This window comes from Pseudomonas sp. P7758 (genome assembly GCF_013386485.1).
In the GTDB taxonomy this organism is placed as follows: Bacteria; Pseudomonadota; Gammaproteobacteria; order Pseudomonadales; family Pseudomonadaceae; genus Aquipseudomonas.
The window spans coordinates 1-45273 of the sequence record NZ_JACARS010000128.1 but is presented as its reverse complement, the minus strand read 5'-3'; the positions used below and the strand labels follow the sequence as shown (position 1 = coordinate 45273).

The 45273-nt window shown below is 61.2% G+C and carries 48 protein-coding genes; 22 read left to right on the top strand and 26 right to left on the bottom strand.

The window, feature by feature from the left end; genetic code table 11:
• From HX873_RS25070 to HX873_RS25060, 3 genes are all read right to left on the bottom strand, one after another.
• Window positions 1-1263 (bottom strand): cation:dicarboxylate symporter family transporter (locus tag HX873_RS25070; protein WP_177123361.1); only part of this gene is annotated, 1263 nt, incomplete at its 3' end.
• A 90-nt stretch (window positions 1264-1353) separates the two neighbouring features.
• Window positions 1354-2562 carry a pyridoxal phosphate-dependent aminotransferase gene (locus tag HX873_RS25065; RefSeq protein WP_177020673.1) on the bottom strand — a complete coding sequence of 403 codons (1209 nt, stop codon included), beginning with the start codon at window positions 2560-2562 and terminating at the stop codon, window positions 1354-1356.
• A gap of 11 nt (window positions 2563-2573) precedes the next feature.
• Window positions 2574-3239 carry an RraA family protein gene (locus HX873_RS25060; protein WP_134326042.1) on the bottom strand — a complete coding sequence of 222 codons (666 nt, stop codon included), beginning with the start codon at window positions 3237-3239 and terminating at the stop codon, window positions 2574-2576.
• 117 nt (window positions 3240-3356) lie between these two features.
• Here HX873_RS25060 and HX873_RS25055 point away from each other — a divergent pair, with 117 nt between their 5' ends.
• Together HX873_RS25055 and HX873_RS25050 are read left to right on the top strand one after the other, a co-directional pair.
• On the top strand, window positions 3357-4253 hold the full coding sequence (locus HX873_RS25055; RefSeq protein WP_008433274.1) for a LysR family transcriptional regulator: 897 nt from the start codon (window positions 3357-3359) through the stop codon (window positions 4251-4253).
• Between the two features lie 51 nt (window positions 4254-4304).
• Window positions 4305-5228, top strand: a complete 924-nt coding sequence (locus HX873_RS25050; RefSeq protein WP_003207904.1) for a LysR family transcriptional regulator — start codon at window positions 4305-4307, stop codon at window positions 5226-5228.
• Here HX873_RS25050 and HX873_RS25045 read toward each other — a convergent pair.
• Window positions 5131-5835, bottom strand: a complete 705-nt coding sequence (locus HX873_RS25045; protein ID WP_003207905.1) for a TetR/AcrR family transcriptional regulator — start codon at window positions 5833-5835, stop codon at window positions 5131-5133. The genes HX873_RS25050 and HX873_RS25045 overlap by 98 nt on opposite strands.
• Window positions 5836-5959: 124 nt before the next feature.
• Between HX873_RS25045 and HX873_RS25040 the strand changes: the two genes are divergently transcribed.
• The 4 genes from HX873_RS25040 to HX873_RS25025 all read left to right on the top strand — a co-directional run bounded on the left by HX873_RS25040 (window position 5960) and on the right by HX873_RS25025 (window position 9713).
• Complete coding sequence (locus tag HX873_RS25040; RefSeq protein WP_177123360.1) at window positions 5960-7183, top strand: MFS transporter; 1224 nt, start codon at window positions 5960-5962, stop codon at window positions 7181-7183.
• Between the two features lie 112 nt (window positions 7184-7295).
• Entirely contained in the window at window positions 7296-7676 is a 381-nt protein-coding gene (locus HX873_RS25035) for a type 1 fimbrial protein (RefSeq protein ID WP_003207908.1), read from the top strand.
• 22 nt (window positions 7677-7698) lie between these two features.
• Window positions 7699-8604 (top strand): LysR family transcriptional regulator, encoded by a 906-nt coding sequence (locus HX873_RS25030; RefSeq protein WP_003207910.1) that lies wholly within the window; start codon window positions 7699-7701, stop codon window positions 8602-8604.
• 116 nt (window positions 8605-8720) lie between these two features.
• Window positions 8721-9713, top strand: coding sequence for an MBL fold metallo-hydrolase (locus tag HX873_RS25025; RefSeq protein ID WP_003207912.1), 993 nt, complete (start codon window positions 8721-8723; stop codon window positions 9711-9713).
• A gap of 7 nt (window positions 9714-9720) precedes the next feature.
• Here HX873_RS25025 and HX873_RS25020 read toward each other — a convergent pair whose 3' ends face one another.
• Entirely contained in the window at window positions 9721-10644 is a 924-nt protein-coding gene (locus HX873_RS25020; RefSeq protein ID WP_087692926.1) for a LysR substrate-binding domain-containing protein, read from the bottom strand.
• Between the two features lie 196 nt (window positions 10645-10840).
• Between HX873_RS25020 and HX873_RS25015 the strand changes: the two genes are divergently transcribed.
• The 5 genes from HX873_RS25015 to HX873_RS24995 all read left to right on the top strand — a co-directional run bounded on the left by HX873_RS25015 (window position 10841) and on the right by HX873_RS24995 (window position 17621).
• On the top strand, window positions 10841-11761 hold the full coding sequence (locus HX873_RS25015) for an ABC transporter permease (protein ID WP_003207915.1): 921 nt from the start codon (window positions 10841-10843) through the stop codon (window positions 11759-11761).
• A gap of 7 nt (window positions 11762-11768) precedes the next feature.
• A complete protein-coding gene (locus HX873_RS25010; protein ID WP_008433279.1) occupies window positions 11769-12632 on the top strand; it encodes an ABC transporter permease in 864 nt (287 codons plus the stop codon).
• Between the two features lie 62 nt (window positions 12633-12694).
• Window positions 12695-14275: an ABC transporter substrate-binding protein gene (locus HX873_RS25005; protein ID WP_003207917.1), complete on the top strand. Its 1581-nt coding sequence runs from the start codon at window positions 12695-12697 to the stop codon at window positions 14273-14275.
• Window positions 14276-14280: 5 nt separating this feature from the next.
• Window positions 14281-15786 carry an argininosuccinate lyase gene (gene argH / locus HX873_RS25000; protein WP_023659030.1) on the top strand — a complete coding sequence of 502 codons (1506 nt, stop codon included), beginning with the start codon at window positions 14281-14283 and terminating at the stop codon, window positions 15784-15786.
• A gap of 11 nt (window positions 15787-15797) precedes the next feature.
• On the top strand, window positions 15798-17621 hold the full coding sequence (locus HX873_RS24995) for an ABC transporter ATP-binding protein (protein WP_177123359.1): 1824 nt from the start codon (window positions 15798-15800) through the stop codon (window positions 17619-17621).
• A gap of 44 nt (window positions 17622-17665) precedes the next feature.
• Here the strand turns inward: HX873_RS24995 and HX873_RS24990 are convergent, their stop codons facing one another.
• The 5 genes from HX873_RS24990 to HX873_RS24970 all read right to left on the bottom strand — a co-directional run bounded on the left by HX873_RS24990 (window position 17666) and on the right by HX873_RS24970 (window position 22245).
• Window positions 17666-17962: a DUF3144 domain-containing protein gene (locus HX873_RS24990; RefSeq protein ID WP_003207921.1), complete on the bottom strand. Its 297-nt coding sequence runs from the start codon at window positions 17960-17962 to the stop codon at window positions 17666-17668.
• Window positions 17963-18044: 82 nt separating this feature from the next.
• Window positions 18045-19337, bottom strand: a complete 1293-nt coding sequence (locus HX873_RS24985) for a sorbosone dehydrogenase family protein (protein ID WP_177123358.1) — start codon at window positions 19335-19337, stop codon at window positions 18045-18047.
• The gene (locus HX873_RS24980; protein WP_177123357.1) at window positions 19334-19762 is read right to left on the bottom strand and encodes a DUF2231 domain-containing protein; all 429 of its coding nucleotides are present in this window, start codon (window positions 19760-19762) and stop codon (window positions 19334-19336) included. The genes HX873_RS24985 and HX873_RS24980 overlap by 4 nt, the downstream gene beginning before the upstream one ends.
• A 123-nt stretch (window positions 19763-19885) precedes the next feature.
• On the bottom strand, window positions 19886-21388 hold the full coding sequence (gene proP, locus HX873_RS24975; protein ID WP_003207926.1) for a glycine betaine/L-proline transporter ProP: 1503 nt from the start codon (window positions 21386-21388) through the stop codon (window positions 19886-19888).
• Between the two features lie 125 nt (window positions 21389-21513).
• Window positions 21514-22245, bottom strand: coding sequence for an SDR family oxidoreductase (locus tag HX873_RS24970; protein WP_177069250.1), 732 nt, complete (start codon window positions 22243-22245; stop codon window positions 21514-21516).
• Window positions 22246-22343: 98 nt separating this feature from the next.
• On the opposite strand from HX873_RS24970, the gene HX873_RS24965 reads away from it, so the two are divergent.
• Window positions 22344-23249 carry an AraC family transcriptional regulator gene (locus tag HX873_RS24965; RefSeq protein ID WP_177069249.1) on the top strand — a complete coding sequence of 302 codons (906 nt, stop codon included), beginning with the start codon at window positions 22344-22346 and terminating at the stop codon, window positions 23247-23249.
• Here the strand turns inward: HX873_RS24965 and HX873_RS24960 are convergent.
• Together HX873_RS24960 and HX873_RS24955 are read right to left on the bottom strand one after the other, a co-directional pair.
• Entirely contained in the window at window positions 23246-24136 is an 891-nt protein-coding gene (locus tag HX873_RS24960) for a bestrophin family protein (protein ID WP_008433288.1), read from the bottom strand. The genes HX873_RS24965 and HX873_RS24960 overlap by 4 nt on opposite strands.
• 86 nt (window positions 24137-24222) lie before the next feature.
• On the bottom strand, window positions 24223-24729 hold the full coding sequence (locus HX873_RS24955) for a GNAT family N-acetyltransferase (RefSeq protein WP_177123356.1): 507 nt from the start codon (window positions 24727-24729) through the stop codon (window positions 24223-24225).
• Window positions 24730-24830: 101 nt separating this feature from the next.
• Here HX873_RS24955 and HX873_RS24950 point away from each other — a divergent pair, with 101 nt between their 5' ends.
• Both HX873_RS24950 and HX873_RS24945 read left to right on the top strand, forming a co-directional pair.
• Window positions 24831-25739 (top strand): bifunctional oligoribonuclease/PAP phosphatase NrnA, encoded by a 909-nt coding sequence (locus HX873_RS24950; protein ID WP_177123355.1) that lies wholly within the window; start codon window positions 24831-24833, stop codon window positions 25737-25739.
• A 78-nt stretch (window positions 25740-25817) separates the two neighbouring features.
• Window positions 25818-26513 carry a tRNA (adenine(22)-N(1))-methyltransferase TrmK gene (locus HX873_RS24945; RefSeq protein WP_177123362.1) on the top strand — a complete coding sequence of 232 codons (696 nt, stop codon included), beginning with the start codon at window positions 25818-25820 and terminating at the stop codon, window positions 26511-26513.
• Window positions 26514-26516: 3 nt separating this feature from the next.
• Here HX873_RS24945 and HX873_RS24940 read toward each other — a convergent pair whose 3' ends face one another.
• Window positions 26517-27371, bottom strand: a complete 855-nt coding sequence (locus tag HX873_RS24940) for an aldo/keto reductase family oxidoreductase (protein ID WP_177123354.1) — start codon at window positions 27369-27371, stop codon at window positions 26517-26519.
• A gap of 71 nt (window positions 27372-27442) precedes the next feature.
• Between HX873_RS24940 and HX873_RS24935 the strand changes: the two genes are divergently transcribed.
• Both HX873_RS24935 and HX873_RS24930 read left to right on the top strand, forming a co-directional pair.
• Entirely contained in the window at window positions 27443-28075 is a 633-nt protein-coding gene (locus tag HX873_RS24935) for a TetR/AcrR family transcriptional regulator (RefSeq protein WP_023659027.1), read from the top strand.
• A gap of 92 nt (window positions 28076-28167) precedes the next feature.
• Complete coding sequence (locus HX873_RS24930; RefSeq protein WP_177123353.1) at window positions 28168-29031, top strand: DNA/RNA non-specific endonuclease; 864 nt, start codon at window positions 28168-28170, stop codon at window positions 29029-29031.
• A 19-nt stretch (window positions 29032-29050) separates the two neighbouring features.
• Here HX873_RS24930 and HX873_RS24925 read toward each other — a convergent pair whose 3' ends face one another.
• The 7 genes from HX873_RS24925 to HX873_RS24895 form a co-directional block, all read right to left on the bottom strand.
• On the bottom strand, window positions 29051-29230 hold the full coding sequence (locus HX873_RS24925; RefSeq protein ID WP_003207939.1) for a DUF1289 domain-containing protein: 180 nt from the start codon (window positions 29228-29230) through the stop codon (window positions 29051-29053).
• A 4-nt stretch (window positions 29231-29234) separates the two neighbouring features.
• The gene (locus HX873_RS24920) at window positions 29235-29606 is read right to left on the bottom strand and encodes a hypothetical protein (protein WP_177123352.1); all 372 of its coding nucleotides are present in this window, start codon (window positions 29604-29606) and stop codon (window positions 29235-29237) included.
• Between the two features lie 361 nt (window positions 29607-29967).
• The gene (locus tag HX873_RS24915) at window positions 29968-31182 is read right to left on the bottom strand and encodes an MFS transporter (RefSeq protein ID WP_177123351.1); all 1215 of its coding nucleotides are present in this window, start codon (window positions 31180-31182) and stop codon (window positions 29968-29970) included.
• Window positions 31183-31187: 5 nt separating this feature from the next.
• Window positions 31188-31517, bottom strand: coding sequence for a hypothetical protein (locus HX873_RS24910; RefSeq protein ID WP_008438861.1), 330 nt, complete (start codon window positions 31515-31517; stop codon window positions 31188-31190).
• A gap of 2 nt (window positions 31518-31519) precedes the next feature.
• On the bottom strand, window positions 31520-32083 hold the full coding sequence (locus HX873_RS24905) for an isochorismatase family protein (RefSeq protein ID WP_003214524.1): 564 nt from the start codon (window positions 32081-32083) through the stop codon (window positions 31520-31522).
• Window positions 32084-32109: 26 nt separating this feature from the next.
• Window positions 32110-32559, bottom strand: coding sequence for a MarR family winged helix-turn-helix transcriptional regulator (locus HX873_RS24900; RefSeq protein ID WP_003214523.1), 450 nt, complete (start codon window positions 32557-32559; stop codon window positions 32110-32112).
• 275 nt (window positions 32560-32834) lie between these two features.
• Complete coding sequence (locus tag HX873_RS24895) at window positions 32835-33227, bottom strand: tautomerase family protein (RefSeq protein ID WP_003214522.1); 393 nt, start codon at window positions 33225-33227, stop codon at window positions 32835-32837.
• A 107-nt stretch (window positions 33228-33334) separates the two neighbouring features.
• On the opposite strand from HX873_RS24895, the gene HX873_RS24890 reads away from it, so the two are divergent.
• Window positions 33335-34198 (top strand): LysR family transcriptional regulator, encoded by an 864-nt coding sequence (locus HX873_RS24890; protein ID WP_134326054.1) that lies wholly within the window; start codon window positions 33335-33337, stop codon window positions 34196-34198.
• A gap of 4 nt (window positions 34199-34202) precedes the next feature.
• On the opposite strand, the gene HX873_RS24885 is transcribed toward HX873_RS24890, so the two are convergent.
• The gene (locus tag HX873_RS24885) at window positions 34203-35192 is read right to left on the bottom strand and encodes an AraC family transcriptional regulator (RefSeq protein ID WP_177123350.1); all 990 of its coding nucleotides are present in this window, start codon (window positions 35190-35192) and stop codon (window positions 34203-34205) included.
• Between the two features lie 65 nt (window positions 35193-35257).
• Here HX873_RS24885 and HX873_RS24880 point away from each other — a divergent pair, with 65 nt between their 5' ends.
• From HX873_RS24880 to HX873_RS24870, 3 genes are all read left to right on the top strand, one after another.
• Window positions 35258-36490, top strand: a complete 1233-nt coding sequence (locus tag HX873_RS24880; protein WP_177123349.1) for an MFS transporter — start codon at window positions 35258-35260, stop codon at window positions 36488-36490.
• Between the two features lie 294 nt (window positions 36491-36784).
• Window positions 36785-37162: a glyoxalase/bleomycin resistance/extradiol dioxygenase family protein gene (locus HX873_RS24875; RefSeq protein ID WP_008438853.1), complete on the top strand. Its 378-nt coding sequence runs from the start codon at window positions 36785-36787 to the stop codon at window positions 37160-37162.
• A gap of 20 nt (window positions 37163-37182) precedes the next feature.
• Window positions 37183-37686, top strand: a complete 504-nt coding sequence (locus HX873_RS24870; RefSeq protein WP_102368493.1) for a DUF2867 domain-containing protein — start codon at window positions 37183-37185, stop codon at window positions 37684-37686.
• A gap of 28 nt (window positions 37687-37714) precedes the next feature.
• Here HX873_RS24870 and HX873_RS24865 read toward each other — a convergent pair whose 3' ends face one another.
• On the bottom strand, window positions 37715-37933 hold the full coding sequence (locus HX873_RS24865; protein WP_003214516.1) for a DUF4287 domain-containing protein: 219 nt from the start codon (window positions 37931-37933) through the stop codon (window positions 37715-37717).
• Between the two features lie 85 nt (window positions 37934-38018).
• Complete coding sequence (locus HX873_RS24860) at window positions 38019-39692, bottom strand: M24 family metallopeptidase (RefSeq protein WP_177123348.1); 1674 nt, start codon at window positions 39690-39692, stop codon at window positions 38019-38021.
• Between the two features lie 77 nt (window positions 39693-39769).
• On the opposite strand from HX873_RS24860, the gene HX873_RS24855 reads away from it, so the two are divergent.
• Complete coding sequence (locus HX873_RS24855; protein ID WP_177123347.1) at window positions 39770-41269, top strand: PLP-dependent aminotransferase family protein; 1500 nt, start codon at window positions 39770-39772, stop codon at window positions 41267-41269.
• Window positions 41270-41346: 77 nt separating this feature from the next.
• Window positions 41347-42552, top strand: coding sequence for an MFS transporter (locus tag HX873_RS24850; protein ID WP_003214513.1), 1206 nt, complete (start codon window positions 41347-41349; stop codon window positions 42550-42552).
• A 53-nt stretch (window positions 42553-42605) separates the two neighbouring features.
• Here the strand turns inward: HX873_RS24850 and HX873_RS24845 are convergent, their stop codons facing one another.
• The 3 genes from HX873_RS24845 to HX873_RS24835 are packed head-to-tail and all read right to left on the bottom strand — an operon-like array spanning window position 42606 to window position 45117.
• Window positions 42606-43058, bottom strand: coding sequence for a thiol-disulfide oxidoreductase DCC family protein (locus tag HX873_RS24845; RefSeq protein ID WP_003214512.1), 453 nt, complete (start codon window positions 43056-43058; stop codon window positions 42606-42608).
• A gap of 24 nt (window positions 43059-43082) precedes the next feature.
• The gene (locus tag HX873_RS24840; RefSeq protein ID WP_177123346.1) at window positions 43083-43742 is read right to left on the bottom strand and encodes an aspartate/glutamate racemase family protein; all 660 of its coding nucleotides are present in this window, start codon (window positions 43740-43742) and stop codon (window positions 43083-43085) included.
• A gap of 37 nt (window positions 43743-43779) precedes the next feature.
• Entirely contained in the window at window positions 43780-45117 is a 1338-nt protein-coding gene (locus HX873_RS24835; protein WP_177009656.1) for an MFS transporter, read from the bottom strand.
• Window positions 45118-45273: the final 156 nt, after the last annotated feature.

Sequence of the window (45273 nt, the reverse complement as noted above, 5' to 3'; positions counted from 1 at the left end):
AGCCCCCTCGCCACAGGTTTCAGCGGTGCCTTCGCGGCGTTCCCATTTGGCAATCACCAGCGGTGCCAGGGCATTGCCCAGCACGTTCAACGCGGTGGTCGGCATTTCCATCAGGCGATACACCCCGGCGATGAAGGCGATGCCCTCCAACGGCAAGCCCGCACTCGCCAGGGTCGCCGACAGAATCACGAACATGAACCCCGGCACCCCGGCCGCGCCCTTGGATGTCAGCACCATGGTCACCACCAGCAGGGCCTGGTCGCCAAGGCTCAGTTCGATGCCATACAGCTGCGCCACAAACAGCGTGCCGATCCCCAGGAACAGCGACGCACCGTCCAGGTTGAACGAATACCCCACCGGCACCACAAAGCTCACCAGTGAAGGCGGCACGCCGTAGGTTTCGAGTTTCTTCATCAGTTGCGGCATCACCGCCGCCGAACTGGCGGTGGAGAACGCCAGAATCAGTTCGTCCTTGATATGTCGCATCAACGCAAACAGGTTGATCCCGCACAGCCGCGCGACCAGGTTGAGCACCACCAGCACGAAGAACGCAATCGACACGTAGCTGACCATGATCAGCTTGGCCAACGGCAGCAGCGAGCTGAACCCGAAGTTGGCCACGGTCACTGCGATCATCCCGAACACGCCGATAGGCGAGTAGGCCATGATCATCGACGTGACCTTGAACATCGCCTCCGACACCCCGCGCAGCAGGGCAATCACCGGGTCCTTGCGCTCGGCCGGCAAGCGCGAAACCCCGAGGCCAAACATCACCGCGAAGAACAGCACCGACAGCAGGCTGCCCTGGGCCATGGCGTTGATCACGTTGTCCGGAATGATCCCGACAATGATCTGCCCCAGGCTGTGGCCGCCGCCGGCGCTGCTGGTGGGCAAGGTCACGGCACTCGCTTGCAGGCTGGCCAGTTCGGTACCGGCACCCGGCTTGAGCAGGTTGCCCATCACCAGCCCGACGATGATCGCCAGGGTGGTGATGCAGAAGAAATAGCCCAGGGACTTGACCCCGATGCGTCCCAGGGATTTACCGTCACCGTGCCCGGCAATGCCCACCACCATGCAGGCAAACACGATGGGCACGACGATCATCTTCATCAGCTTGATAAAGATATCGCCCGCCGGTTGCAGCAGGTTGTCCACCAGCCACGGCCGGGATTCGGGAAAACGGTGCAGCAGGGCGCCGATGGCGATGCCGGCGAGCAAGCCGATCAGGATTTGCCAGACCAGCGCGATGCGGGGCTTGTGCATGGGAATGCCTCATTTATATCAATGATTATGAGTGTTGTTCTAGGCAGTCAATGAGCGGCCATCCCTGGCCGCCGGGTGGGGCGGAAACCGTCAGCGCAATCGATGGCACGCTTCATTCAGGCGACGGCAACCTTCTTCAATCACGTCAAGCGAGCTGGCGAAAGACAGGCGGATATACGGCGACATGCCGTACGCCGCACCACTCACGGTGGCCAGGCCGTGTTCCCGCAGCAGGTGCTCGGCCAGCTGGGTGTCACTGTCGATCCGCTCGCCGTGGGCGGTGGTCTTGCCCATCAGCCCGGCGACGTTGGCGAACACGTAGAACGCGCCATCCGGTGGCGTGAAGCTCACGCCGGGAATGTCTTCGAGCAGGCCCAGCATGCGTTCGCGGCGTTGCTGGTACACCTCGCGCATCCCGGCGATGGGCGCCTGATCGCCAGCGAAGGCGGCAACTGCGGCAGCCTGGCTGAGGGAACTGGGGCAGGTGGTGGTTTGCGAAAGCAGCTTGGCAATGGCCGCGATCAGCCAGGCCGCGCCGGCACCGAAACCCAGGCGCCAGCCGGTCATGGCGTAGCCCTTGGAGGCGCCGTTGACGATCAGCGTGCGCGGCTTCAGGTCCGGTGCGAGTCGGGTCAGGGAAACGTGGCGGGCATCGTCGTAGACGAAGTGCTCGTAGATCTCGTCCGCCATGATCAGCACATGGGGATGGCGCCGCAGCACCGCGGCCAGGGCCAGCAGTTCGGCCTCGTTGTACACCGCGCCGCTGGGGTTGTTCGGGCTGTTGAGGATCACCCATTTGCTGCGCGGGGTGATCGCTTGTTCCAGGGCCTGAGGCGACAGTTTGAACCCCAGTGACTCGTCGCCGGGAATGATCACCGGCGTCGCGTCATTCAGCCGTGCGATGTCCGGGTACGACACCCAATACGGCGTGTGCACGATGACTTCGTCGCCGCGATTCAGGGTCGCCGCCAGGGCGTGATAAATGATGTGCTTGCCACCGCACCCGGCGATCACTTCGTCCAGCCCATAGTCCAGCTGGTTGTCGCGCTTGAGCTTGAGGCAGATCGCCTGGCGCAGGGCGAGGGTGCCGCTGGTGGCGGTGTAGTGGGTGTCGCCACCGTGCATCGCGGCGCTGGCTGCTTCGAGGATATGCGCGGGTGTATCGAAATCCGGCTCGCCCACGGTGAAGTTGACGATGTCCCGGCCCTGGGCGCGCAGTTCACTGACCAGTGCATTGGCGGCGATGCTCGGGGAGGGCGCGATGCCCAGCACCCGGTCGGACAGAAAGGCAGTGCTCATGATGACTCCCCTCAGCCTGCCAGGCCGGCCTGTTGCAACACCTTGTCGATCCAGCTCTGGCGCACTGCACCGCTGGCGATTTCGGCTTTGACTTGCTCTTCATGGGCCGCGTGTTGCGCGGCCTTGCGCAGCACTTCGGCGGCGTCGGCCTGGGAGAAGGCGACCAGGCCATCTTCGTCACCCACCAGCACATCCCCCGGGTTGATCAGCATGCCGCCGATGGACACCGGCACATTCACCTCGCCCGGGCCGGTCTTGTAGGGGCCGCAATGCACCACGCTGCGGGCGTAGCAAGGGGTGTCTTCGAAGCTCGCGACATCGCGAATCGCCCCGTCAATCACAAACCCCACGCAGCCGCGTTGCTGGGCGTAGAGCTTGACCAGTTCGCCGATCACCGCGTTGTTGGTGTCGCCCTGGGCGTCCACCACCAGCACGTGGCCGGGCTCCAGCATGCTCAAGGCCTTGTAGATCAGCAGGTTGTCGCCGGGGCGGGTTTTCACCGTGAGCGCGGTGCCCACCAGCTTGCCTGTGCGGTTGTAGCGGTTCAGCCCACGGGCGCCGATGTGCCGGCCGAGGTTGTCGCTGATGTGCGGGGTGACCACGTGAGTGAAGGCTTCGAGCACTTCGGCAGAAGCCAGCGGCGGGTTGGGGAGGATGCGGGAACCGGGCAAGGACATGGCTGTAACTCCGATTGATCTTATGGGTCTGTGGCTAGATCTTAGGAGTGATGAACATACAGTTTTAGCGATATTTTATTATCTGATAGGATCGCTTTTTCTCATGGGAGATAGCCGATGATCACGTTCAAGCAAATCGACGCGTTGTACTGGATTGCCGAGCTGGGCAGTTTCGAGGCGGCGGCGAACAAGCTGAACATGTCGCAGTCGGCGATTTCCAAGCGCATCCAGGAGTTGGAAGAAACCTTCGATGTGGAGATTTTCGACCGCAGCAAACGCAATGCGCGGTTGACGGAAAAGGGCGCCGAGTTGCTCGACTACGCCAAGGACCTGCTGGAGCGTCGTGACTACATGCTGGAGCGGGTCAGCACCCGTGAAGTGCTGGTGCGCAGGTTTCGCCTGGGGGTGACGGAATTGACGGCTTTCACCTGGTTGCCGGCGCTGGTGGAGGCGTTGCGCGAGGCCTATCCCAAGGTGCAGATCGAGCCGTCGGTGGAGTTGAGCAGTGAGCTGTTTCGCAAGCTGGAGAGTGATGAGCTGGACCTGGTGATCGTGCCTGATGCCTACAGTGATTCGCGCTTCCTGAGTACGCCGCTGGGCAGTGTGGAAAACGCCTGGATGTGCGCACCGGGGTTGGTCAGCGAGGCTGATCCGGTGGGGCTTGAGGCATTGGCCGGGTATACGGTGTTGACCCAGGGTTCGCACTCGGGGACGGGGCTGATTTATGAGCGCTGGTTGGCAGCGCATGCTGTGCAGATGCCGCGCAAGTTGACCAGTCATAACCTGTTGGTGCAGGTCGGGCTGGCGCTGTCGGGGGTGGGGGTGAGTTATTTGCCCAAGGGGTGTTTGTCGCATTTGATCGAGCGCGGGGAGCTGCGCGCGCTGGTGACGGAACCGGCGCTACCGAGGGTTGGGTATGTGGCGTTGCATCGCGGGGATCGACAGTTTGGCTTGAACCAGAATGTGGCGCAGTTGGCGGTGCAGTGTTGTGATTTTTCGCGGTTGTTGTTTTAGTTTTTCGAAGCAGTGAGCGAGTCCTTAAAGACCTACCCGGTGTAATCCATCATGAAACGCCATTTCGAAGATTTGCAGCTGGGCAGCATCGAGCTGTTCTGCCTGGCCGCCGAGGCCAGCAGCTTTACCGCCGCCGCCCAGGTGGCAGGCGTGACCCCGGCGGCGGTGAGCCGCAGCATCTCGCGGTTGGAAGAGCGCCTGGGCTCCCGGCTGTTTGTGCGCACCACCCGCAGCATCCGCCTGACCGATGGCGGCCGGACATTTTTCGAGCAATGCCGCCAGGCGCTGACGCAACTGGTGGAAGCCCAGCAGGAAATGATGGGCGCGCAATCGGTGCCGTCCGGGCTGTTGCGCATCAGCATCCCGACCACCTACGGCCATCACCGGATCCTGCCGCTGCTGCCGAAATTCCGTGCGCTGTACCCGCAAGTCAGCGTGGATATCCACATCAGCAACCGCAACATCGATTTCGTCGCCGAAGGCTATGACCTGGCCATTCGCGTGCGGGCCCAGCCGGACTCGACGCTGATTGCGCGGTTGCTGGAAGACGCCAGGCTGGTGGTGGTCGCGACGCCGTCATACCTGAAGCGTGCCGGCACGCCCCATGCCCTGGAGGATTTGCCGAACCATGAGTGCATCCAGTACGAATTGCCGAGCAACGGGCGGCGCATTTCCTGGCTGTTCCAGGTGGACGGCAAGGAGCGGGAGTTTGCCGGGGAAGCAGGCTACAGCTGCTCTGACGATGTGCTGGGTGGCGTAACCCTGGCCAAGCACGGCGCGGGGTTATTCCAGACCTACAAGTTCATCGTCGAGGAGGAGTTGGCCAACGGCAGCCTGGTAGAGGTCTTACAGCCTTACGGCGGGCGATCACGGCCGTTTACCTTGCTGTATCCCCACGGCCGCTATGTGCCCCATCGGGTGCGGGCGTTTGTGGATTTTCTGCTGGAGCATCGCGCCGAATGGGCGGCGCTGTAGCGGCGGATAAGTCCCAGGTCAGCATCAGTTGGCCAATGGCAGTATCGATGGCATCAGCGTCGACGCCATCCCGGGCCAGGATCGACACGCCTTGCAGAAAACTGTCGTAGACCGTGGCCATGGCACGGGCGTTGGTCTCGGCCGGTAACTGGCCTGCGCGGATGCCGCGCTCGACACAATGCACGATGCCCGCCCGTGTGCGCTCTCGCGAATGGGTCAGCCCATGGGTGACTTGTGCGTTCTCGGGGGAGGGCGCGCTCATCACGCCCAGGGCTACCATGCAGCCTTTGGGATGCCCCTCTTCACACTGCATGCGTGCCGATTGGCGCAACGCCGTCTCGATGGCCTGGCGCGGTGGCAGGCTGTCATCCCAGAGGCATTCGGTGACCTGGGCGAACGTCGCCAGATAACGCTGCACGCACTCCTGGAACAGCGCGTCCTTGGAGCCGAACGCCGCGTAGAAACTCGGCGCGGAGATGCCGCCGCCCAATCCGGCTTTCAACTGGCTCAGGGACGTCGCGTCGTAACCGTGCTGCCAGAACAGGTGCATGGCTTGTTCCACGGCCTGGTCGCGGTCGAAGGTGCGGGGGCGGCCCATCTGTGCCATGTGGAAATCCTCTCGGGTGATGAGATAAATACTAGTCGATACATAAGTCGTTGACAACGCTGCGTGGGTCGCCCAACATTTATATCGATCGGTATTTAAGTCCTCTCGCTCAAGGAGTTTCCCTGTGACCCCCTCAACCACCTTATCGGCAGACGCCGTTCCCGACCGCTTGCCCGTCGGCGCCTTGCTCGCCCTGGCCATGACAGGTTTCATCTGCATCGTCACCGAAACCCTGCCGGCGGGCCTGTTGCCGCTGATCAGCGATGGGCTGGGAGTTTCAGCGTCCATGGCCGGGCAGATGGTCACCGCGTATGCGCTGGGCTCGGTGCTGGCGGTGATCCCGCTGACCATCGCGACTCGCGGCTGGCGGCGACGCAATGTGCTGCTGCTGACCATCGTCGGTTTTATGCTGTTCAACTCCATCACGGCGCTGTCCTCCCACTACGGGCTGACGTTGCTGGCGCGGTTGCTCGCCGGGATGGCGGCGGGGCTGGCCTGGAGTTTGTTGGCCGGCTATGCGCGGCGCATGGTTGAGCCACATCAGCAGGGCAAGGCGTTGGCGCTGGCCATGGTAGGAACGCCGATTGCCCTGTCACTTGGCGTACCGCTGGGCACCTGGCTGGGTGGGCTGGTGGGCTGGCGCACCACGTTCGGGATCATGTCGGCACTGACCCTGGTGCTGATTGTCTGGGTGCTGGTGAAAGTGCCGGATTATCCCGGCCAGTCGGCCCATCAGCGCATGCCGTTGCGCAAGGTGCTGACCACGCCGGGTGTGCGGCCAGTGCTGGCGGTGGTGATCTCATGGATGCTCGCCCATAACATTCTCTATACCTACATCGCGCCGTTCGTGGCTCCGGCGGGCTTGGTGGACCGTGTGGATCTGGTGTTGTTGGTGTTTGGTATAGCGGCGCTGCTCGGGATTTGGGTGACTGCCCGGTTGGTGGATGTGGCGTTGCGCAAGACGGTGCTGGTCAGCCTGGCGGGCTTTGCGGCGACGTGTTTGGCGTTTGGTTTTCTGGCGCAGGTGCCGGGCGTTATTTACCTCGGCGTGGCGGTGTGGGGCTTGAGTTTTGGCGGCGCTGCGACGTTGCTGCAAACCGCACTGGCGGATGCGGCAGGCGATGGAGCGGACGTGGCACTGTCGCTGAACGTGGTGGCATGGAACAGCGCGATCGCCGGAAGCGGCGTGGTGGGTGGCGTGTTGCTGGATACCTGGGGCGTGGCGTCTTTCCCATGGGCAATGTTGGTGTTGCTGGCGGTGGGCTTCGCGATTGTGTGGTGCGCGCGACTCCATGGCTTCAAGCCGGGGCACCGGGCCCACGGTAAACCTGTGGTCGGCGGGCACTGATATTTCCAAAGTCTTTGGAAAAACCGCTTCTAACATCAGACAAATCTTAAAATAACCTGCTGCTCGGCCGATATCCCGGGGCATAGGCTTTATCACCCCCGGGAGTATCGGCATGCGCATCAAGAGAATGTCTGCAATCCATGTTGGCCTGTTGTTCAGCCTGTCCGGTGCCTGCATGGCCGCGAGCCCGGTGGGGCAGGGAGTCATCTCGTTTCACGGCAGCATCGTCGAAGCGTCTTGCACACCGCTCGCCGTGGCCAACGGGATGAAACTCAACAATTGCCCTACGTCCGCACGCGGCAGCGCCATCAGCGTGCGCAGTGTGCAACCGGTGGGCTCGGTCACGGCCCTCGACCACAGCGCCGTGAACGTGAAGCTGGTCGCCGACAGTGGCCGGGGAGACCGCTATTACCAGCAGCAATATGCGTTGGTGGATGGCCAAGGGAGGCCTGTGACGTCGGGGCAGTATCTGATTACATTAACGTCACCTTGAGAGATGGCAGTGGATCAACCCGATGAACCTGACTGGACACAACCTCGCGCTCCTGACTTCCCTCAGCGTCTTGCTTGAGGAGAGGAACGTCACGCGGGCGGCGGCGAAGCTCAACCTGACGCAGTCGGCGTTATCCGCGCAGTTGTCGCGGTTGCGTGACCTGTTCGGCGACCCTTTATTGATGCCTGCTCAGTCCGGAAAAGGCATGGTGCTGACAGCACGTGCCGAACATTTGCGTCAGCCGTTGCGCCAGGCGTTGCAGGTACTGGGGACGGTGGTCGGTGACCTTCCATGCTTTGATCCTGCCAAGTCGGACCGGACCTTTGTGATTGGCGCGAACGATAACGCCGCTGCGATCGTCGCGCCCCGGCTGGTGCAGCTTGTGCAGGCTGCGAGTCCTGGGGGCATCCGGGTTTCGATACGTGCGATCGACCAGGTGTTGCTTGGCGATCAGTTGGAAAGCGGCGAGATTGACGTCGCGCTGGTATCACACAGCCGTATCGGGAACCTGTCGCACGAGTTGCTGCTGCAGGAAGAATTCAAGATGGCCCAGCGCGCCGATCACCCTCGCGGATCCGCGCCACCAACGCTGGAGGAATACCTGGGCCTGGAGCATGTGGTGGTGTCGGGTGCCGTGAACAGCTTTCACGGTTTTATTGATGATGTGCTCGCGCAGAAGGGGCGTGCACGCCGTGTTGCGGTGTCGGTGCCTTACTACAGCATCGTTCCATTGCTGCTGCAGAACAGCGACTGTGTAAGTGTGCTTCCGTCCCGTTTCCTGAGCCGTTATGAGCGCTCGCTGGCGGCCCTTGCTCTGCCCCTCGAGGTGCGCGACTTCAGTTTGTTCTCTGCCTGGCATCCACGGTTCGACAAGGACCTGGCACATCTCTGGTTGCGCGAACAACTCAAGCTCTGCGTGCTTTCCTGACGACATCAGGCCCTGGCAGGTATCTACGCCACACATACCTGGCATGCGGAGTTTCGATTTCAACTATAAAAAACGCTTGAATAGGATGCCGCCGATTCCAACTGGAGAGCTGCACCATGACCAAGCTGACATTTACCCGCGTGTTGAATTACACGGCCCTTGCTGCTGCCCTGGCACTGGGAGCCATCGCGGCACCGGCGGTGGCAGTTGCCGCCGCGCCCCAAGTCAAAACCCAGGCCCCTGGTTACTATCGCACGATGCTTGGAGATTTCGAGGTCACCGCGCTGAGTGACGGCACCATCGATGCACCGTTCGACAAATTGCTGAATGAGCCGGCTGCCAAGACCACTACCGCACTGCGCAAGGCGTTCCTCGGGGTGCCCACCGAGACCTCGACGAACGCGTATCTCGTCAATACCGGCACTCGGCTCATCCTGATCGATACCGGCGCTGGTGCGCTCTTCGGGCCGACCCTGGGCAAGCTCGCGGCCAACCTGCAGGCAGCCGGCTACAAGCCGGAGCAGGTCGATGACATCCTTCTCACGCACATGCACCCGGACCACGTGGGTGGGCTGGTTGCCGAAGGGGTGATGGTGTTTCCGAACGCCACGGTACACGCCGACAAGCGTGACGCCGATTACTGGCTCTCGCCGGCGAGGCTGGAGCCTGCCTCGGCCGACGCCAACAGCTTCGTACCCGAGTTCGCGAAGGGTGCAATGGCTTCCTTGAACCCGTATATCGCGCTTGGAAAGTTCCAGCCTTTCCAGGGCAGCGGGGAGATCCTGCCGGGGTTCAAGGCGCTGTCCAGCTATGGCCATACCCTGGGGCACACCAGCTACCTGGTTGAGAGCAAAGGCCAGAAGATGATTGTCGCCGGTGATCTGATCCACGCCGGTGCCGTGCAGTTTGCCGACCCGTCGGTGACTATCGAGTTTGATACGGACAAGAAAGCCGCCACCACTGCCCGCGAGACCGTGTTCAGCCTGGCTGCGAAAGAGGGCGCGCTGGTCGGCGCGGCGCACCTCTCGTTTCCCGGCCTGGGGCATTTGCGTGGTCAGGGCGCCGCGTGGCAATGGGTGCCGCTGAATTACTCAACCGAACTGAAGTGACTCGCGATTAGTACGCTTCACGGGGAATCATGGAAATAAACTCCGACCTGAAGATACCTTCCATGACCTGCATGAAATCCGAGGCGAGCTTGGAGCGCTGCTGGTGACCCGGAAATACCATCGAAACCTCGAAGGGTATGTCCTGGTCCAGCGGTCTGAACGTAAGGCCCGGGTATTTCGAGTAGGAGGCGGTGAATGGATCACACACGGTGATGCCGAGCCCCCCGGACACCATTCCGCAGGCGGAGTGCGCGGCGGTGGTTTCAACGCTGGAGACGCCTGCAACACCCCGAGCCTCCATGGCTGATGTGATGCGTCGCTGCAAAGGATTGTTGGCGTTCAGGGTAATCAGGCGTCGCCCGTGCAAATCCTCCAGGGTCACCACGTCTTTGGTGGCCAACATATCGTTGGCCGGCATCACGCACACCGCGCTGATGGGTGGCAGGTTGATCACCTGGATCCCGGGATATTCCCCTGAAGGAATCTGCACAAAACCAATATCGATCTGGTTGGCAGACGTCAGTTCCAGGATGCCCACCGAGTTGCGCACATCCAGCGAGGTTCTGACCTCGGGGTGCTTTCGCGCGAATCGGCATACCCCCTCAGCCACCACACTGAGCCCCAGCGTGCTCATTGAACTGATCCTCAATGTGCCGGTGCGCAGCGTCACAAGGTCCTCTGCAACCCGCTCGATGCGTTCTATGCCTTGATAAAACTTGTCCACCTCCGCGTACAACACCTGTGCTTCCGCCCCGGGAATGAGGCGATTGCCTTCACGGCGAAACAGTCGAAGGGAAAGGACAATTTCGAGGTCGCGGATGAGCCGGCTGATGGCCGGTTGACTGACCTGAAGTGCCTCGGCGGCGATAGTCATGCTTCCGGTGAGCATGACCGCCCTGAAAGCTTCCAATTGGCGAGGATTGAGTTTCATTGTGGCTCTCGATCGAATGTTGGAGGGCGCATTTTTGCGAGCGTATAACATTTTGTTATGTGCGTCCAACCTGTTACCGGTTTGCTATAAGCATGTAACGGCGCGATGATTTAGTTGCGTGGTTTTACCAAAGAAAAGCAGTTCCCGTTATTAATATCGGGTGCCGCTTAAGTAAAAATAAAAAAGAGGATAGCGCGTGCTGAATTATACCGTCCGCAGGTTGTTACTTCTGCTTCCGATGCTGCTGGGAGTCTCCATTGTGGTCTTCCTGGTCATGCACTTTATTCCGGGAGATCCTGCGCAGCTGGCAGCAGGTCCGGATGCAACAGCGGAAGATGTTGCGCAAATAAGGCAAAACTACGGATTGGATAAGCCGCTAATCAATCAATACCTTATTTATGTCAGGAAAGTTGTCGTGGGTGATTTTGGCGAGTCATTCCAGACATTCACGCCCGTGCTCGAAGGTATAGCCAGAACTCTTCCCGCCACGATTGAACTGACCGCTGCCGGAATGTTGCTTGCCGTCATCATTGGTGTTCCCCTCGGTATTGCGGCCGCTTTGAAGCCCAGAGGCTTCCTTGATAGTTCGCTGACCACCGTTGCAGTTCTGGGCATATCAATGCCTGGCTTCTTTCTGGGACTGATATTGATGCTGATCTTTTCAGCCAACCTCGGATGGTTGCCGCCGACCGGCAGAGGCGGGCTGCAACACCTGATATTACCGGCCTTGACACTTGGTTTGCCGTATGTTGCAACTTTTTCACGGCTGGCCCGATCCACCATGATGGATGTGCTGAGGGAAGATTATATTCGTACTGCCTATGCGAAAGGTGTACCGAGTTACAAGGTAGTACTCAAGCATGCACTTTCCAATGCGGCCATTCCATTGGTGACAGTATTCGGTATGGACTTCGGCCGGTTACTGGGTGGCGCGGTTATTGTCGAGACAGTATTTGCCTGGCCGGGAATGGGGCGGCTCTTGATTGATGCAATCATGGCTCGGGATATTTATGTCGTCCAAGGCACAGTTCTTGTGTTTGCCGCGGTGGTGGTAATTATCAACTTAATGGTGGATTTGGTTTATGGCGTCCTCGACCCTCGCGTCACTTACAACTGAGGCCGATATGAAACTTCCGAAAAAATATCGGTTGGGCTTTGTCAGTTTCCTTATTTCCAATAAGCGCTGGTTCGCGTTTGCTTCATTGATCGTGATCCTGGTGATGGTTGCTGCGGCGATAGCTGCCCCTTTGTTGTTTGATTGGGATTCGGTCACCAAGATCAACTTATCAACGTCCCTTGTCGAGCCCGGTGCAAGTTCCTGGCTCGGCACGGACCAATTGGGCCGTGACTTGTTGGGTCGAGTCGTGTGGGGGGCACGAATTACGCTCACCGTCGCAGTTTCAAGTGTCAGCATTGCGATGGTCATTGGCATCGCTTTAGGTGCGGCGTGTGGCTATTACAACGGCGCCATCGCCGGGGTGGTGATGCGGGTCATGGACTCGATGATTGCATTTCCCCGGACACTGGTTGCCATTCTGGTCATCACGGTGGCGGGCAACAGCATAGTAAGCCTGACACTGGCCATCGCCATTTCAACGATCCCGATTTACGTGCGTTTCTTTGCCGGGCCGGTCATGGCATTGAGAAACCGCGAGTTTGTATTGGCCTCCAAGTCGATTGGCGTCAGCGATCTGCGGCTGCTGCTGATACATATCCTGCCGAATATCGGTTCGCTGGTCATTATCCAGGCCACCGTCTCGCTGGCTGAAGCAATCCTCATTGGTTCCGGGCTCAGCTTTCTGGGGCTTGGCCCGCCGCCGCCCACCCCGGAGTGGGGCTCGATGATTGCCGAGTCGCGGCCGTTATTGACCACCCATCCCTACGTATTGATTGCGCCCGGATTTGCACTGGTTTTGACCATATTGAGTTTCAACATTGTGGGGGATGCGTTGCGAGACTACATCGACCCGAAATCACGTAACGCATAAATGAGTTCGGCGCGGTTAAACACGCCCTGTGTGTCCACCAGAATTATCAAGCGAGAAAGATTATGCGGCGTCTGAATTGCCTGGAAGTATTGATACGGAGTTTCGCTGTTGTCGGCATCCTTGGACTGTCGGCGGGCCTATCGTTTGTTGCCAACGCCAAAGACCTGAAGAAGCTGACATTCGTTCAAGGCGCTGATATCGATACCCTGGACCCAGCGATTTCGCGCAGTGTGCCTTCCTATAACGTGATTAATCACCTGTTTAATCGGTTGGTCGCATGGGACGGTCACGGGCATAACACGTTTGTAGCTGATTTGGCGCAGTCATGGTCAAGGTCCGAGGATGGACGGCAATGGATTTTTATCCTGAAACCGGGAATTACCTTTCATGACGGCACGGCGTTTGATGCTGCAGCGGTGAAGTTTAACCTGGACCGAATCATGAACCCCAAGCTCGGTTCTCCGCACCGGTCCTACTATGCGGATATAGCTTCGGTGGATGCGCTAGCGCCGAATGAGTTACGCATCACCACAAAAAATCCGTCACCCACAATGTTGGAGTTACTGGCAAAAGAATCTTCGTCAATCAGCAGTCCGGCCGCTGTCGTTAAATATGGACGGGCTTATGGGCACCATCCCGTCGGTACCGGGCCCTACGTATTTGATAGTTGGATACCCAACGACCAGGCCGTTATTCATAAGAACAACGCTTTTTATGGAACAACGGCAAAACCGGAAACCATCGTGTTCCGTCCGGTCAGGGAAGATTCTTCCCGAGTCATAGAGCTGCGAACGAACAATGCGGATATCGCGGCAAATTTATCGCCCGAGGCGGCTATTGAATTAAAGGAACTGAATAAATCCACCTTGCTGCGGGTACCCAGCACATTCCAGGTGTTCTTTGAAATGAACCTGACCAAACCGCCCTTTGATGACCCGCGCATACGGAGGGCGGTGAGTATGGCGATTGATCGCCAGGCATTGGTCGACAAAGTGTTGTTGGGATATGGAAAAGTACCCACTGGCCCATTTCCGGAGGGTACGCAAGCCCGACGTGAATTCCCTCCGGTGAAGTACGACCCTGATGCGGCAAGAAAAATAATTAACGAGGTATATCCAGGCGGTTATCCAGGCACCGTAGTTATATGGACCCCGGCGGGACGCTATACCAAAGATCGCCAGGTCTCGGAAGTTGTCCAAGGCTATCTTAACGCCGTGGGGCTGAAGACCGAGTTTAAGGTATGGGAATGGGCAACGTATCAAAAGAACTTGTATCGCCCCGAGCCGGGCAAGGGCACGGGCAAAGGTAGCAATGACGCAAACATGTGGTTACTGGGAACGGGCATATCTGACGCGGATATTCGTTTGCGTCGAAAGTTGTCCAGCGGCGACCCGCAGAATCTCACGGGTTACAGCAACCCTCAGGTAGACAAATTACTTCAGTTGGCCTCGCGTGAACTGGATGAAAAAACACGCATGTCCTATTACGGCCAGATTCAGCAGATTCTATGGGAACAAGACCCGGACAATCTGCCGCTGTTTGACCAGGAGCAAATAATTGGTGTGCGTAAAGCGTTGAATGGCCTGGATGTCGATTATGAAGGGACCATCGATTTGACGAATGTAGAACTTATTGAGCGGTGATTTAAATGTCGAATTTACATGCCAACGAAACACTGTTAACCGACGCTCGCCTGAGTGCTCCTCCCGCTGAACGCATGGTCAAGTACCATGATATTCCGGCACTTGAGACCGAGAAACGTCAGTTTCACGAGTTTGTCGAAGTGGACCTGGCGCACACCGTGATGCTGGTTGAACAGCAGATTCTTTCTGTGTCGGTCGGGCAAGCCATCCTCGCGGAGCTGCGGTTGATTCGGGACATGGTTCCCGCCGACTTCCCGTTTGATGTAAAGAAAGGCAGCTTCCTGCTTCAGGTTGAATCGTACCTTTTCTCCCGGATCGGCGAAGACTCGGCCGGGCAGATGCACACCGGCCGCAGCCGGATAGACCAAGGGGCAACGGTACGCCGCCTGTACGACCGCAAGCGCATCCTGGCGGTGCTGGACCGTATCAATGAGTTCCAGGTGGCGTTGATTCAGAAGGCCTCCACGCATTCGGGCACCATCATGCCCGGCTACACCCATATGCAGCATGCCCAGCCCTGGGTGTTCGGCCACTACCTTTTGAGTTTTACGTCGAGGCTGCACGACAGCTTCAGCCGCTTGATGCACGCTTACACCCGGGTCAATCGCAACCCCCTTGGTGCCGTCGGCCTGGCCGGCACGTCCTGGCCGCTGGACCGTGGGCGCACCACGCACCTGTTGGGGTTCGACAGCCTGGTAGAAAACTCCAAGCTGGGCCGCGAAGCATGGTACGCAGCAGAGACGATTGGCGCATTGTCCTTTGTCATGGCCGACCTGAACGACCTGGCAACCGACCTGCATATCTGGTCGAGCGTCGAATTTGGAACGGTGGAAAGCCACGACGGCTATTGCGGCACCAGCAGTATTTTCCCGCAGAAGAAAAACCCCAGCGGCTTGGAAACCATCAAGAAAGCTGCAGGTGGATCGGTGACCTGGCTCAGCACGGCCCTGGCCACTTTCCGGTCCGAAGGTACCGGCGACCAGGCGATGCGCGACCTGCCGTTGATCCATGATGCGCTGGCCACCACCGAAGGCATGCTGGACCTGTTTACCGGCATCATTGAAACCCTGGTGGTGCATGAGGACCGGATGACAGCCCTGCTCTCCGGGAGTTGGTGCACCGCCAGCAACCTCGCCGATGTGATCGTTCGGGACCGGGGCATCTCTTTCCGCCAGGTCCACCACATCGTGGCCCGCCTGGTGCGTAACTGTCTGTACGAGGGCGTGGCTCCTGCCGGGGTGACCGGCGCCGCACTGGATCAAGCCAGCGTGGAAACTGTCGGCTCAACCCTGGGCTACTCGGATGCCCAGGTCCGCGATGCTTTGAACCCGCGCCGTTTTGTCGAGACCCGCACTTCCGCGGGCGGCGTCGGCCCGGACGAGGTCCGGCGATTATTGTCGATCGCCCAGAACGAACTGGAGCAGGACCGTGAGTGGGTTGCGCAGAGCCGGCGCAAGGTCGATCAATCCCGTGCCGACCTTGACGCGGCCATCTCGGCGATCGTCGATTAAAGGAGCGCCCCATGAACGAGAATTTGGTAGCCCGGGTGAAAAACCTGAGTGTCGGCTTCGGCACCAGAGGGCGCGAGACGCCGGTGGTGCGCGATGTGTCCTTCGAGGTGATGCGCGGTCAGACGCTGGCGATCGTGGGTGAGTCCGGCTCCGGCAAATCCGTCACCTCAATGGCGATGATGGGCCTGATCAAGCGCGCCGGCGGACGGGTGCTTTCGGGCTCGATGGAGCTGCAAACCAGGAATAACCAGATTGTCGACCTGGTGGCGGCGCCCGAGTCTGTCATGCGCACACTGCGGGGCTCGTCCATGTCGATGATCTTTCAGGAGCCCATGACTTCGCTGAATCCGGTCTTCAAGATCAGCGCGCAACTCATCGAAGGCATCTTGCTGCATCAGCGGTGCAGCCGTGCGCAAGCCGAAGCCCAGGCATTTCGCATGCTGGACCTGGTGCGTATTCCGGATGCGAAGCAGGTCATGAACCGGTTTCCCCATGAGCTTTCCGGCGGCATGCGCCAACGGATCATGATTGCGATGTCGCTGGTCTGCGAGCCCACACTGCTGATCGCCGACGAGCCGACCACAGCGTTGGATGTGACGGTGCAGGCGCAGATCCTGCGGATTATCAAGGAGCTGCAAGATAGCCTGGCCATGGGTGTGATCTTTATCACCCACGATATGGGCGTGGTGGCGGAAGTCGCAGACCATGTGATGGTGATGAAGAAAGGCGAGACCGTTGAGCAAGGTCCGGCAAGGGCAGTGCTGCAGGAGCCCAGGCAGCCCTACACCCGGGCATTGCTGGCGGCTGTTCCAAAAATCGGCTCAATGCGTGGCACTCAACTTCCCGCAAAATTTGCCTTGATCGATGATGACGTCGCAGCGGGTGCAGAACCTGCGCCTGGCGTGGCCCCGGACTACCAGAGTCCGCCGGTGCTCAGAGTCGAGTCGTTGTCCATTCGGTACGACCTCAAAGGTGGTCTCCTCGGGAAGGTCCGGCGCCGTGTGCATGCCGTCGAAGGCATCGACTTTGATATCTACTCAGGTGAAACGCTGGCCCTGGTGGGCGAGTCCGGGTGCGGGAAATCCACCAGCGCTCGTGCGATTGCCGGGCTGATGCCGATACAGGGCGGGAATATCGTTTTCGGTGGCAAGAACCTTACGACGTTGAACAAGAGCGATATGAACTCGCTGCGCCGCGATATCCAGATGGTCTTCCAGGATCCCTATGCATCCCTGAACCCGCGTCTCACGATCGAGAACAGCCTGCTGGAGCCGCTGCATGTTCATGGCATTGCACATGGCGCGCAAGCACGAAAGCAGGTGCGAATATTGCTGGAGAAGGTGGGGCTGTCGGCGGAGCATGCACAACGCTATCCGCACGAGTTCTCGGGTGGGCAGCGACAGCGGATCTGCATCGCGCGGGCGCTGACTCTGTCTCCGAAGCTGATCATCGCCGATGAAGCCGTCTCGGCGCTGGACGTGTCCATTCAAGCCCAGGTGATTAATCTCCTGCAGGACCTGCAGCGCGAGATGGGCATTTCATTCCTGTTTATTTCCCATGACCTGGCGGTGGTCGAGCGGGTCAGCCACCGGGTGGGGGTGATGTACCACGGACGCATCGTTGAGATCGGGCCACGCCAGTCAGTGTTCGAGCAGCCTCAGCACCCTTACACCCAAAGGTTGCTGAGCGCGGTGCCCTCGGCGGACCTGAACGTGCCCAGAAAGCCGTTCAGCCTGATGGAGGAGAGCGTGCCCAGCAGGATTTACGAGGTGGGCTACAAGGCTCCGCCGATCAGTTACCGCGAGGTCGCCGCGGGCCACTTCGTTGCAATTTGAGCGCCGGGTATCACAGGTCGACACACCGCCCTGTGCGGGCGGGTTCAACTGCCCTTAACGAGCATGTACTTGCTGAAATTGTTGATGTGATCATCAAGATTATCCTCAAGCATCATCCGGTACTGATCACAGAAATACTTCAGCATCGCCTCACGCGCCTGGGCCATTTCTTCGCCGGATTTAAAGCTGCGTGCGCTGACCCAGGCATTGAAGCGTGTGGTGCCGAACATCATCGAGGCGCTGACTTTGCCCAGGTCGGCGAACGCCCTGAACTGCTCGTTGGACAGCTCGATGTGCGCGTCCGCGCGATCATAGAAGCCGTTGTCGGTGGTGTCTGGCATTGCGGTTACCTTCCTGTTCGTGAGTGCGGCGAAGGTACCGCCGCGCTCCACAGGAAGGCAACCACATCGGCCGCTTCAGGCCTTATTTATTGCGCGTCACCCTCCACACCGTGTTGGCCAGGTCATCGGCAATGATCAGCGCACCCTTCGGATCAACCGTGACCCCCACCGGCCGCCCGCGAGTCTTGCCATCGTCCCCGCGGAAACCCGTGGCGAAGTCCAGCGGCTCACCGGCAGGCCGGCCATTGCTGAACGGCACGAAGATCACCTTGTAGCCCACCGGATTGTCCCGGTTCCAGCTGCCGTGCTCGCCGACGAAGACGCCGTCGGCATATTTCTCGCCCATGGCCGGGATGGAAAAATCGACGCCCAGCGCGGCGACGTGGGAACCCAGGCTGTAATCCGGCTTGATCGCGGCGGCGACCTTGGCCGGGTTCTGCGGTTGGGCGCGGGTGTCGACGTTCTGGCCCCAATAGCTGTAGGGCCAGCCGTAGAACTCGCCTTCGCGCACCGAGGTCAGGTAATCCGGCACCAGGTCCGGCCCCAGTTCATCCCGCTCGTTGACCACCGCCCACACCTGCCCGGAGCCCGGTTGAATGGTCAATGCCGTCGGGTTGCGCAAGCCGGTTGCATAAGGCTTGTGGGCACCGGTGGCGGCGTCGATCTGCCAGACCATCGCCCGGTCGATCTCGACCTCCATGCCGCGTTCGGTGATGTTGCTGTTGGACCCGATGCCCACATACAGCGAGCGGCCATCGGGGCTGATCGCCAGGGATTTGGTCCAGTGGTGATTGATCGCGGCGGGCAGCTCGGTGACGGTGGTGGGCGGGCCACCGGCCTTGGTCTGGCCGTCTTCGTAGTCGAAGCGCACCAGCGCATCCTGGTTCGCCACGTACAGCTTGCCGTCGGCAAAGGCCAGGCCGTAGGGCGCGTTGAGGTTTTCGGCGAATACGGTTTTCAACTCGTAGGTGCCGTCACCGTCGGCATCGCGCAGCAGGGTCAGGCGATTGCCGCCCTTGACCTTGGTGTTGCCCTCGGCCTTGATCATGCTGGCGATCACATCCTTGGGCTTGAGTTTCGCTGCGCTGCCGCCCCGGCCTTCGGCGACGAGAATGTCGCCGTTGGGCAGCACCAGGGTCTGGCGCGGGATCCGCAGGTCGGTGGCGATGGCCGTGATGCTGAAACCCTCGGGCACCGTAGGTTTCTGCTCGCCCCAGGCCACCGGTTCGGCGATCTTCATGCTGGGCAACAGGCCGCGCTGGGGTTCCGGCAGCTTGGGGTCGGGGCCGCGAGCTTGAGTGCTGTCGGCTTCGCCACCGCAGGCGCTCAACAGCACCGCCATGCTTAAAACGGTCAGCGTGCTGGAAGGCTTCATTGGGCACCTCCCGAGCGCAGGTTGGTCAGCCCGACCCACGTGGTCACGCAGGCCAGCAGGGTCACGACGGCAGACAGCACCAGGCCCGAAGGCATCACGGCCCAGGCATCCTTCGCATGTTCAAAGGCATTTACCAGGCCCAGCGCCCAGGTCACCAGCAACAGCAGGAAGTACACCGTGGGGCGCCCGGCCTTGCGGTCGGCACGCAGCAGGTTGACCAGTGCAAACAACCCCGCCAGCCCGCAGAACAGCAGGGCGCCGGCGATCAGCCAGGCGGCGAAGTTGCTCCATTGGATCTGGTAGGTCTGGTAGTAGGCAATGTCGCTCAGCAGGGCGCCGAGAGACAGCGGGACGGTACCGGCCAGCAAGGTCGCATGAAGCGGGCCAGGCGTGCAGCGGTAGGTGAGGGTGGTGGTGACGGTCACGGGCGGCTCCTTATCGTTGAGCGGCCCTGATGAGGCTCATCAGGGCCGCGCTGACTGCGCTTAAGGAAGGAGCGTGCTGCTTGCGCGTTAGTTCACCCGCTATTCGTTTCCAAATATGTTGCGTCAGTTGATGCGTGGATGTTGCTGCACCAGGTTTTCACGCTTGGCTTCCAGCTCGGCGATTTGCGCGTCGATATCTTCGATCTTCTGCTCGATATTGTCTTCGTGCTCCTGCAGCAGCTCCTTGGCTTCCTCGATATCCGACGCCGCCGGTGCCGCGCCGCGCAGGGGTTTGTTGGCGGTTTCCTTCATGGTCAGGGCGGTGAAAAGCCCCAGTACGGCGAATACCATCAGGTAATAGGCCGGCATGTACAGGTTGTTGGTGGTCTCCACCAGCCAGGCCATGGCGGTTGGCGTGAGGCCGGCAATCAGGATCGAGATGTTGAAGGCGCTGGCCAGCGCGCTGTAGCGGATGTGGGTAGGGAACATCGCCGGCAGGGTGGACGCCATCACGCCGATAAAGAAGTTGAGCACCACCGCAATGATCAGCAGCCCCGAGAAAATCAGCCCGAGCTTGCCGCTGTTGATCAGCATGAACGCCGGAATGGCGAGAAAGAACAGCGCGATGCTGCCGAACAGAATGAAGGGTTTGCGCCCGATCTTGTCGCTGACAAAGCCAATCATCGGCTGCACGAACAACATGCCGACCATGATCGCGATGATGATCAACACGCCGTGGTTTTCGCTGTAGTGCAGGTTGTGCGACAGGTAGCTCGGCATGTAGGTGAGCAGCATGTAGTACGTGACGTTGGTCACCACCACCACGCCGACACAGGTCATCAGGCTGCGCCAGTGCTTGGTGGCGACTTCCTTGAACGAGACTTTCGGGCCGCCCGCCAGGCCTTCGCGGTCACCTTGTTCGAGTTGCTCCACGTGCTGTTGAAAGGCCGGTGTTTCTTCCAGGGCATGACGCAAGTACAGCCCGATCATGCCCAGCGGCAGGGCGAGGAAGAACGGCAGGCGCCAGCCCCAGGACTGGAAGGCGTCTTCGCCGATTACCGCCGAAATCAGCACCACCACGCCCGCGCCGAGCACGAAGCCGGCGATGGAGCCGAAGTCCAGCCAACTGCCGAGGAAGCCGCGCTTGCGGTCCGGGGCGTATTCGGCGACGAAGATCGAGGCCCCGGTGTACTCACCGCCCACCGAGAAGCCCTGGGCCATCTTGGCCAGCAGCAACAGGATCGGCGCCCAGATGCCGATCGAGTCATAGGAGGGGATCAGCCCGATGGCGAAGGTGCTCAGGGACATGATCACGATGGTCGCCGCCAGGACCTTTTGCCGGCCGTATTTGTCCCCCAGCCGGCCAAAGAACAGGCCGCCCAGCGGGCGAATCAGGAACGGCACCGAGAAGGTCGCCAGGGCCGCGATCATTTGTACGCTGGGAGACGCTTCGGGGAAGAACACCTTGCCCAGCACATAGGCGACAAAGCCATACACTCCGAAGTCGAACCACTCCATGGCATTGCCCAGCGCAGCGGCGGTGATCGCCTTGCGCATCTTGGCGTCGTCGACGATGGTGATGTCATCCAATCCAATCGGATTGACGGTTTTCTTGCGTGATTTCATGGGAATACTCAGCCGCAGGTCCATTTCGATGCCACTGTTTTGGTGGCATGCGCTTAATGGGTCAGATACATGCGGACACTGAATAATTCACCACTGGCTGGATTTTTTTGTTAACGGCCAGCGCCTTACCGGGACAACGCCACCGCATCCGCCCCGGCCGGGATACGCATCGGGCTGTTTGGGTCAGTCGCCGCGCGCCATACGGCTTCAGCCACATCCTCGGCCAACGTAACCTCGGAAGGCTCCCCCCAGGCGGCAAATATGCGTTCCGCCAGGCCTGCGTAAGCCTCGGGAATCAGGATGCGGTTGCGGGCGTTTTCGCCGAAGCGGGTGGTCGGTGCGCGCCCTGGCAATACCAGGTTGGCGCGTACATTGAACGCCGCCAGTTCCAACGCCAGGGATTCGGTGAAGCCGTTCACTGCGCATTTGCTGGCGGTGTACACGGCCAGCAACGGCAACGGTAGCAAGGTCACACTGGAGGTGACGTTGATTACCACGCCGGCCTTGCGCTCACGAAATTGCGGGAGCACGGCCTGGGTCATCGCGATGGTACCGAAGGTGTTGGTTTCGAATACCTCGCGGATCGTTTGCATGTTGATGCCTTCGACCGCGCCCAGCAGGCCGATCCCGGCGTTGTTGACCAGTACATCAACCGGCCCGGCGGCTTCGATGGCCTGCTGGATGCTGGCCTCGTCACTCACATCAAGCGCCAGCACCCGCAGGTGCTCCGAGGGCGGTAGAAGGTCTTCCCGGGGCGTACGCATGGTGGCGACGACCTTCCAGTCGCGGGCCAGGAAGTAGCGAGCGATTTCCAGGCCGAAGCCGGACGAGCAGCCGGTGATCAATACAGTATTCATGGACGTTCCTGCCAGTGATGAGGGTCGTAAAACGATAGGCCGCGTTGATTGGACTTGCTATGCTTCAAAGTCCAAATTTCATTTGCAGGAGTCCGGTCATGGTCGACCCGCTGGCCGAGATCGTCACATTGCTGCAACCCACCGCAGGCTTTTACAAAGTGGTCAGCGGCGCCGGTGCCTGGCGCGTGCAGCGGGCCCACAATGGGCAGCCGTTTTACTGCGCGGTGCTTGAAGGCCAGTGCTGGCTGACCTTCGACGGCAGGCCGGCGGTACCTTTGCAGGCCGGGGATTTTGTGTTGATTCCGGCTTCCCGGGTGTCCGGCATGTCGAGTGCCGTTGACCTGGAACTGCCGGAAACCACACCCGTTGTGCAGCCTGATGGGGAGTTCCGGATTGGCGAACAGAGCGGGCCGGCGGATATTCGCTTGTTGGTCGGGCATTGTGCGTTTGCCTCACCCGACGCAGCCTTGCTGGTGTCGTTACTGCCCGAGCTGGTGCATGTGCGCGGGGAGCCGAGACTGGCAACCCTGGTCCATCTTGTGGGTGAGGAGTCACGCAGCCAGCGGCCTGCACGAGAAGTGATTCTGGATCGGTTGCTGGAAGTGTTGCTGATCGAAGCCTTGCGCTCGACAGGCAGTACGACGGCATCCCCCGGGTTGCTGCAGGGCTTGTCTGACGAACGACTGGCGGTCGCTATCCGCCTGCTGCACGAACAACCCATGCGGGCCTGGACGGTGGCGGAACTGGCAAAACACGCCGCACTGTCGCGCTCGACGTTTTTCGAACGCTTCAACCGCGCCGTGGGTGTCGCCCCGATGGCGTACCTGTTGGCCTGGCGCATGGCGCTGGCGAAGAAGCTGCTGCGCAATCAGGCAGGCGGTATCGCCGACATTGCCGAGCAGGTCGGCTATGGCTCCGCCAGTGCCTTCAGCGTGGCGTTTACCCGGTATGCCGGGCAGTCGCCGACCGTTTATGCTCGCGGCGAGGGCGCACCGGTGGATTAACTGATCCGCTCGCCCCCCAGGGAATCACGCTGCATCGACTGCAGGTTTTTCTCGATGGTTTCGCAAAGGGCTTCCATCTGGATCTGGTGCTCGCTGTCGCGGAACGGGCTTTGCAAATCGGTGCCGATGCGTTCGATGGCCAGCAGCATGAAGCCCACCACCGTGGACGCCAGCGGGGTGAACCAGCCCAGGGATTCCACCAGGCCCACCGGCACGATCAGGCAGAACAGCGAGATGAACAGCCGTGGGAAATACACGTAAGGGTAGGGCAGCGGCGTATTGGCGATGCGCTCCATGCCGCCCTGGCTGTTGGACAAATCCACCAGAGTCGACTCCAACCGTGCCAGGCGAATGCTGTCCAGGCGCCCGGCCTTGTATTCCTGGGCCAGCAGGGCTGCGGAGCCGTTGATGATGTCGTTGGAAAAGTTATTGGTACTGGTGCTGCGGGCGAACTCGTTGGCCGGCAGGAAGGCGCGGATTTCTTCCGGGCAAGGCTGGCCCCGCAAGTGCGCCGCCAGGCAGTTCACATACGCCACGTGACGGCGCAGCAAGGTCGCCTTTATCGGGTTGACCTCATTGTCCGGGTCATCCAGCAGCGTCAGCACTTGCCGGGCGAAGCTGCGGGAATTGTTGACCATCGCCCCCCACAACGTGCGTGCCTCCCACCAGCGGTTGTAGGCGCTGCTGTTGCGGAAACTGATCAACACCACCAGCGCCGAGCCGAGCAGGGTGAGCGGCATCAGCGGCAGGTTGATCTTGCTGTTGAGGAACAGCATGAAGTCCACGGTGACGGCGATATCCCAGAGCAGCAGCCAGAACAGCGCCCAGCCTACATAGCCCATGGTCTTGATGATCAGGCGGTATTTTTTGATGATGGCAGCTTTCAAACGGAAACCTCGCGGCGAGCGGTAAGCATCAATGCCCTAGCTCGGACGGTGTTTACCGGGTAAAGGTTCGCCGGGGGGCCGGGTCTTCAGGCCTGGAATGTCAGGACAAAACGGTTTTCGCCCTGGGGCTTGCCGTCCGGTGCGGGCTGGTCGGGCACGAAACCGCAGCGGGTCAGGACTTTTTGTGAGCCCACATTCTCGGGGTACACGTACGCCACCAGTTGGGTCAGTGCCCAGCGCGCCTGTGCCTCGTGGATCAGATGGTTCAGCGCCAGGGTTGCCAGCCCTTGCCCGCACGAGCGCTCACCCACGCGGTAGCCGACTTCGGCAGAGCCCTTTGGCGAGTCGATGCTTTTCAGGTTGGCGCGACCGACGATTTCGCCGTTGGCGTCTTCGATCACGAACGGGTGCCATGTGCCGGTGGCCAGGCCTGATAGATAACCGTCAATATGCTCGGCGACGCCCTGCACCGAGTAAAACGATGGGTCGCGCGCCTCGATATGCGACTCGAGCCAGTCACGGTTACGGGCTTCGAAGGCCAGCAATGCTTCAGTGTCCGTACTGCTCAGCTCGCGAACGCGAAATGACGTCATTGCTCGAATCTCCAGGGTTGTTCTGTCCATTTAGTCATGTTTTCGTCATAAAGGCGTGTGAAATTTGCCTGCCAAAAATATGAAATCATGGAGTTTTTCCGATGAGGGTAGTCACCTCCGGCTCGGCGTATCTGGACATCGATGCATACGCCTGCTGCATTGCGTATGCCGAGTTGTTGAATCGTCAGGGAATCGAGGCGCGTGCCGTCAGCAGTGCTCCACTGAATGCCAGCATCTCCAGGACCGTGCTCGGCTGGCGATCATCACTGGATGACTACCGGCCCGGGCCCGGCGATGAGTTTGTGATGGTGGATATCTCGGACTTCCACCACTTCGACCCGGTGGTCGTGCTCGATCAGGTGGTGGAGGTGATTGACCATCACCCGGGGTTTGAAACCTATTGGGCGCAGAGGCTGGGAAGTGCCGCAGACATCCGTTTGATCGGTGCAGCAGCGACGCAGGTTTTCCTGCGTTGGGAAGCGGCCGGTTTGTTGCCGCTGATCAGTGAGCACAGTGCCGCGCTGCTGGCCACGGCAATCCTGGACAATACCCTGAATTTTACCGGGCAGTTGACCACCGCGGCGGATGTTCGGGCTTATGAAACCCTCGCGCTGCTGGCGAAACTCGCGGCAGACTGGCCTGAGCGGTATTTCTCCGAGTGCCAGGCCACTATCGAGTCAGACCTTGCAGGCGCGTTGGCGGGCGACCTGAAGTGGCTGAAAGCCGACAGCAACCTGCCGCAGGTTTTTGCGCAGATGACGGTGTGGGATGCCGGTGCGCTGATCCGAAAGCATCGCTCGACCATCGCTGATTGGCTGGCGGCGCAGGGGGAGGACTGGCTGGTGAATCTCATCAGTATCCGCGAGTGCAGAAGCTATTTCCTGGCTGAGCCCAAGGTCAGCCAGGAAAAACTGAGCCAGTTGCTTTCCATCGACTGGCAGGCCGGGATGGCGGTGCTGGATCGTTCGCTGTTGCGCAAGGAACTGGTAAGGCTGGCGGCCACTGATTGACGGCGCTCACCAAAGTGACGTTCCTCTTTGATGAACCCGCAATACAATGGCCAGGGTATTACCGAAAAGGAACGGCAGTTGAACGAACACACATTGTCCATGCGCCTTGAGCGCGTGGCGACGCACGTCCCCGCCGGGGCGCGCCTGGCGGATATCGGCTCCGACCACGCCTACCTGCCGGTGGCATTGATGCGCCGCGGCGCCATCGTGGCGGCGGTGGCGGGCGAGGTGGCCCTGACGCCGTTTCGCGCAGCCGAGCGCACGGTGCGCGAGAACGAGCTGGAGCAACACATCACCGTACGCCTGGCCAGTGGCCTGGCGGCGATCGAGCCGGGAGACGGGATCACCGCGATCAGCATCTGCGGCATGGGCGGCGAGACCATCCGCGATATCCTCGACAGCGACAAGGCGCGCCTCAACGGCCGGGAGCGCCTGGTGCTGCAGCCCAACGGCGGCGAGCAACCGTTGCGCCAATGGTTGATGGAGAACGGCTACCGCATCGTGTGCGAAGAGCTGCTGCGGGAGAACCGCTTCTTCTACGAAATCATCGTTGCCGAGCACGCCGGGCCTGTGACCTACACCGCCGAAGAACTGTACTTCGGCCCGCTGCAAATGCAGGCCCGCAGCCCGGAATTCCTGCTCAAGTGGCAGCGCATCCTGCGCCACAAACAGCAGACCCTGAGCGACTTCGCCCAGGCGCGGCAAGCGGTGCCCGAGGACAAGGTGCAAGAGGTCGCCCAGCAGGCGCGGTGGATCGCAGAACTGCTGGCGTGAGGGTCAGCCTGCGAGGGTGTTCAGCTCTGCGAGTGCCTCGTCCGAAAGATCCAGCTCGCCCACCGCGATGTTTTCCCGTAGATGGGTGACCGAGGACGTTCCCGGGATCAGCAGGATATTCGGGGAACGGCGCAGCAGCCATGCCAGGGCCAGTTGCATCGGGGTGACGCCGAGGCGCCGTGCAACGTTCGACAACACCGCTGACTGCACTGGCGAGAACCCGCCCAGCGGGAAGAATGGCACATAGGCGATGCCGTCCCGGGCCAATTCGTCGAGCATCGCGTTATCGTGCTGGTGGGCGATGTTGTACAGGTTCTGGACGCACACGAAGCGCACGATTTTTCGCGCCTCGGCGACCTGCGTCGGGGTAACGTTGCTGATGCCGATATGGCGTATCAGGCCCTGTTGTTGCAGCTCGGCAATGGCACTCAGGGGTTCCTCGATCGAGCCTTCGGCAGTGCCCATCACGCCGTGCATGGCCCGCACATTCACCACGTCCAGCACATCCAGGCCCAGGTTGCGCAGGTTGTCGTGCACGGCCTGGGTCAGCTCGGCCTTCGACGAAGCGTTGAACCAGGCGCCATCGTCGCCACGGCGGGCGCCTACCTTGGTGACGATCGTAAGATCGTCTTTATACGGGTGCAGTGCCTCACGAATAATCTGATTGGTGACATGCGGCCCGTAGAAGTCGCTGGTGTCGATATGGTTCACGCCGCAAGCGACGGCCTCGCGCAGTACGGCCAGCGCTGCATCACGGTCCTTGGGCGGGCCAAACACGCCTGGGCCGGCCAGTTGCATGGCGCCGTAGCCGATGCGGTTGACGGTGCGATCGCCGAGATTGAATGTGCTGGTGGTCATGGTCGGGGCTCTTGCTTGACGGGAGGAAGCCTATAATATGAAGGATCCTTCAGGTTTAGAATTCGCATTCCATGAGCCCTCTCAAAGCGTCGTTAAAGCCAAGAAAATCAGCGGTCCAGGCCCGGTCGGCGGCGACGGTGGAAGCGCTGCACACGGCAACCCTTCAGGTTTTGACCGCTCAGGGCCTGGTCCGCTGCACCACGACCCGCGTGGCCGAGCGGGCGGGCATGTCGGTGGGCAGTCTCTATCAGTACTATCCGAACCGCGATGCACTGCTTGCTGCGGTATTGGAGAAGCATCTGGTGCAGGTGGCCGAGACCGTCGAGCAGGCGTGCGATCAACACCAGGGCACCACGGTGGCGGAAATGGCATCGGGGTTTGTCACGGCTTTTCTCGCCGTGAAGCTGATGGACCCGACGGCGTCCAAAGCCCTGTATGCCATCGCAGGTGAGCGGGGCGGTGCGGAGCTTGTGGCGCGGATCAACAAGCGGGTGGTGGCCGCGATTGCAGCGATGTTGGCGACGGCGTCGGATGCCCGTTTTGAAGACCCATCCCTTACCGCCGCCATCTCGCTCAGCGCGGTGGTGGGACCGGTCCGGGCGTTGCTTGAAGGCAATGCATCTGCGGCCTTTGAAGCCGGCCTGGAACAGCAGGTGACCCGCATGCTGCGAGCTTATCTTCAAACCTATCAGTCACTTACGTAAACCGTGTTCAGGGTATTTTGCAGCGCTGCTTCGCACTAAAGTCACATCCATGGGTCCATAAGCCCCGCAATCGAACTTTGAAGATTTAACCCATGCACCTACGCAAAATTGCAGTTGGGCTGTCGGCCCTTGTTTTGCTCTCCACCGGGGCGCAAGCCCGTGGCCTGCTGGACCTCATCACACCGCCTCAATCCCATACCTCCCGCTCGGGCTCCATCAGCCAGGGCGCGGCCCTGGGTCTGTATTCAAGCCAACAGAAAAAGCCATCGTTCGACAGTTGCGCCGACCTGTTCCCGGCCGCACAACCGATCAACACGGCCGCCGTGCCGGCCACCATGAAACCCCTGGCGCTGTGTTCCGATAATTTCGCGGTGCTGTACTCGCAAACCAGCAAGACCCCGCTGGTGGTGGTCGAACGCCTGAATGCCGGCCAGTTGAAGGATGCCAAAGGCGAAGAACGCACCAACCAGTTCTACCCCGACCCGCGTATTCCCAAAGGCGCGCGCGCCGAGTTGAGCGACTACCGTGGCCAACACCCGGCCGTGGACCGTGGCCATCAATCCCCGGCGGCGGATGCGCCGAGCACCAACGCCATGGCCCAGTCCTTTGCGCTGTCGAACATGGTCCCGCAAGACCCGACCAACAACCGCAAGATCTGGAGCAAGGTCGAGGCGGACGTGCGCAAGTTTGCCAAGCGCGCCGACGGCAACGTGTTCGTGTTCACCGGGCCGTTGTTTGACCCGGGCTACAGCACCATTGGCGACAACAAGGTCTGGGTGCCGACTCGCCTGTTCAAGCTGGTTTACGACGTGTCGTCCAAGCGCGCCTGGGCGTATGTTCTGCCCAACGCTGAAACCCGTATCGAGAAGCCGATGGACTACGCGACGTTTGTGAAAACCACCGGGCTCAAGTTGCTCGGGAATTTTCCGGTGACGGGGTCCGTCGGGCGTACTTGATGGCCTGAAACCGGGTGCGTCACTTGCCCTTTTTCAACGTCTTCAAGCGCAACGTTGCGCGCTGCACAGCGGCCATCTTCTCTGGCCGCTTCATCTTTTTCCATTTGCGAATATCGTCCTTGGTGCGTCCACAACTCACGCACAGCTCACCACTGAGCTGGCAGGTTGAGACGCACGGGTTCTCGATATCTTTAGCCAAGGCTTTACCCCTTTACCGCATACAGTTTGAGCAGGCGCAGGCGCCAATTGCCGCCATGCTGCAGGTGGCATTCTTCCTCGGAGTCGAAGCGCACGTAGCGGTCCGAAGAAGGGCGATCCACCCCGGCATCCTCCAGCGCGGTGGCCGTCAGCTCGCGCATGCGCAGGTCCAGTCCGGTAGATAGGGCCAGTTCCCGGTTCGCCCTGGTATCGAATACCCAGATGACCAGCAGGCTTTGGGCAAAGGCCTGGTAGTCGACTTCGTGGGTCAGCCAGTCGAAGCCGGTAATTTCGGCTTTCGCGATCTCACAGGCTTCGGTCAGGGCCGCGACCAGGCGACGTTCGATGCGCGCGCTGTCGCGTTTGCTTGAAGACATGGGGATTCCTTGAGGAGCGAGGAGGGTGATGATACGCGAGAGATCTACTGAGGGAGCTGTCGAGCTTTAGCGAGGCTGCGATGGCGGACTGGCAGGCGACATCTTTATTGCCTGACAGGACCTCTTCGCAGCCTCGCTGAAGCTCGACAGCTCCTACGCAGGATTTTGTCGGATCGAGATGATCGTTCCCACGCTCTGCGTGGGAATGCCGCCTCGGACGCTCTGCGTCCAGCTGACGATGCAAGGTTCAAGTCCTGCGCAATGGTGACGCGGAGCGTCACAGGATGTATTCCCACGCAGAGCGTGGGAACGATCAACTGTGCGAGCCTGCGAAGATCAACTGTGGGAGCTGTGTTGCCCATCACATATTTTTAGGCCGATCCAGCTTGCGCGTCATGGTGTACACCGCCACGCCGGCGGCCAGGATGCCCGAGGCGGCGCCGACTGCCAGTGCCCAGCGTGGGCCCAGGTGGTCGGCAACCCAACCCACTATCGGTGCTCCAATCGGTGTGCCGCCAAGCGCCACGCCCACCCGCAAGGCGATCACTCGGCCGCGCATGGCGGGCTCGGTGGTGAGTTGCATCAGGCTGTTGGTGGTGTTGCTGAAGGTCAGCGCGCCCACGCCGATGATCACCAGCGCCCCGGCGAACAACCAATAGTTCGGGGCAATCGCCGCCAGCGTGCAGCCCACCCCGAATACCAGCGCGCCGATCAACAACGCCTTGAAGTGTGGCCGCTCGCGACCGGCTGCGAGCAGCGCCCCGGCAACGGTGCCGATGGCCAGGGTCGACGTCAGCAGGCCATAGCCGCGGGCATCGGCGTGGAACACGGTGACGGCCATGGTCGAGATGAAGATCGGAAAATTCATGCCGAAGGTGCCGATCAAGAACAGCATGATCAGGATCGCCATCAGGTCCGGCCGCGCCCACACATAACGAAGGCCTTCAGTCAGGCTGCCCTTGGTGCGCAGCGCCCGCAGGCTGGTGTGCAGGCCGGAAACCCGCAGCAGAAACAGCGAGGCCAGCACCGCGAAAAAACTCGCGCCATTGAGCAGGAACGCCCAGCCGGTGCCCACCGACGCGATGGTCACGCCGGCCACCGCCGGGCCAATCATGCGCGCCATGTTGAACGAGGTGGAATTGAGCGCGATGGCATTGGACAGGTCCGCTTCGCCCACCAGCTCCGCCACGAATATCTGCCGCACCGGTGCATCGAAGGCCGAGGCGCAGCCGGACAAAAACGCGAACACATACACGTGCCACAGCTGCACGATGCCGGTCAGGGTAAACACCCCCAGCATCAGCGCCAGCACGCCCATCACGCCCTGGGTGACCATCAGCAGCTTGCGCTTGTCGTAGTGATCGGCGGCGAAGCCGGTCCAGGGCAGCAACAGCAATTGCGGCCCGAACTGCAACGCCATGACGATGCCGACGGCCGACGCGTTATGCGGCGTGAGTTGGGTCAGCACCAGCCAGTCCTGGGCCGTGCGTTGCATCCAGGTGCCGATATTCGACACCAGGGCGCCGGCGGCCCAAATGCGGTAGTTGACGCTGCGCAGCGAGCGGAAAATGCCCATCGAACTCACACCGGCCCTGAGGAATGACCACCGTTGAAGCGCCCGAAATGCTGCGCCAGGAAAACACTCAGGGCCAAGGCCCCGAGCCCGAGGGCGAGCACATCAGCGGTGTTTTTGAGATCGAAGTCCCCGACCCGGCAGACCAGCACGTAGCCGATCACCAGGTTGAGAAAACCCCAGAGCACATTCAGCGTCGAGGAGGACCGCCCCTGGCCGCGCGGCTTGGCAAACGGCGTCTGGAAGGACTGGCCCATCAAGCCACTGAGGCAATGGGGCAGCGCGTTGGCGAGCAATACGCCGCCGAAGAAATAAGACACCAGCTCATGCCATTGCATCGTCACGCCCCCCTTGTTTCAAGCAAGCCGATGATCTCTTGCGCCGTGCCGGTTTCCCCCAGCTTCGGGAATACCTGGTTCAGGCTGTAGTGATGGGCCTCGGCGTTCGCGTCGGTCATGGCGTCGACGGCCAGGGTCACGTTGAAGCCGGCCTCGTAGGCCTGGCGCGCGGTGGACTCCACGCCGGTTCCGGTAGCAACGCCGGTGATCACCACTTGGGTCACGCCGAGTGCTTTGAGTTGCGCCTCAAGATCGGTGCTGGCGAAGGCACCCCAGGTGCGTTTGGTCACCCCAATGTCGCCGGGTTGCTGATCGAGTTCGGGCAGCAGGTCGGCCCATCCCGGTGGAAATACATCGCTGCGCCGTGGCCGCTCGGTGCGCCCAGGGGCGAAGCCTGTGACGTTGACCAGCACCACCGGCATGCCGCGCTCGCGGAACGCGTCGAGCAGTGCACGGGAGCGTTCCACCACGGCGCCGATGGGGTGGATGAACGGGTATTCGGCGATGCCTTTTTGCAAGTCCACGATGATCAGCGCGGTGTTGGGATCCAGCAAGGTGACGGCCATGGGATGTCCTCGAACGGATAGGGGGCTCAAAAGTCGGCGAGGCGCTCCAGCAGCTTTACCGCTGCCGCGAGTTCAGCTTGTTCTTCGGCAGACAGTTGCTCCTGCAGCGCCCGCAACAGCCAATCGTCCTTGGCTGCCCGGCTGGCGATCAGGTGCTTACGAAAGCCGGGAGTCAGCTCGATCAGGGTTTGGCGCCCATCGCTGGGGTCGGGTTTGCCCCTGATCGCTTTCATCGTTTCCAGCCCGGCCACGGTGATGCGCATGGACTGCGGCCGCACGCTCTCCGCCCGGGCCAGGGCCGAGACGGTGCTGGGCCCGTCTCGGTCCAGGCGCAGCAGCACCGACTTCTGGGCGGAAGTGAAATCGTTCGGATGGGTTTGTTCCCGCAGCCGGCGTATCAGCTTGCCCAGGGAGATGCGCAGCTCGGCAGCCAGGGCGGCGGATTGGGTTTCGGAGGTGATGGAAGGTTTGTTCATGCTCGGACATTAGCATGCGTGCAGAAAAACTGTACAGTTTAGCTGTATGAAATTTTTGTCATAAAAGCCCGCGTCAACGGTCCTTTTGCCGGGGCGTTACCTGGTGTCGCGGCTGGGCGTGCTGTCGTTCATGGACCGGGATGGTGCAAGACCGAATGCTATGTGGGTGACCGATTGTTGGGCGTGGATGATGAACGGGTTCTGCAACTGTTCACGGACTTGATGAGCCGCGCATTGACCTGATCGACATGCATGCGCGGCTTTTTCCCGGCCTATCAAGTGTGTTGATAGCGGTACTCCTGAGTCACCCCTTCATAGCCGTAGGCACTGGCCCGGCAGTCGATGATGTGCACATTGGAGTGCGGGTGCAGGTTGCCGATCAACTCCGCCAACAGCGTGTAGGCCTCACGATGAAAACGCGCCTTTTGCGCCTTGGTGTTGGTCTCATCGGTCACGGTGACTTCCAGGCGGAATGCGTTGCGCCCGTGTTCGGCCAGCGAGCGGTTATGAATGAACCACTGGTCGTGCGGCACAAAATCGAGAATCAGCAAGGTCTGCTCCGGGCGTTTCTCGAGCACTTCACAGGTCAGTGCAGTGAGCTGCGGGACGAGCTGGCGGACCAGTTCGGGATTGCGTTCTCCGGAGATTTTCAGGGTGATGCCTGGCATGGCGAATTCCTCGTAAGGGTAGGGTGAGGTGCCAGATTAAGAAAATTATTCGGATCTGAAAAACGGGAAGATATAATGATATCTATCGGAAAAAACGCAGGTTAGACATGCGCCCCTTTGACCTTGAGCAACTGCGCTCCTTCGTCACCATCCTGGAATCCGGCAGCCTTTCGGCGGCCGCGCCCAAGCTGTGCCGTTCCCAGTCCGCGCTCAGTGAGCAACTTCGCAAGCTGGAAACCTTCACCGGCGTGACGCTGCTGGAGCGCGGCAAAAAAGGCGTGAGCCCCACACCTGCCGGAGAGCGCCTGCTGGCACATGCGCGTGAATTGCTCGCGCTGAGTGACTGCGTGCTTGAGGACATGCGCGGCGTGACCTTGAGCGGCGAACTGCGCCTGGCCATCACCGACTATTTTTTGCCGAGCGCCATCGCGGGCATGTTGAAGGGTTTGCGCACGCGATATCCGCAGCTTCGGTTGCATGTTTCGGTGCGCAAGAGCCTGCAAATCGAAAAGGGCGCCAACAGCGGCGAATTCGACATTGGCCTGTCGATGCGCATCCTCGATGGTCGCAGCCTTCCCGAAGGCATTCCCGTACGACGAGAGGCCCTGCGGTGGGTGGCACTCAGTGGGTTCGACGCACAGCACGAACTCGTGGCGCCGCTGCCGTTGGTGGTACTTCCCCAGGATTGCAGCTTGCAGCGGTTCACCATCGACCTGTTGGATGCGCGCGGGGTGCCGTATGTCATTGCGCATTCCGCGTCCGGGGTGGCGGGCCTGCAATCGGCACTGCTGGCGGGGCTGGGCGTGGCGTGCCTGAACAGCTCGGCCGTGCCTGCCGGGGCCGAGGCATGCCGGTCGATTCAAACGCTTCCGGCGCTGCCCGATGTCGAGTTCAGCCTGTTACCGCCGCGTCCGGGAGAGGCTTCGCTGGTCAGTGCAGTGCGAGAAATGTTGATCACGCACTTTTCCTAGCGGCTCAAGATCGCCGGCTGGCCCCCGGCGGCTGCCCGGTGACGCGCTTGAATGCCCGGCTGAACGCGGCCTGGGAGTTATAGCCAAGGCGCTGCGCCACGGTTTCAATGGGCAGCCGCTCCAGCGTCAGCCACTGGCTGGCCAGGCGCATCCGCAGTTCGGTGGCGTAGCGCAACGGTGGCGTGCCGATCGTGGTTTGAAAGTGTTGGGCGAACACCGAGCGCGAGGTATGACACTGCGCCGCCAGCTCTTCCACCGTCCAGTCGCGCCCAGGCTGTTGATGCAACGCCAGCAGGGCCTTGGCCAGGCGCGGGTCGCGTAGCGCGGCCACCAGGCCGGACGCATTCCCGCAGGCACATTCGACCCAGCCCCGAACAACCATGGCCGCCACCACGTCCGCCAGGCGCGCCAGAATGCCGGCGAAGCCGATGCGGGCGCTGCTGACTTCGCGCTCCATGGCCGCCAGGATCGGCATCAACCCCGGATAACGTTGGCCCTTGGCGTCGATCAGCATCAGGTCCGGCATCAGGCGGCCAAGGCCGTGCAAACTCCCCAGTTCAAACTCCATGCAGCCGCTGAAGAGCAGGGTGCTTTGAGCCACGCCTGCATCGGTGCGGGCATCCACGGCACACACCGCATCGCCGAGGGCTGCGGCGTTGAAGCTGTGGATGTCCTGCACCGGCACCTCCGGGCTGGAGAGCAACTGATGGGCGCCCCCGTGGGAGATGAACACGGCGTTGCCCGGCGTCAGTTCGTACTGCGTGCCGTCCTCGGTACGCAGGGTGACGCCGCCGGCGGCGACAAGGTGGAAGTACGCATGCCCGGGTTTGGCCGCAAAGCCCAGGCCAAACGCCGGCCCAGCCTGGATACGGCGGTACTCGACGCCCCGCAGGCGCATGCCGCGCAGCAGCTCGTTGATGAGGTCAGAGGACACGTCGAACGGTTCTGGAAGCATCATTTTCGGGGTTTCGGTAAAGAATTCAAGATTTTGCATCATAGATCATCCTGCTCTGCCTACCTAGACTGGCGGTCGCGATAACTTTTGGAGGGTGACCAGTGATGAGCAGTTGTGTGTGTGACGCCGTAACCGGTGCAGATGTGGCGCCCGCGACACCGGCCTGGATGGCGGTGTTTTCGTTGGCGATGGGCGTGTTCGGATTACTCACGGCGGAGTACCTGCCGGCCAGTTTGTTGACGCCGATGGCGGTCGAACTCGGCGTCTCGGAAGCCTTGGCAGGGCAGGCGGTGACAGTCACGGCGGTGGTGGCGTTGTTCGCAGGGTTGCTGGTACCGGGCCTGACCCGCGGGATCGACCGGCGCGTGGTGCTGTTGTGCTTCAGCGCGCTGATGATCTGCTCCAACCTGCTGGTGGCGGTCTCGTCGAGCCTCATGGTGTTGCTGCTGATGCGCGTCCTGCTGGGCATCGCCCTGGGTGGCTTCTGGAGCATGGCGGCGGCGGTGGCGATGCGGCTTGTACCGGCGGCCCTGCTGCCGCGTGCCTTGTCGATCATCTTCAGCGGCATCGCGGTGGGCACTGTCGTGGCGGTGCCGCTGGGCAGCTTTTTGGGTGGGCTGTACGGCTGGCGCAGCGCGTTTCTCGCCGCCGCAGCAGTGGGCGGCGTGACCCTGGTGTTCCAGCTGTTCACCCTGCCGCCGCTCGCACCCCGCAGGACCGCCCGCTTGAGGACGGTGCTGGAAGTGCTGCTGCGTCCGGGCATTGCCGTGGGCATGTTGGGGTGCGTGCTGGTGCACACCGGGCACTTTGCGCTGTTCACCTATATCCGGCCATTCCTGGAAAGCACCACTGGCGTCGATGCCGAGGGGCTGGCGTTGATGTTGCTGGGGTTTGGCGTTGCGAACTTTGCCGGCACGCTGCTGGCCGGTTGGCTGCTGGTGCGTCTGCCGCGTGGAACATTGGTGCTGATGCCCGCGCTGGTGGGCGTTGCGGCGCTCGCCCTGGCGCTGTTGCCTGCAACCGTGACCGGGCAGGTGTGGTTGTTGATGCTCTGGGGCCTGGCGTTTGGCGGGGTGCCGGTGGCCTGGTCGAACTGGGTGGCGCGGGCCGTGCCTGACCAGGCGGAAAGCGCCGGGGGCATGGTGGTGGCTTCAGTGCAGTCGGCGATTGCCGCCGGGGCGGCGGCAGGCGGCGCGATGTTCAGTTTCAGTGGTATCGGCGGGGTCTTTGTCGCGGCAGGTATCTTGATGCTGTTGGCGGCACTGTTGATTGCGCTGAAGGTGAAGGTTGAAGCGCCTCCACAAGGTGCAGAGGCGGGGCCGGCGTTTCATCTCTGAAACCGTGTTAGAGGCAGGGGGCGAGAATAAACGCATGCGCTTCGCCCCCTTTCAGTTCGCTTGATCAATCCTGCTGGTTTTGGGCTCAGTTCCGACTCCGAGCAATCGTAGCTGAACGACCGCCTGCTGATCATTGACCTGCAGCGACCCTCGTATCTCTCTTTACTTCAGTAGCTGCGCAAAATAACCTCTGCCTCGCAGGCACCGTCCTGCTCCTTCAGGTTTGGCAAGGCGCTTCACACTCACCAGCACCGCCTGGCAGGTGTCATGGTGCTTGCACGTTGAGGTTCTGCGATGAGCGCAGTCGTTGATCATGGCGTCCGTTTCGGACGAATTGCAGTAACGCTTCCCGTAAAGGACATGGGCAGGGCCCATGATTTTTACACCAGGGTCCTGGGGTTTACGAAAGCCTTCGAAAATGGAAACCCGATCGGCTTCATGATTCTGCAGCGCGACCAGGGCGAGCTGCATTTGACCTTGCAACCCAACCACCCAGCCGCCGCGTTCACGATTGCCCACCTGATGGTGGACGATGTCGACAGGCTGCACGCCGCTTGCGTGCAGCATGGGGCGAGGATCATCAAGCGCCTCAAGGATCAGGATTACGGGTTGCGGGCGTTTGTGTTCGAAGACCCGGACGGGAATCGTATTGATGTAGGTCAGCCGCTCTAACCGAGCAATCAGGGAAGATAATGTTGACGACTACCGATGTTGTTCACACGCTGCGTGCACCGTCAGAGCTTGATTACTACGACACCCGGTCAGCCCCGCTGCCTACTGAAATCACCGCGCTGGATGCCTGGAACATCATGACCGGCGAACCGGGGCCGTTGATGCAGGTGGCTTTCCGAATCAGGGATGCCATTTCCTCGTTGTTTGGTGTGAAGCGCATCGGTGGGTTCTCCGGCACCTTGCGCGAGGCTGTGCAGGTCGGCGACCGGCTGGACTTCTTCCTGGTGGAACGCAGCGCGCCCGACATGCTGGTGCTGACCGAGCGTGACCGGCACCTGGATGTGATGATCTGCCTTTCAATCGCTGACCGTGTACTCACGATCACCTCGTCGGTTGTCACCCATAACACCTATGGGCGCCTCTACATGCTGCCAGTGGGGCCAGCGCACAAACTCATTGTGAATGCTCACCTGCGACGACTTGAACGAACGCTGCAAGAGACAGCCGCAACGCCCGGCGGGTAGGCACGTTCACCGCCCGCCGGGAGGTGGATCAATTGCCTTTTTCAGCCGCCAAGAAGTACGCAACCAACGCATTGGCGTGACCATGGCCCATGCCGTGTTCAGTCTTGAGCAAGGCCACAAGCTCCATATGCTTCCTGGAACTGGCGGCCTTGAGCAGATCCAGCCAGTGGCTAATGGGTTGCCCATAGTTTTTTTCGATGGAGGGGAAGTACGACGCTGGCCCTTTTGTTTTTGTGTCGTCGGTCATGATGCAAACTCCCTTTTTGCTGAGGTGATAATGCCCGGATAACGTTACCGCTCTGGACTCACCGGGTCCACCGTACGGCCCGTCCCTACACGCCCCCGTTGGCCTCGCCAATCAAAATATCCTCGAAGAACGCCCCGACCGGTTGTGTGGGATGGCAGATCTGTATCTCCAGCACCCAGACCATCTCGCTCGGTACGATCTCGACTTCAGCCAGCTTGTCCTGCCCGAACAGGGCATGGGGGAAGTCGGCGATGCGGTGTCCGGCCAGGTTGCGCTCAAGGCGCCAGCCCTTGGAGAGGGCGCTACCCTCAGCGAAGTCGTACAGCTCGCGCCCGGTCAGCCCGCGGTGCCAGGCATCGCGGGTTTCGTCGAACACTTCATGCAGGGCCTTCGTGCAAGCGTCATGCAATGGGTGCTCGCCGAATACGAAGGTGTCGCCATAGTCGCCTTCATAGCCATCCCACACCGGGCCAAGGTCCACCACCGCGATATCGGTGGGCCGCAGCTTGCGCAGCAGGTCGATGCCTTGGCGGGGTGTGCGGATGGTGTCTTCGCCAAAGCGGATATAGGTGGGATGCCAGGTGTGAGACGCGCCCATGGCCTGCAATGTCTCGCTGGCCATTGCGAGGGCTTGCGCCGTGGTCATGCCGACTTTCAATTGATCGGCGATGGCGGCCAGGGCCCTGACCGTTTGCTCGCGGGCCGCGAGCATGCCGTCCAACGAGTAGCGCGGGCCGACTTTTTCCAGCACCGGGTGCCGCGTGTTGAGCGACTCCGCTGGCGTCAATGCACCGCTGGGGACGAAGGCTTCGGCGACAAAACGATGCGCCTGCGCACCTGCCGCCAGGCAGGCTTCGCGGGCCTGGTTGATCATCGTGCTATTGCCGCAGGCGTAGATTTGGCTCTCGGCCCAGTCATGGGGCTGTGTCAACGCGACCTGCTGTACGCGGGCGTCTGCCGACAAAACCCGATGCCAGAGAAAGCGTGGATGGGCCTGGCTGGCCCGTTCGAGAAACTCGACGTCATAGAAGTCCGCCGGTGCCGAGTTACCCCAATACAGGGTGACCTCGGCCTGGCGGGCCAGGGCCGTCAGCAACAAGGGCTTGATACCGGCATAACCGGTCCCGGTAGCGAACAGCACAACAGGGCGCTCATCGTCGTGTTGCCAGGTGCAGGCGCCCACGGGGCCTTCGAGTTTTACGGCATCGCCCACTTGCAGGGTCGGCAGGATGCGTTCGGAAAACAGGCCGCCGCTGACCTGGCGAATATGAAATACCAACCGGCCTTGATCCTGCGCGGGCAGATTGGCCACGGAGAAACAGCGGCTGTCGCCATCGTCGAGGCGAAACCTGAGGTACTGGCCGGCCCGGACTTCGAGTGGCTGGGCAGTCAGCAACACCAGCTCGACGATGTCGGCGCTCAACGCGCGTTTGCTGATCACCTGTGCGCTGGCTTCCAGCGCGGGCGTGTCCAGTGACCAGCCGGGGATTTCCACGCGCATGTCGCTGCAGGCATGGCTCTGGCACAGCAACATCTCGTCAGCCGCGAGCGGATAAGAAGGGGCAGGGGTGTCGGGTGTGCGCAGCTTTTCCCGGTGCTGGCCCGACACCACCTTGACCTTGCACGATCCGCAGGCGCCGCGCCGGCAGGAAAAGGGTACGGCGAGACCGCTGGCCAGCATGGCGTCGAGCAGCAATTGATCGGCAGCTTCGAAGGATTTGCCCGAGGGCAACAATTCAACGACATGGCGGTTGTGCATAAACACCTCGGGGCAATTGAGCCTCGATTGTTGCGGTAGACTAGGACCAGGAGAACCTCCAGTTTTGGATAATTCATATGGTCCAGCTTCGCAAATGGCGCCCGCTGCTCAAACTCGATGGGGAGCAGCCGCAGGCGTCCTACAGAAAGATCGTCGAGGGCCTGGTGAGCGCGATTGTCGAGGGCCGCCTGCGCCCCGGAGCGCTGTTGCCCGGCACGCGGGAGATGGCGCAACTGCTGGACGTCAACCGCAAGACGGTGATCCTTGCCTACGAGGAGGCGGTAACCAAGGGCTGGCTGGTCAGCCTTCAACGTCGCGGTACCTTCGTCAGTTCGCAACTGGCGACACGCGCGGTGCCGGCCACCCGCGCCCCGAAGTCGTTTGCCCCGGCATTGCGGGAGGTGCCTGCGGCGGCCTATTTCACCCCGGGCGAACAGGTGACAGCCCTGCAACACCGGCCCGGCGCGCTGTTTTTCGACAATGGCGCCTGTGACCATCGCTTGCTGCCGCAAGCCGTGCTGCACCGCTATTACCGCAATGCCTTGCGCAACAGCTTTACCACCAACACCGTGCGCCATGGCAGCGAAGGCAGCGGACAGTACCTGCGCAACGCCCTGGCCGAAATGTTGCGCCACAATCGCGGCCTGACGGTCGGCGCGCCGCAGATTTGCCTGACCCAAGGCGTGCAGATGTCGCTGTACCTGACCGCCAGCGCGCTGCTCAAACCCGGTGATGTGGTGGTGGTCGAACGCCTGAGTTACCCACCGGCCTGGGAGATTTTCCGCCAGTTGGGCGCGCAACTGGTCACCGTGGACCTGGACGACGAAGGTTGCCGGGTCGACCAGCTCGCCGAGCTGTGCCGCCTGCATAACGTACGGATGATGTACGTCACCCCCCATCACCAGTTTCCTACCACCGTCAGCCTGCGTGCCGGACGTCGCCAGCAGCTCCTGGAACTGGCCCGGCTGCATGACTTCTGCATCATCGAGGAAGACTACGACCACGAGTATCACTTTGCCGGACGGCCCTATTTGCCCCTGGCCAGTGACAGCGCGCAGCGTCATGTGATCTACATCGGCTCGCTGTCCAAGTCCCTGGGCAGCACCTTCCGTTGCAGCTATATCGTTGCCCCGTCGAACCTCATCGAAGTGCTCGAACGTACGGCGGCGGTGAGCCTGGGCCAGGGCGATGCCGTGATGCAGCGGATGCTCGCGGACTTGATCAACGATGGCGAATTGAAGAAGCACCTGCGGCGGGTTTCCAGGGAATACCGTCGGCGTCGGGAGACCCTGCTCAGTTGTTTGCTGGAAGCTTTTGGCGAGCAGATCTCTGTGCAGGAACCCGAAGGCGGGCTGGCGCTGTGGGTAAAGTTCGCCGACTCAATCGACGTCGGCCGACTGGCCGAAAAAGCACTGGAGCTGGACCTGGTGGTGCGCAGCGGTCGCCTGTTTTCACCGTTTGATCATCCTGAAAATGCCTTGCGCCTGGGCTTCGCCTCGCTCAATTCGGAGGAAATCCGCGTCGCTACGCAGCGTTTGGCTGAGGCGGCGCGGGCGATTGGGGGCGCGGCTAAATAATTACGCCGGCTCAAAGGTGGATGTGTAAGGATATGTTACTTAGCCTTTGATACTGCCAATAACAGGAACCGACGCTGATGCTCGCTGCCTTCAGACACTACCCGTTTTCGGTCAATCTGCTGCTGTCGTCTGCGTTGTTCCTGACCCTGGGGCGCGCCATTACCCTGCCGTATATGGTGATTTATCTGTCATCCAACTTCACGTTGGGCATCAGCGAAATCGGTCTGGTGGTGGGCGGTGCGATGCTCATCGGTTCGTTGCTGAGCCTTTACGGCGGCTACCTGACTGACAAAATCTCCAGCTACCGATTGATCCTCAGCTTCACGGGGTTTTTCACCGTCGGCTTCATCGGCATGTGCGTCACGTCGCACCTGTGGCTGTTTTTCCTGTTTCTGGTGTCGTTCAACTTCGCCTATTCAGTGATCGATATCGTGGTCAAGGCCGCGTTTGGCAAACTGCTGCCGGAAGCCGAACGCGGCAAAGTGTTTTCGGTGCGCTACACCCTGATCAACATTGGTTACGCAGTGGGGCCGTTCATTGGCGCCGGGCTCGCGCACATGGATATGAAACTGCCGTTCCTGGTGTCGGCGATCCTGGGCATGGGCTTCTTCCTCACCTATTGGGTGTGGGGCGACAGGAGCCTCAGCTCCGCCGACCCGGCCAATGCCCCGGTGTCGTTCGTCGCGGTGGGGCGCATTCTGCTCAAGGACTATCGCCTGGTCTGCTTCACGGTGGGCGGCGCGTTGAGCGCCGTGGCGTTCGGCCAGTTCACCGGCTACATCTCGCAATACCTGGTGACCACGAGCACGCCGGAATTTACCTACCGGGTCATCAGCTCGGTGGTGGCGGTCAATGCGACCGTGGTGATCTGCCTGCAGTACATCGTGGGCAAGCGCATTACCAACGAGCATCTGAATCAATGGCTGACGGCGGGCTTCAGCCTGTTTCTGCTGGGCGTCGTCGGTTTTGCGCTGTCCACCACCGTGCTGCATTGGGCGTTGGCCGTGGCGATATTCACCGTGGGCGAAATCATCGTGTTCCCGGCCGAGTACATGTTTATCGACCGCATCGCACCGGAGCACCTGCGCGGCATGTATTACGGCGCGCAAAACCTGTCCAGCCTCGGCGGTGCGCTGGGGCCGGTGCTGTGCGGGTTTGCCCTGGCAACGCAGTCGGCGCATTTCATGTTCTATATGCTCGCGGCGTTTATCGTGGCGGGTGGGTGCTTCTATCTGATGGGGGCTTCCTATTCCAAACGCTACGACACTGGACGCGGGGAGTGAGTGCTTTACCTATCCTCCACGCCTGCCCAGGTGAGTAAGCCAAACTCAGGTGTTCATGGCGGCCCCTTCAAAAAACGCCGCGCATGATCCGGGTCCGGCAACAGGCAGGTGTCGTATTTCCCGAAGAGCCGATAGCGATTACGCGCGATGCGATCATAAGCCCAATCCCGAAGAAAGCGCGGGATGGCGCGCAGCACCAGCAACGGGCGCCAGCGGGCAGGCAGTTGCGCAATGATTTCAAACACCGCCTCCGAACGCTCCCAATACTGCCGGTCGCGGATCACGGCGAGGGTGTCGAACTGATCCAGCGGCAACCCGGCCCAGGCCAGTAGCGCCTGACCTTCGGGCGACTGAACGGCCGCCAAGCGCACACGTCGGTCGTGGTCATGGCGAATCAGGAACCTTGCCCAGCCGTTGCACAGCTTGCACACACCGTCGAACAGCACCACGGTTTCGCCGGGCTTGAGGAGTGGTGCGGGAGTAGGCCGGGTGTGGGAGGCGGGCATCAGCGTGGGTCCAGTCGGGCCGGGTTAGCCTGGATCATACCCGCGTTCGGCACGACTCAGCGCTGCCCGCAGCCCCGTCGATGCACTGGTGAGTGGAGCAGGGCCCGTCGTTACAAGCGAAGAGGCTTCGCTCATGGACGCTTGCGCCAGTGCCACGATAGACGCGCCATCCCCATAGGCACGGTCCGCAGCCTTGGCGATGGTCGCGAGATAACCGTGCAGGTCGCCCGCCTTGAACATCGCCCACGCCCCTGGAACCAGTTGCACCTCCACCGACGCCCCGGTGTGCTGGGCCATCTGGTAAAACAAGCGAGCAGTCGGCTCGAGTGTGGTTTCGACAGCGCACAACACCACCACCTTCCCGCCAGCTTGAACCGCCGCGAATGCCAGCGCTTCATCTGCCCGCAGAATCGGCACCCGGGTGTGAGTACCGGCAAGTTCAACCACCGGGCCCAGGGTCGAACAGGTGAGCACCACTGCATCGCAGTGCTGAGCCAGCGCAACCAGCGCCTGCTGCGTTTCCTCGGCTATGCCTGCGGTCAGCTTACCCGCGCATTCAACCGCTGCCAGAAGATCGGCCCGGACTGCATGGTGCAAAACCCGTGACCCGATCCCCAGCGCTGCTGCGGCAGCGTCAAACACGGCAATGTTGCTCTCGGCGGTATGCAGGCAGGTAATACGCATCGCTCAGGTCTCCGGCACTTTTGAACACCCGCCGACTTTAACGCGACAACACCGGCGCTGCGCCTTTTTCCTCCACGCCCACCTCATGCAGCGAAATCCGTGACGTCTCCGGCAACGCCAACCCGCCCGCCAACGCCAGCACCGCCACCGCAATCAGATAAAACGCCGGCGACAGGTTGCTGCCGGTGGTACTGATCAACCACGTCGCCACCAACGGCGCCGTACCGCCAAAGATCGTGTACGCCATGTTGTAGGTAATCGCCGAAGCCGTATACCGAGTGCGTGTCGGAAAGGTCTCCGACAACAACGCCGCCGTCACCACTCCACACAGCACCGCGCCCACCGCCAGCAACATCACCCCTACCACCGATGCCGCGAACGACCCGGAACTGGCCATCAGGAACGACGGGTACACCACCACAATCAACAACACACACGCCGTCATCACCGTGACCCGACGCCCCACCCGATCCGAATACAACCCTGCCAGCGGGCAGATCGCCGCCGCGAAAATCAGCGCAATCAGCGATACCAGCAACGCCACCGCCCGACTCAAGCCACCCGCCACCTGCAGATACGTCGCGAAGTAGGTGGTGAACATATAAAACGACAACGCCGTGAGCGACACAAAAGCGCCCAGGCAACAGATCGCCGCACCATGGTTGCGCAAGGTTTCCCTGAGGGGAGAGTGCGCGACCGCGTGCTCCTGCTTCACCGCCTGGAAGGCCGGCGTCTCATCCAGCTTCCAGCGCAGGTAAAGCCCCACCAGCCCCAGCGGCGCCGCGATCAGGAACGGCAAGCGCCAGCCCCAGCTGCCCATCGCCTCGGCGGACAGCGAAGCCTCCAGTGCGTACGCCACCACGGCCGCCGCAGCGAACGCAGAAAACGTCGACACCGGCACAAAACTGCCATACCAGGCGCGCTTGTCACTGGGCGCGTGCTCCATCAGATAGGCACAGGCCCCGGCGTATTCGCCCCCGGCGGAAAAACCCTGGGCGCAGCGAATCAACGACAACAGAATCGGCGCCGCCACGCCGATGGCGGCGTAGGTGGGCAGCAGGCCGATCAGCGTGGTGGCGCCGGCCATCAGCAAAATCGTCATGGCCAGCGTGCGTTTGCGCCCGATCCGGTCGCCGAGCATGCCAAAGAAAATCCCGCCCAGGGGCCGGAAGGCGAAGGCCACCGCGAACACCGCAAAGGTCTTCAGCAACGCCGCGCTGGCGTCACCGCTGGGGAAGAATTGCTGGGCGATGGTGGTGGCGAGAAAGCCGTAGACGGCGAAGTCGAACCACTCCACGAAGTTACCGATACCGGCGGCGATGATCACTCTGCGCAGGGTTTGGGGGCTGACCTGTTCGGTGGATGGGCTCGTCATGGGGGAAGGCCTCGGCGGTGGTAAGGGGATGCTTGATTATCGGGGGCGGGGATTGGGCGGCGGGGCTCAAAAGAGTCGTCCGCGTAGTCAGTAGCGACTGGGTGGGAGTGATGCAGGCAGGATTTGGGCCAGGTAAGGCGGGGAGCTATCCAGGGA

Excerpts from the sequence above, each read along its gene's own strand:
- HX873_RS25065 (WP_177020673.1), bottom strand. The coding sequence starts at position 2,562 with ATGAGCACTGCCTTTCTGTCCGACCGGGTGCTGGGCATCGCGCCCTCC.
- HX873_RS25060 (WP_134326042.1), bottom strand. The coding sequence starts at position 3,239 with ATGTCCTTGCCCGGTTCCCGCATCCTCCCCAACCCGCCGCTGGCTTCT.
- HX873_RS25055 (WP_008433274.1), top strand. The coding sequence starts at position 3,357 with ATGATCACGTTCAAGCAAATCGACGCGTTGTACTGGATTGCCGAGCTG.
- HX873_RS25050 (WP_003207904.1), top strand. The coding sequence starts at position 4,305 with ATGAAACGCCATTTCGAAGATTTGCAGCTGGGCAGCATCGAGCTGTTC.
- HX873_RS25045 (WP_003207905.1), bottom strand. The coding sequence starts at position 5,835 with ATGGCACAGATGGGCCGCCCCCGCACCTTCGACCGCGACCAGGCCGTG.
- HX873_RS25035 (WP_003207908.1), top strand. The coding sequence starts at position 7,296 with ATGCGCATCAAGAGAATGTCTGCAATCCATGTTGGCCTGTTGTTCAGC.
- HX873_RS25030 (WP_003207910.1), top strand. The coding sequence starts at position 7,699 with ATGAACCTGACTGGACACAACCTCGCGCTCCTGACTTCCCTCAGCGTC.
- HX873_RS25025 (WP_003207912.1), top strand. The coding sequence starts at position 8,721 with ATGACCAAGCTGACATTTACCCGCGTGTTGAATTACACGGCCCTTGCT.
- HX873_RS25020 (WP_087692926.1), bottom strand. The coding sequence starts at position 10,644 with ATGAAACTCAATCCTCGCCAATTGGAAGCTTTCAGGGCGGTCATGCTC.
- HX873_RS25010 (WP_008433279.1), top strand. The coding sequence starts at position 11,769 with ATGAAACTTCCGAAAAAATATCGGTTGGGCTTTGTCAGTTTCCTTATT.
- HX873_RS25005 (WP_003207917.1), top strand. The coding sequence starts at position 12,695 with ATGCGGCGTCTGAATTGCCTGGAAGTATTGATACGGAGTTTCGCTGTT.
- argH (WP_023659030.1), top strand. The coding sequence starts at position 14,281 with ATGTCGAATTTACATGCCAACGAAACACTGTTAACCGACGCTCGCCTG.
- HX873_RS24995 (WP_177123359.1), top strand. The coding sequence starts at position 15,798 with ATGAACGAGAATTTGGTAGCCCGGGTGAAAAACCTGAGTGTCGGCTTC.
- HX873_RS24990 (WP_003207921.1), bottom strand. The coding sequence starts at position 17,962 with ATGCCAGACACCACCGACAACGGCTTCTATGATCGCGCGGACGCGCAC.
- HX873_RS24985 (WP_177123358.1), bottom strand. The coding sequence starts at position 19,337 with ATGAAGCCTTCCAGCACGCTGACCGTTTTAAGCATGGCGGTGCTGTTG.
- proP (WP_003207926.1), bottom strand. The coding sequence starts at position 21,388 with ATGAAATCACGCAAGAAAACCGTCAATCCGATTGGATTGGATGACATC.
- HX873_RS24970 (WP_177069250.1), bottom strand. The coding sequence starts at position 22,245 with ATGAATACTGTATTGATCACCGGCTGCTCGTCCGGCTTCGGCCTGGAA.
- HX873_RS24965 (WP_177069249.1), top strand. The coding sequence starts at position 22,344 with ATGGTCGACCCGCTGGCCGAGATCGTCACATTGCTGCAACCCACCGCA.
- HX873_RS24955 (WP_177123356.1), bottom strand. The coding sequence starts at position 24,729 with ATGACGTCATTTCGCGTTCGCGAGCTGAGCAGTACGGACACTGAAGCA.
- HX873_RS24950 (WP_177123355.1), top strand. The coding sequence starts at position 24,831 with ATGAGGGTAGTCACCTCCGGCTCGGCGTATCTGGACATCGATGCATAC.
- HX873_RS24940 (WP_177123354.1), bottom strand. The coding sequence starts at position 27,371 with ATGACCACCAGCACATTCAATCTCGGCGATCGCACCGTCAACCGCATC.
- HX873_RS24935 (WP_023659027.1), top strand. The coding sequence starts at position 27,443 with ATGAGCCCTCTCAAAGCGTCGTTAAAGCCAAGAAAATCAGCGGTCCAG.
- HX873_RS24930 (WP_177123353.1), top strand. The coding sequence starts at position 28,168 with ATGCACCTACGCAAAATTGCAGTTGGGCTGTCGGCCCTTGTTTTGCTC.
- HX873_RS24920 (WP_177123352.1), bottom strand. The coding sequence starts at position 29,606 with ATGTCTTCAAGCAAACGCGACAGCGCGCGCATCGAACGTCGCCTGGTC.
- HX873_RS24915 (WP_177123351.1), bottom strand. The coding sequence starts at position 31,182 with ATGGGCATTTTCCGCTCGCTGCGCAGCGTCAACTACCGCATTTGGGCC.
- HX873_RS24910 (WP_008438861.1), bottom strand. The coding sequence starts at position 31,517 with ATGCAATGGCATGAGCTGGTGTCTTATTTCTTCGGCGGCGTATTGCTC.
- HX873_RS24905 (WP_003214524.1), bottom strand. The coding sequence starts at position 32,083 with ATGGCCGTCACCTTGCTGGATCCCAACACCGCGCTGATCATCGTGGAC.
- HX873_RS24900 (WP_003214523.1), bottom strand. The coding sequence starts at position 32,559 with ATGAACAAACCTTCCATCACCTCCGAAACCCAATCCGCCGCCCTGGCT.
- HX873_RS24895 (WP_003214522.1), bottom strand. The coding sequence starts at position 33,227 with ATGCCAGGCATCACCCTGAAAATCTCCGGAGAACGCAATCCCGAACTG.
- HX873_RS24890 (WP_134326054.1), top strand. The coding sequence starts at position 33,335 with ATGCGCCCCTTTGACCTTGAGCAACTGCGCTCCTTCGTCACCATCCTG.
- HX873_RS24885 (WP_177123350.1), bottom strand. The coding sequence starts at position 35,192 with ATGCAAAATCTTGAATTCTTTACCGAAACCCCGAAAATGATGCTTCCA.
- HX873_RS24880 (WP_177123349.1), top strand. The coding sequence starts at position 35,258 with ATGAGCAGTTGTGTGTGTGACGCCGTAACCGGTGCAGATGTGGCGCCC.
- HX873_RS24875 (WP_008438853.1), top strand. The coding sequence starts at position 36,785 with ATGAGCGCAGTCGTTGATCATGGCGTCCGTTTCGGACGAATTGCAGTA.
- HX873_RS24870 (WP_102368493.1), top strand. The coding sequence starts at position 37,183 with ATGTTGACGACTACCGATGTTGTTCACACGCTGCGTGCACCGTCAGAG.
- HX873_RS24865 (WP_003214516.1), bottom strand. The coding sequence starts at position 37,933 with ATGACCGACGACACAAAAACAAAAGGGCCAGCGTCGTACTTCCCCTCC.
- HX873_RS24860 (WP_177123348.1), bottom strand. The coding sequence starts at position 39,692 with ATGCACAACCGCCATGTCGTTGAATTGTTGCCCTCGGGCAAATCCTTC.
- HX873_RS24855 (WP_177123347.1), top strand. The coding sequence starts at position 39,770 with ATGGTCCAGCTTCGCAAATGGCGCCCGCTGCTCAAACTCGATGGGGAG.
- HX873_RS24850 (WP_003214513.1), top strand. The coding sequence starts at position 41,347 with ATGCTCGCTGCCTTCAGACACTACCCGTTTTCGGTCAATCTGCTGCTG.
- HX873_RS24845 (WP_003214512.1), bottom strand. The coding sequence starts at position 43,058 with ATGCCCGCCTCCCACACCCGGCCTACTCCCGCACCACTCCTCAAGCCC.
- HX873_RS24840 (WP_177123346.1), bottom strand. The coding sequence starts at position 43,742 with ATGCGTATTACCTGCCTGCATACCGCCGAGAGCAACATTGCCGTGTTT.
- HX873_RS24835 (WP_177009656.1), bottom strand. The coding sequence starts at position 45,117 with ATGACGAGCCCATCCACCGAACAGGTCAGCCCCCAAACCCTGCGCAGA.